42 protein-coding genes and 1 tRNA gene (1 of these 43 running past the window's edge) are annotated in these 57,671 nt (G+C 71.2%); 20 read left to right on the top strand and 23 right to left on the bottom strand.

From position 1 onward, the window contains the following. Window positions 1-1,169: the 3' portion of an acetyl-CoA C-acetyltransferase gene (locus ASG95_RS04530; protein ID WP_056923091.1), read on the top strand. The gene continues 55 nt to the left of window position 1, outside the view; the window shows 1,169 of its 1,224 coding nt (coding positions 56-1,224); the start codon falls outside the window, past its left edge; the stop codon is at window positions 1,167-1,169. 103 nt (window positions 1,170-1,272) lie between these two features. Next, window positions 1,273-2,328, top strand: a complete 1,056-nt coding sequence (locus ASG95_RS04525; RefSeq protein WP_057376720.1) for a DUF695 domain-containing protein — start codon at window positions 1,273-1,275, stop codon at window positions 2,326-2,328. 67 nt (window positions 2,329-2,395) lie between these two features. On the opposite strand, the gene ASG95_RS04520 is transcribed toward ASG95_RS04525, so the two are convergent. Together ASG95_RS04520 and ASG95_RS04515 are read right to left on the bottom strand one after the other, a co-directional pair. Beyond that, window positions 2,396-2,626 carry a hypothetical protein gene (locus ASG95_RS04520; protein ID WP_235543368.1) on the bottom strand — a complete coding sequence of 77 codons (231 nt, stop codon included), beginning with the start codon at window positions 2,624-2,626 and terminating at the stop codon, window positions 2,396-2,398. A gap of 52 nt (window positions 2,627-2,678) precedes the next feature. Further along, window positions 2,679-3,548 (bottom strand): Bax inhibitor-1/YccA family protein, encoded by an 870-nt coding sequence (locus tag ASG95_RS04515; protein ID WP_057376718.1) that lies wholly within the window; start codon window positions 3,546-3,548, stop codon window positions 2,679-2,681. 160 nt (window positions 3,549-3,708) lie between these two features. Between ASG95_RS04515 and ASG95_RS04510 the strand changes: the two genes are divergently transcribed. Further along, entirely contained in the window at window positions 3,709-4,827 is a 1,119-nt protein-coding gene (locus tag ASG95_RS04510) for an endonuclease/exonuclease/phosphatase family protein (RefSeq protein WP_057378719.1), read from the top strand. A 199-nt stretch (window positions 4,828-5,026) separates the two neighbouring features. Further along, window positions 5,027-5,803 carry a hypothetical protein gene (locus tag ASG95_RS04505; protein WP_057376717.1) on the top strand — a complete coding sequence of 259 codons (777 nt, stop codon included), beginning with the start codon at window positions 5,027-5,029 and terminating at the stop codon, window positions 5,801-5,803. Window positions 5,804-5,881: 78 nt separating this feature from the next. Here ASG95_RS04505 and ASG95_RS04500 read toward each other — a convergent pair. Next, a tRNA-Leu gene (locus ASG95_RS04500) sits at window positions 5,882-5,959 on the bottom strand. Between the two features lie 51 nt (window positions 5,960-6,010). Between ASG95_RS04500 and ASG95_RS04495 the strand changes: the two genes are divergently transcribed. Genes ASG95_RS04495 through ASG95_RS04480 form a run of 4 tightly spaced genes read left to right on the top strand, consistent with a single transcriptional unit; the run spans window position 6,011 to window position 9,072 of the window. Continuing rightward, window positions 6,011-6,844 carry a prolipoprotein diacylglyceryl transferase gene (locus ASG95_RS04495; RefSeq protein ID WP_235543360.1) on the top strand — a complete coding sequence of 278 codons (834 nt, stop codon included), beginning with the start codon at window positions 6,011-6,013 and terminating at the stop codon, window positions 6,842-6,844. Further along, window positions 6,841-8,430 (top strand): radical SAM protein, encoded by a 1,590-nt coding sequence (locus tag ASG95_RS04490; RefSeq protein WP_369820356.1) that lies wholly within the window; start codon window positions 6,841-6,843, stop codon window positions 8,428-8,430. The genes ASG95_RS04495 and ASG95_RS04490 overlap by 4 nt, the downstream gene beginning before the upstream one ends. Continuing rightward, complete coding sequence (locus ASG95_RS04485; protein WP_200961870.1) at window positions 8,427-8,729, top strand: hypothetical protein; 303 nt, start codon at window positions 8,427-8,429, stop codon at window positions 8,727-8,729. Before ASG95_RS04490 ends, ASG95_RS04485 begins: the two co-directional genes overlap by 4 nt. Window positions 8,730-8,742: 13 nt before the next feature. Beyond that, window positions 8,743-9,072 carry a hypothetical protein gene (locus ASG95_RS04480; RefSeq protein ID WP_157581728.1) on the top strand — a complete coding sequence of 110 codons (330 nt, stop codon included), beginning with the start codon at window positions 8,743-8,745 and terminating at the stop codon, window positions 9,070-9,072. 153 nt (window positions 9,073-9,225) lie between these two features. Here ASG95_RS04480 and ASG95_RS04475 read toward each other — a convergent pair whose 3' ends face one another. Further along, entirely contained in the window at window positions 9,226-10,083 is an 858-nt protein-coding gene (locus tag ASG95_RS04475; RefSeq protein ID WP_057376715.1) for an SDR family oxidoreductase, read from the bottom strand. Beyond that, entirely contained in the window at window positions 10,067-11,566 is a 1,500-nt protein-coding gene (locus ASG95_RS04470; protein ID WP_057376714.1) for an NAD(P)/FAD-dependent oxidoreductase, read from the bottom strand. Before ASG95_RS04470 ends, ASG95_RS04475 begins: the two co-directional genes overlap by 17 nt. 52 nt (window positions 11,567-11,618) lie before the next feature. Here ASG95_RS04470 and ASG95_RS04465 point away from each other — a divergent pair, with 52 nt between their 5' ends. After that, window positions 11,619-12,260 carry a TetR/AcrR family transcriptional regulator gene (locus ASG95_RS04465; RefSeq protein WP_235543358.1) on the top strand — a complete coding sequence of 214 codons (642 nt, stop codon included), beginning with the start codon at window positions 11,619-11,621 and terminating at the stop codon, window positions 12,258-12,260. Here ASG95_RS04465 and ASG95_RS04460 read toward each other — a convergent pair. From ASG95_RS04460 to ASG95_RS04430, 7 genes are all read right to left on the bottom strand, one after another. Beyond that, window positions 12,246-13,202 (bottom strand): Ppx/GppA phosphatase family protein, encoded by a 957-nt coding sequence (locus ASG95_RS04460; protein WP_057378716.1) that lies wholly within the window; start codon window positions 13,200-13,202, stop codon window positions 12,246-12,248. The genes ASG95_RS04465 and ASG95_RS04460 overlap by 15 nt on opposite strands. Window positions 13,203-13,218: 16 nt before the next feature. Then, on the bottom strand, window positions 13,219-13,734 hold the full coding sequence (locus tag ASG95_RS04455; RefSeq protein WP_057376712.1) for a DUF501 domain-containing protein: 516 nt from the start codon (window positions 13,732-13,734) through the stop codon (window positions 13,219-13,221). Beyond that, window positions 13,731-14,414: a septum formation initiator family protein gene (locus tag ASG95_RS04450; protein WP_057376711.1), complete on the bottom strand. Its 684-nt coding sequence runs from the start codon at window positions 14,412-14,414 to the stop codon at window positions 13,731-13,733. The genes ASG95_RS04455 and ASG95_RS04450 overlap by 4 nt, the downstream gene beginning before the upstream one ends. A 23-nt stretch (window positions 14,415-14,437) precedes the next feature. Next, window positions 14,438-15,727, bottom strand: coding sequence for a phosphopyruvate hydratase (gene eno / locus ASG95_RS04445; RefSeq protein WP_057376710.1), 1,290 nt, complete (start codon window positions 15,725-15,727; stop codon window positions 14,438-14,440). 249 nt (window positions 15,728-15,976) lie between these two features. After that, window positions 15,977-16,903 (bottom strand): pseudouridine-5'-phosphate glycosidase, encoded by a 927-nt coding sequence (locus tag ASG95_RS04440; RefSeq protein WP_057376709.1) that lies wholly within the window; start codon window positions 16,901-16,903, stop codon window positions 15,977-15,979. After that, a complete protein-coding gene (locus ASG95_RS04435; RefSeq protein WP_057376708.1) occupies window positions 16,900-18,081 on the bottom strand; it encodes a PfkB family carbohydrate kinase in 1,182 nt (393 codons plus the stop codon). Before ASG95_RS04435 ends, ASG95_RS04440 begins: the two co-directional genes overlap by 4 nt. Window positions 18,082-18,205: 124 nt before the next feature. Beyond that, the gene (locus ASG95_RS04430) at window positions 18,206-18,523 is read right to left on the bottom strand and encodes a hypothetical protein (RefSeq protein ID WP_057376707.1); all 318 of its coding nucleotides are present in this window, start codon (window positions 18,521-18,523) and stop codon (window positions 18,206-18,208) included. 151 nt (window positions 18,524-18,674) lie between these two features. Between ASG95_RS04430 and ASG95_RS04425 the strand changes: the two genes are divergently transcribed. The 3 genes from ASG95_RS04425 to ASG95_RS04415 all read left to right on the top strand — a co-directional run bounded on the left by ASG95_RS04425 (window position 18,675) and on the right by ASG95_RS04415 (window position 27,752). Further along, complete coding sequence (locus tag ASG95_RS04425) at window positions 18,675-22,874, top strand: BTAD domain-containing putative transcriptional regulator (RefSeq protein WP_057376706.1); 4,200 nt, start codon at window positions 18,675-18,677, stop codon at window positions 22,872-22,874. Window positions 22,875-22,935: 61 nt separating this feature from the next. After that, window positions 22,936-23,460, top strand: a complete 525-nt coding sequence (locus ASG95_RS04420; protein ID WP_057378715.1) for a 2'-5' RNA ligase family protein — start codon at window positions 22,936-22,938, stop codon at window positions 23,458-23,460. Between the two features lie 101 nt (window positions 23,461-23,561). After that, complete coding sequence (locus ASG95_RS04415) at window positions 23,562-27,752, top strand: BTAD domain-containing putative transcriptional regulator (protein WP_057376705.1); 4,191 nt, start codon at window positions 23,562-23,564, stop codon at window positions 27,750-27,752. Here the strand turns inward: ASG95_RS04415 and ASG95_RS04410 are convergent. From ASG95_RS04410 to mfd, 3 genes are all read right to left on the bottom strand, one after another. After that, on the bottom strand, window positions 27,710-28,723 hold the full coding sequence (locus tag ASG95_RS04410) for a MazG family protein (protein ID WP_157581727.1): 1,014 nt from the start codon (window positions 28,721-28,723) through the stop codon (window positions 27,710-27,712). The genes ASG95_RS04415 and ASG95_RS04410 overlap by 43 nt on opposite strands. A 7-nt stretch (window positions 28,724-28,730) precedes the next feature. Further along, entirely contained in the window at window positions 28,731-29,258 is a 528-nt protein-coding gene (locus tag ASG95_RS04405) for a hypothetical protein (RefSeq protein WP_057376703.1), read from the bottom strand. A 65-nt stretch (window positions 29,259-29,323) separates the two neighbouring features. Continuing rightward, window positions 29,324-32,917: a transcription-repair coupling factor gene (gene mfd / locus ASG95_RS04400; RefSeq protein WP_057376702.1), complete on the bottom strand. Its 3,594-nt coding sequence runs from the start codon at window positions 32,915-32,917 to the stop codon at window positions 29,324-29,326. A gap of 257 nt (window positions 32,918-33,174) precedes the next feature. Here mfd and ASG95_RS04395 point away from each other — a divergent pair, with 257 nt between their 5' ends. The 6 genes from ASG95_RS04395 (at window position 33,175) to ASG95_RS04370 (ending at window position 39,514) form a co-directional block, all read left to right on the top strand. Continuing rightward, on the top strand, window positions 33,175-33,591 hold the full coding sequence (locus ASG95_RS04395) for an adenylyltransferase/cytidyltransferase family protein (protein ID WP_056923113.1): 417 nt from the start codon (window positions 33,175-33,177) through the stop codon (window positions 33,589-33,591). Continuing rightward, on the top strand, window positions 33,591-34,391 hold the full coding sequence (locus tag ASG95_RS04390) for a CDP-alcohol phosphatidyltransferase family protein (RefSeq protein ID WP_235543356.1): 801 nt from the start codon (window positions 33,591-33,593) through the stop codon (window positions 34,389-34,391). The genes ASG95_RS04395 and ASG95_RS04390 overlap by 1 nt, the downstream gene beginning before the upstream one ends. A gap of 101 nt (window positions 34,392-34,492) precedes the next feature. Further along, window positions 34,493-35,614: a DUF1972 domain-containing protein gene (locus tag ASG95_RS04385; protein WP_057376701.1), complete on the top strand. Its 1,122-nt coding sequence runs from the start codon at window positions 34,493-34,495 to the stop codon at window positions 35,612-35,614. Window positions 35,615-35,695: 81 nt separating this feature from the next. After that, window positions 35,696-36,793 (top strand): Gfo/Idh/MocA family protein, encoded by a 1,098-nt coding sequence (locus ASG95_RS04380; protein WP_235544134.1) that lies wholly within the window; start codon window positions 35,696-35,698, stop codon window positions 36,791-36,793. Next, window positions 36,793-37,665, top strand: a complete 873-nt coding sequence (locus ASG95_RS04375; RefSeq protein WP_057376699.1) for a hypothetical protein — start codon at window positions 36,793-36,795, stop codon at window positions 37,663-37,665. The genes ASG95_RS04380 and ASG95_RS04375 overlap by 1 nt, the downstream gene beginning before the upstream one ends. A gap of 121 nt (window positions 37,666-37,786) precedes the next feature. Next, window positions 37,787-39,514: a polysaccharide biosynthesis tyrosine autokinase gene (locus ASG95_RS04370; protein WP_057376698.1), complete on the top strand. Its 1,728-nt coding sequence runs from the start codon at window positions 37,787-37,789 to the stop codon at window positions 39,512-39,514. A gap of 24 nt (window positions 39,515-39,538) precedes the next feature. On the opposite strand, the gene ASG95_RS04365 is transcribed toward ASG95_RS04370, so the two are convergent. After that, the gene (locus tag ASG95_RS04365; RefSeq protein ID WP_056923118.1) at window positions 39,539-40,222 is read right to left on the bottom strand and encodes a hypothetical protein; all 684 of its coding nucleotides are present in this window, start codon (window positions 40,220-40,222) and stop codon (window positions 39,539-39,541) included. 114 nt (window positions 40,223-40,336) lie between these two features. Here ASG95_RS04365 and ASG95_RS04360 point away from each other — a divergent pair, with 114 nt between their 5' ends. Next, window positions 40,337-41,659 carry an O-antigen ligase gene (locus ASG95_RS04360; protein ID WP_157581726.1) on the top strand — a complete coding sequence of 441 codons (1,323 nt, stop codon included), beginning with the start codon at window positions 40,337-40,339 and terminating at the stop codon, window positions 41,657-41,659. Here the strand turns inward: ASG95_RS04360 and ASG95_RS04355 are convergent. From ASG95_RS04355 to pth, 7 genes are all read right to left on the bottom strand, one after another. Continuing rightward, entirely contained in the window at window positions 41,611-42,726 is a 1,116-nt protein-coding gene (locus ASG95_RS04355; RefSeq protein ID WP_200961868.1) for a glycosyltransferase family 4 protein, read from the bottom strand. The genes ASG95_RS04360 and ASG95_RS04355 overlap by 49 nt on opposite strands. 38 nt (window positions 42,727-42,764) lie before the next feature. Further along, a complete protein-coding gene (locus tag ASG95_RS04350; protein ID WP_200961867.1) occupies window positions 42,765-47,432 on the bottom strand; it encodes a LamG domain-containing protein in 4,668 nt (1,555 codons plus the stop codon). Between the two features lie 111 nt (window positions 47,433-47,543). Further along, window positions 47,544-52,247: a LamG domain-containing protein gene (locus tag ASG95_RS04345; protein WP_057376695.1), complete on the bottom strand. Its 4,704-nt coding sequence runs from the start codon at window positions 52,245-52,247 to the stop codon at window positions 47,544-47,546. After that, window positions 52,237-53,616, bottom strand: a complete 1,380-nt coding sequence (locus tag ASG95_RS04340; RefSeq protein ID WP_057376694.1) for a hypothetical protein — start codon at window positions 53,614-53,616, stop codon at window positions 52,237-52,239. The genes ASG95_RS04345 and ASG95_RS04340 overlap by 11 nt, the downstream gene beginning before the upstream one ends. Next, window positions 53,613-54,272: a hypothetical protein gene (locus tag ASG95_RS04335; protein ID WP_056923123.1), complete on the bottom strand. Its 660-nt coding sequence runs from the start codon at window positions 54,270-54,272 to the stop codon at window positions 53,613-53,615. The genes ASG95_RS04340 and ASG95_RS04335 overlap by 4 nt, the downstream gene beginning before the upstream one ends. After that, window positions 54,272-55,660 (bottom strand): sugar transferase, encoded by a 1,389-nt coding sequence (locus ASG95_RS04330; RefSeq protein ID WP_056923124.1) that lies wholly within the window; start codon window positions 55,658-55,660, stop codon window positions 54,272-54,274. The genes ASG95_RS04335 and ASG95_RS04330 overlap by 1 nt, the downstream gene beginning before the upstream one ends. A 386-nt stretch (window positions 55,661-56,046) precedes the next feature. Then, entirely contained in the window at window positions 56,047-56,649 is a 603-nt protein-coding gene (pth, locus tag ASG95_RS04325) for an aminoacyl-tRNA hydrolase (RefSeq protein ID WP_057376693.1), read from the bottom strand. A 161-nt stretch (window positions 56,650-56,810) separates the two neighbouring features. Here pth and ASG95_RS04320 point away from each other — a divergent pair. Next, the coding region (locus ASG95_RS04320; protein ID WP_200961866.1) for a hypothetical protein at window positions 56,811-57,671 on the top strand (861 nt) is incomplete at its 3' end.

Genomic DNA, 57,671 nt, shown 5'->3' with positions numbered 1-57,671 from the left:
AGGGCTCGCTGAAGGAGATCCGTCCCGACGACCTGTCGGTGCAGGTGATCTCCGCCGCGCTGGCCAAGGTCCCCGAGCTCGACCCCACCCTTGTCGAGGACCTCTACTGGGGCTGCGCCGAGCCCTCGGGAAGGCACGGGTCCAACATGGCTCGCGTCGTGGCCGTGCTCGCCGGCTTCGACGGGTTGCCCGGCTCCACCATCAACCGGTTCTGCGCCTCGTCCGTGCAGACCACGCGGATGGCCTACCACGCGATCAAGGCCGGCGAGGGCGACATCTTCGTCTCCGGTGGCGTCGAGTGCGTCTCGCAGTACACCAACTGGGCCGGTGCCGGTGGGTCCTCCGGTGACGACCAGAACCCCAAGTTCGCCGGCTCGGCCGCCCGCAGCGAGCAGATCGCCCAGAGCAACGAGACCTGGGCCGACCCGCGCCAGCAGGGCCTGCTGCCCGACGTCTACCTGTCGATGGGCCAGACCGCCGAGAACGTCGCCACCCTGCGCGGTATCTCCCGTGAGCGCCAGGACGAATGGGGCGTCTCGTCGCAGAACCGCGCGGAGAAGGCGATCGCCGACGGCTTCTTCGAGCGCGAGATCGCCCCGGTCACGCTCGGCGACGGCACGGTGGTCAGCAAGGACGACGGCCCCCGAGCGGGCGTGACGCTGGAGGCCCTCCAGGGCCTCAACCCGGTCTTCCGCGAGCAGGGCACGATCACGGCCGGCAACTGCTGCCCGCTCAACGACGGTGCTGCGGCTGTCGTGGTCATGAGCGACACCAGGGCCAAGGAGCTCGGGCTGACCCCGCTGGCGCGCGTGGTGTCCACCGGGGTCTCCGGTCTCTCGCCGGAGATCATGGGCCTCGGGCCGGTCGAGGCGTCACGCCAGGCGCTGGCCCGCGCCGGGATGACCATCGGCGACATGGACCTCTACGAGATCAACGAGGCGTTCGCGGCCCAGGTGCTGCCGTCCGCGGACGACCTTGGCATGGACTTCGACAAGCTCAACGTGCACGGCGGCGCGATCGCCCTCGGCCACCCCTTCGGCTCGACCGGGGCGCGGATCACGACGACCCTGCTCAACGGCCTCGCGGCGCGGGACGGGCAGTTCGGCCTCGAGACGATGTGCGTGGGTGGTGGCCAGGGCATGGCCATCATCTACGAGCGCCTCAGCTAGTCGCTGCCCTTCCCGCGCCTCGAGAGGCCCGAAACCGATCCCGTCACCCTCGGGATCCATGGTTTCGGGCCTCTCGACTGCCCGCGCCCGCAAGACTGGGCCCATGGGGATCTTCAGCCGCAGGAAGGGCCGTGACGACCAGGGCGGGCAGGGCTCGCGAGAGTCGGTGACGGCCTTCTGGGACTGGTGGGTCGCCGAGGGTCGCGCGCTCGCAGACGCCAGCATCGCGGGCCGCCCGAACGACGACCTCGTCGCGGCGATGAGCCGTCGGGTCTCGGCCGTCCACCCCGGACTCGCGTGGGAGCTCAGCCCCGGGCGCGAGGCCGAGCACTGCCTGGTGGTCAGCCCCGAGGGAGACGCGGCGCTTCGAGGCGCCGCCCGGCGGTGGGTCAGGGGCGCGCCTGCTGCCGACGCCACGTGGGAGTTCGCGGACTCCCGGCAGGCCAACCGCGAACCCGAGTCCATGACCCTCGAGGTGGGCGGCCAGACCATCTCGTTCGCAGACCTCGTGGTGGGCGCCCGACGCGAGGGATCACGGATCGACGTGACCGTGCACCATCCTGCATTCGAGGCGCTCGACGAACGCGCGCGGGTCACCATCACGTTCCTCGGCCTCGACACCGCCCTGGGCGAGACCGGCGTCGAGCTCTGGGTCGGCGAGGTGACGCCCTCGGTGGTGCCGCCCCTGGACGGGTTCGGGCTCGCCGGGCTGCGGGCAGTCGTCCGAGACCTCGAGGCCGAGTCGACCGACGAGGACGGCCAACCACACTGGGCCATCCTCAACGGCACCGGTGACGGCGGCCCGATCCTGGCGATGGCCCAGATCCCGCTGCACCCCGCCACGGCGCCCGACCTCGACACCCACGCCGCGGTCGCGGTCCCCTACTCCGACCAGACCGACTCGGGGCTGCCCGGCCAGGACGCGTTGACCGAGCTGCGCGCCCTCGAGGACTCGATCAACGGGGCGCTCAGCGACAGCGGTCGGGTGGTGGCCCACCAGTCCCACGCGGGGGTGCGGCTGCTGCACGTCTACCTCGACTCCACCGCCGACGACGCGGTGCCGTCGCTCGCAGCGGTGTGCGACCCGTGGCCGCAGGACGTCCGGATCAGGGTCACTCCGGACCCCGGGTGGTCGAACGTGGCCCACCTGCGCACCTGAGCGACGGCGCCCACGATCTTGCCCACGACTCGCGGGGACCACCCGGCGAGCCGTCCGCGTATGCCGGTCAGGCGAGCTCGCGGCGCAGGTCGGCCAGCCGCGAGGTCAGGTCGGCCGTGGCTCCGCCGCCTGCCTCACACACGTCGTAGACCAGGACGGTCAGCTGGTCCATCAGGACCGCCGGGCCGAGGTCGGGGACCGGTCCTCGGGGACCTGCGAGGTCGTCGAGCAGGCTCCGGACGCTCGGCGCCCATGCCAGCGCGTGGTCCAGCGGTAGCTGTTGCCACCGCCGGACCACGCGTTGCAGTTCGGCCGAAACCTCCTGCGGAACAGGCGATCTCGGGGTCACGCTAGTTGCTGCGCAGACGCCCGAGCAGACGCAGGATCTCGAGGTAGAGCCAGACCAAGGTGACGATCAGGCCGTGGGCGAGCAGCCAGGAGTACTTCTCCGGCGCGCCGGCGGCGATGGCCCGGTCGATCGAGTCGAAGTCGACTGCGAGCATGGCAGCGGCCAGACCGATCGCGAAGAGCGAGATGCCGATGCCCAGGGCGCCGGTCCCGCCGATGCCGAAGGCGTGGTTGCCGATCACGGCGTAGAGGAAGTTCACCAGGGCGAAGATCGCGTAGCCGATCACGGCCATGGTGACGATGCGGCGGAACTTGGCGGTGACCTTGATGATGCCGGTCTTGTAGGCCAGCAGCGTGCCCGCGAAGACCGACAGCGTCGCGATGACGGCCTGCGCGACGATCCCGCGGAAGACGTCGGTCTGCTCCGGCGGGTCGAACGCGAGACTGTAGTAGTTGCTGATGGCGCCGACGAAAAGGCCCTCGGCGATGGCGTAGAGGACGATCAACGGCACGCTGATGGTCTTCTTGAACGCGATGACCAAGCCCACGACCAGGGTGAAGGCGATCCCGCCGAAGACGGCGATCGGACCCCAGCTGGTGGGGGCGAGCCGCCAGCCCACGACGGCCATGACCAGCACGACCGCGAACAGGCCGGTCGTCTTCATCACGACGTCGTCGATGGTGAGGCGCTTGGTCTGGACCGGCCCGGCGGAGGGCTGGTTGTAGAGGTCCTGGAGCTGCTGGCTGGTCATGCCGTCCGTGGACACCATGCCGGCCGTCGGCTGCTGGGTCGGCGCACCGCTGCGACCGAACCCGGCATAGCCCTGCCTGGACTCCTTCTCGATCCGGTCGAACACCGGGTTGCTGGCCATGCTGTCTCCTTGGAGGCGAAGGGCGGCCCTGCGGTCGGCCGCTCACCCCAGACTACGTGCGGAGCGGGGGTGAAAGTTCCCGGGCCACACCCCTGTGGACGGCGAAGCCGACCGGCGCGGACCACTGGTGCCCCGGCGTCGGGCGCGGGACTCTGGTGTGGTGAGGATCGCGAGCTTCAACGTGGAGAACCTGTTCGACCGCGCCCGGCTGCTCGCCGCCGACGACTGGGCGACCCACCGCACCCTCCTCGACACCTACGCCAAGCTGACCCGCACCCTCCAGCACGCGGCATACTCCGCGACCGACAAGGCCAACATCGTGAAGTGGCTGGTCGCGCTGGGACTGGAGAAGGCGGACTCCGGGACCTACGTCATCCTCCGCCAGAACCGCGGTCGCCTCATCACGCGACCGAAGACCGGCGGGATGATCGTCGTGGCGGACGGTCGTCCCGACTGGGTCGGGTGGCTCGAGCTCAAGACCCAGGCCGTGACCGAGCTCGCGGTCCGGCACACCGCGCAGGTGGTGCACGACGTCGCGGCCGACGTGCTCGGGGTGGTGGAGGCGGAGAGCCGGATCGCGTTGCAGCGCTTCAACGTCGACCTGCTGCGCCCGATCAGCGACCGCATCTACGGCCACATCATGCTCATCGACGGCAACGACGACCGCGGCATCGACGTCGGCGTCATGACGCGTGGCGACCACGAGATCCAACGGATCGTGAGCCACGTCGACGACGCGGACCTGGCCGGACCGATCTTCGGGCGGGACTGTCCCGAGTACACCGTCGCCCTGCCCAGCGGCGCGACCTTGCTGGTGATGGTCAACCACTTCAAGTCCAAGGGGTACGGCAGCGCGCGCGACTCCAACCGGCGCCGCCAGCGCCAGGCCGAGCGCGTGGCCGAGATCTACCGGGCGCGACGCGCGGAGGGGATCGCGAACATCGTCGTCCTCGGCGACCTCAACGACACCCCGGACTCCGCGCCGCTCGCGCCGCTGCTGGTGGGTTCGGCGGCAGCCCCCACCGACCTCAAGGACATCGCCACCCACCCGAGCTTCGACGACGGCGGCTGGCCGGGCACCTACACGACCGGACGGGCCGGCAACAAGATCGACTACATCCTCTGCTCGCCGGCCGTCTTCGCCGCCGTCACCGCGTCGGGCGTCTTCCGCAAGGGCGTGTGGACCTCCTCGGGGCGCTGGGAGATGTACCCGACGCTCACCCGCGAGCAGGACGCCGCCTCGGACCACGCCGCGATCTGGGCCGACGTCGACCTCTGAACCTCGGCGGTCAGCCACCCCCGAAGTCGCTCCACGGGTGGAGATCTCAGCGCGTGGAAAGTCCAGAAGGGGGGCACGCGTCACGGTTGGTGCCGTTTCCACCATTTGGATGACAACCACTAATCCGGTTGGTCGACGACCCCCGCGCTCCAGGAGGCACAAACTCGAAGGGATCCCTTCGGAGGCAGGTGAGCAGGCCATGAACCTCAATGGCGAACACCCAACCATCAGCGTCGCACGGGACCTCTTCCTGGTGCTGGCATGCATCTTCGCGCTGGTCCTGCCATTCGTCCTGACGCGCGACATCTTCCGGGGCGACTCCGCGAGCCCCCGTCCCCGCGATGCCCAACCCAGCGCCGCGCAGCCGGGTGAGACCAGTCGGGACTCGACCGCCGTCAGGACCGGTGCCGAGACCAGCGCAACCAGAGGGGGCCCCACCTCGCTGGCCGCCGTGGCGGAGCGGTGCCGGTTGGCCAACCTGCGACAGCAGGCGCCACTGAGTGCAGCTGACGTCTCGTTGGCACAGTTCGACAAGCACATCGACGCCATGAACCTGCTCGTGGCGGGCAAGATCTCGCTGGCTGTTGCCACCACCTTCTGGGACGAGACCCGGGTCAAGGCCGTCGAGAACGCAGCCGACTTCCGCCGCGCCGACAAGGAGCTGGCGGCCAGCGGCACGGGCTGTCCGGCTCCGGACCCTGCGCTGGCCAACGCGGCCCCGTATGGGCAGGTGGTGGCGCTCAAGAGCTGCGTCAGCGCGATCTCGGCGCGCAACACGGCCCTGGCCCGCGCCCGTCCCGCCGTCACGACCTGGGAGCACCACGTCCACGACATGGAGATGCTGCGGATGGGTCACCTCACGCCGGCCCAGGCGACCGCGGCCTGGCACAAGAACTGGAAGACGGGGCAGAAGCAGCTCGAGGCCTACGAGGCGGCGGCCGCGAAGGCCCGCAAGATCCACTGCGCCCTGGACTGAGCGATCCGGCTCTGCTCGGTCGAGGTGTTCAAGCACCGGATCCGGGTCGCGGAACACCTCGACCGGGGAGAGAGCGACTGGTGCCCCCGACGGGGGTCGAACCCGCACCTGTGGCGATTTTAAGTCGCCTGCCTCTGCCAGTTGGGCCACGGGGGCGGGCCAAGTATGCCGCGTGCGCGTCCCATCCGTGCCACCCTTCAGTCGGGTGTGGCAGCGCGCTCCATGACGCGTGCGGGCACACCCGACCTCGGGAAGGGAGGGGTGTCGGTGGTGCCCACGGTGTTCGGGATGGACACGCACGCGCTGTTCGTCGCGCTCGGCGTCCTGACGGCCGTGGCGGTGTTCGCGGCCGAGGCCCGTCGGCGCGGGGTGACGGACGAGCGCCTGCTCATCGTGGTCACCGGCGGACTCGTCGGCGGTGCGGTCTTCATGCGCCTCGGCACCTGGCTCCAGCACCTCGACCTGCGGCAGAACGCGTCGTTGGCCGAGCAGTGGGCCTACGGCAACCGCAGCATCCTCGGCGGCCTGGTCGGTGCATGGGCCGGGGTGCACGTCGCCAAGCGCCTCAGTGGCTACCGACCGCGCACCGGCGATCTGTTCGCCCCCGCGGTCGCCGCCGGCATGGCCGTGGGCCGGGTGGGCTGCCTGCTCACCGAGCGCCCCGGCAGCCCCACCGGGACGTCGTGGGGGATCACCCTCGACGAGGCGGCCGCGGCGCGCACGGGTGCGCCGGCCGGCATACCGCTGCACCCGTCGTTCGTCTACGAGATCGTCTTCCACGTCGCCGCGTTCGCGGTCATCTGGTGGTGGCTGCGCCACCGCCCGGTGCCGAGTGGTGAGCTGCTGGTCTGGTACCTCGGTGCCTACGGGACCGCCCGCTTCTTCCTCGAGTACGTCAGGGGCAACGAGATCGCCTGGCTGGGGCTGACCCGCCCGCAGCTCTTCCTCGCACTGACGGTGCCGTTGATCCTCCTGCGAGTGGCGGTGCAGGCGCGTCGCGGCGCCTACCGCGGGCTGCGGCACGAGACAGTGGTCGCGTGAGCACCCGCACCGGACCCGGTATGCCGTTGCGTGGCGACCGCATCCACCGTTACGTCAACGCCTTCTGCCCCCTGTGCCATGAGGAACGGCCCGACCGCCCGCTCACCGAGGTGCACCGCCTGTCCGGGTGGCTCGTGGAGCGCGAGGGTCGGATCTGGCTGGAGCGCGGGTGCACGACCCACGGCCTGGTGCGGACCCTCTACGACGAGTCGCCCGAGATCCTGAGCTACCTCGAGCAGTGGACCGCGCCCACCAAGGTGCACACCCCCGACCTGGCCGGGAACTTCGCCCCGGTGCCGGCTGCGTACGCCTACGGGCTGCCCGAGATGCAGACCCAGCACACCTGCATCCTGCTCGAGGACCTGCTCGACCACTGCAACCTCAAGTGCCCGACCTGCTTCGCCGCGTCGGCTCCGGCCCTCGCGTCGGTCGTGCCGCTCGACCAGGTGCTCGCCTCGGTCGATGCCCGGCTGTCCCGCGAGAACGGCCGGATCGACGTGTTGATGCTCAGCGGTGGCGAGCCCACCCTCTACCCGTGGCTGGCCGAGCTGCTCGACGCCGTGGCGACCAGGCCGATCGTGCGAGTCCTGGTGAACACCAACGGTATCGCCATCGCCAAGGACGACGCACTCCTCGACCTCCTGCGCCGGCACCGCGACCGGGTCGAGGTCTACCTGCAGTACGACGGCGAGTCGGCCCGGGCCTCCACCCACCACCGCGGCGCCGACATCAGGCGGTTCAAGGAGCGGGCGATCGACCGCCTGTCCGGAGAGGGCATCTTCACCACCCTGACGATGACCGCCGCGCTGGGCGTCAACGACGACGAGATCGGGTTCGTGGTCAAGCGCGCCCTCGACACCCCCTACGTCGGTGGCGTGACGATCCAGCCGGTCTTCGGCTCCGGTCGCAGCACCGGCATCGACCCGCACGACCGGCTCACCCACACCGGCGTCCTCGCCCGGCTCGAGGGCCAGACGGCCGGGCAGGTGTCCTGGCGCGACCTGACCGCGCTGCCCTGCTCCCACCCGCACTGCTGCTCGGTGGGCTACCTCCTGCGTGACGACTCGGGGACGTGGCGCTCGCTGGTCTCGCTCGTGGGGAACGAGCGGCTCAAGGAATGGCTCGACCTCGAGCCCGACGTGCTCGCGAACCGGATCGCCGACGACGCGCTCCCCGCATCGCTCCGCTCGGCTGTCAAGCAGTCGCTGCTCGACCTGCTGTCAGAGCAGTCGTCGCTGTCGCACCCCTCGATGGCCGGCATCTGGCGCGACGTCTGCAGCGGGTGCGATCTGGGCATCGGCACCCTCGCGACCCTGGCCGCGGGCAAGCTCCCGGGTCAGCGCGAGAAGCTCCGCGCCCTGCTGGGAGAGCGCGTCCTGCGGATCACCGTGAAGCCGTTCATGGACATGAACACGATGATCGAGGAGCGCCTGACACAGTGCTGCGTCCACGTGGCCACGGTGAGCGACGACGGCGGTCACCAGTGCGCGCCGTTCTGCGCGGTGCAGGCGTGGGCACCCCTGTCACGGCAACGGATCTCGACCGCCGTGGGCCTCCCGCTCGCCGCGACGAAGGCCACGCCATGACCGGCCCCGACCCCCGGCAGGTCGCGCCGCCGCACGCCGCACCGCCCGGTCACCAGCCGACCGCGCCCTTCGACCCGCTGCGGCTGTGCGTCTTCGCCACGGTCGCGCTGCTGGGGTGGGTGCTGGGTCCGGTGGCGCTGCTCGGCTTCTCCGTGCTGGCCATCGTCGGCTACGCCAGGGCCCGGCGGGCTGGCCTACTGCGCTCGCGCTGCAAGCTCGGCGACACCCGACTGGTCCTGCTCTACCTCACCGTGCTCGCCGCCGCGGCGGGTGTCGGCATCTACGTCTGGATCGACTGAAGGGGACACGCACATGACACAGCCAGCCCGGCGGCGGAGACTCTCCAACGTCGCGAGGTTCTGGATCGGGGTGGCTCTGTGCATCCCGGTGCTGTTCCTCGCGGGCCTCCTGGTGTCCCTCCCCTCGGTGGTCGGCAACGAGCTGAACGTGCCGGGCGAGCTGAGCGGCCTCGCCACCTTCGGCATGAGCATCGGCCTGCTGGCAACGGGGATCCTGGGACTCGTGCGGGAGAGCACGCGCTTCATCGTCGTCGGCATCCTGGCGGGCCTGGCGATCCTCTTCGTCCTGGCGGCCGGTGCGTGCATCGTCCTGCTGGCCGGGCTCGGCAACCCCAACTCCTGACCCCCGCCTTCGTGGAGTCGGGCAGTTGGCCGATCTTCCGGCCGATCCGCGCGCGTGAGCCCGTGGAGTCGGGCAGTTGGCCGATTTTCCGGCCGATCCGCGCGCGTGAGCCCGTGGAGTCGGGCAGTTGGCCGATTTTCCTGGCGGTCCGCCTCAGCGGCGGGACTTGGCGGCCTTGGCGGCGGCGCGTTCGTTCAGCCGGCGGTGGCCGGTCGCCTGGCCCTGGATGACCGCTCGGGCCACCGGCGGTGCGTAGCGCAGCAGGCGCCACATGGCGTGCGCGAGGAACCCCACCGGGATGACGGCCTTGTTGGCGGCGAGGCCGTCCACCGCCCGCTTCGCGGTCTGCTCCGCCGTGAGGAACTTCGGCTGCAGCAGCCGGACCCGTGCCCGGACGCTGCTGCCCCCGAAGCTGTCGGGCGCGGCATACACGTCGTCGAGCAGCGGGGTGTCGACGAAGCCGGGGCACAGCACGCTCACCTGCACGCCCTGGCTCGCGGCCTCGGCGCGCAGCGCCGTCGAGAGCCCCACCACGGCGTGCTTGGTGGTCGTGTAGGGCAGCATCGCCGGGGCCGGGATGAGTCCGGCGAGGGAGGCGGTGTTGAGGATGTGACCGCTGCCCTGCGGGCGCATCACCTCGTATGCCGCCGTGACCCCGTTGACCACGCCGCGCAGGTTGACGTCGAGGGCCTTGGCCCAGTGCCGCTCGTCGAGCTCCTCGAGCAGGCCGCCGATGGCGACGCCCGCGTTGTTGACCACGACGTCGAGCCGGCCGTGCTCGGCGGCGACGCTGCGGACGAGGGCGGTGACCGCGGCCGCGTCCGCGACGTCGAGCGTGGCAGCGCTGGCCGAGGGTCCCAGCTCGTCAGCCGCCCGGGCCGCCCCGGCTGCGTCGAGGTCGGCGACCACGACGTGGCTCCCGCGGGCGACCAGCTCGGCGGCGATGGCGCGTCCGATGCCGGAGGCGGCGCCCGTGACGATCGAGACCTTGGGCTCAAATGCCTTGCGCATCAACGGATTCCTTCGCTGGGGAGTGGCGTCCGGGGCTGACCGTCTCGAACTGGGAGTCGTCCAGCCTGCGGGTGCGGAGCCAGTAGCCGAGGGTCGATCCCGGCCACAGGGCGGTGTTGTTGCCGAACTCGTCGAGGTACCAGCTGCGGCACCCGGTGGCCCAGATCGTGTGGCGGGAGCGTCGCACCATCTCGCGGGTGAAGGCGTCCTGTGCCCGTCTGGTGGTCACGTGCGGGCCGGCCGCGCCCCGGTCGATCGCCTTCAGCACGTAGTCGGTCGCGAACTCGATCATCGTGACGACGCTGTTGTGGCCGAGCCCGGTGTTCGGGCCGAGCAGCAGGTAGAGCTCCGGGAAGCCGGCCACCGTGATGCCGAGGTTGGTGTGCATCCCGCCGCTCCAGGCGTCGGCGAGGGTGCGACCGCCGAGGCCCCGGATGTCGATGCGGTCGGTGCTGCCGTTCAGGTCGAAGCCGGTGCCGAGGACGAGCACGTCGACCTCGTGCCGGGTGCCGTCGGCCGTGACCACGGCGTCGGGCTCGACGCGCACGATCGGGTCGGTCACGAGGCTCACGTCGGGGCGGGCGAAGGCCGGCCAGTAGTCGTTGGACAGCAGGATCCGCTTGCAGCCGATCCGGTAGTCGGGGGTCAGAGCGGCCCGCGTCTCGGGGTCGGGGACCGCGGCGGCCAGCTCGCGCAGCGCGATCCGCTCGACGAACCGCGCCAACCCCGGGAGCCGCACGAACAGCGGCGCCCTGGCCTCCAGCGACCAGTAGGTCCGCCAGCGCACCAGCCGCTGCAGGGCCGGCCAGCGCGCGAAGAGCCGCTGACGCGTGGGGCTCCACTCCTGGTCGTGCTTGGTCATCGTCCACGCGGCAGTGCGCTGGAAGACCGTCGTGTGGGTGGCGACCGGGGCGACCTTGGGGACCACCTGCACCGCGCTCGCCCCGGTGCCGACGACGCCGACCCGCCGACCCGCCAGCTCGGTGCCCTCGGGCCACCGCGCCGTGTGGGCCAGCTCGCCGGCGAACGACTCGAGCCCCTCGATGTCAGGGAGCCTCGGCTCGTGCAGCGCTCCGGCGCCGAGGACGAGAGCGTCGCAGGTCCACTGGCGACCGTCGCCGGCGGTCAGCGTCCAGCGCCCGGTCGTCTCGTCGAACTCGGCCGCACGCAGGTCGGCACCGAACTCGATCCGGTCGCGCACGGCATACCGGTCGGCCACCAGGCGCAGGTAGGACCAGATCTCGTCGGCCGTCGCGAAGTCGCGGGACCACCGCGGGAACTGGGCGAACGAGAAGGAGTAGAGCCGCGACGGGACGTCGCAGGCGCAGCCCGGGTAGCGGTTGTCGCGCCACGTGCCGCCGACCTCGTCGGCCTTCTCCAGGACGACGTAGTCGTGGTCGCCGCGCTGGGCGAGGCGGATCGCCATGCCGAGCCCGGAGAACCCGGTGCCGACGATGACCACCCGGTGGTGAGGTGTCGCCATGCCGTCAACTTACCATCAGTAAGTTCGGTCGCAGCCGGGGTAGAGTGGCCACGTGCCGCCGAGTCCCCAGCCGCCGATCGCCCCTCCCGCACCGCGGGTGCGGATGCCGCGCGCCCAGCGCGAGGAGCAGATCCTGCGGATCGCCGAGGAGGTCTTCGCGGAGCGGGGGTTCCAGGCGACCACCATGGAGGACATCGCCGAGCGGGTGGGGGTCACCAAGCCGCTGATCTACGAGTACTTCGGCTCCAAAGAGGGCCTCCTCTCGGCCTGCATCACCCGCGCGCGCACCCAGCTGCGGGTGGCGACCGAGGCGGCCTGGCAGGAAGTCGGCGCAGAGGCACCGCTCGAGGTGGTGTTCCGGGCCGGGGTCCGCGCGTTCTTCGAGTTCATCGACGAGCACGCCAACGCCTTCGTCCTCATCCAGCAGGAGGGGGCGGTCGCGTCGCAGGCCAGCCCGCTCATCGAGAGCATCCGCGAGCAGCAGTCCGCGGCGACGATGGCCACCTTCCGCAAGGCTCCGGCCCTCGCGGGGGTGCCCGACCGGCTGCTCGAGGGCTACGTCGAGGTGATCATCGGCGCGTGCGAGCGGGTCGCCGTGTGGCGCACCCGCCGCCCCGGGGTCTCGACGCAGGAGGCGACCGACATCGTCGTGTCGACCGTGTGGGCCGGGCTCGATGCCCTACTCCCCGGCTGAGTCAGCGGTCGACAGCGCGATCCCGTCGAGGATGTCGTGCTCCGAGGTGATCACCCGGTGCACCCCCAGACCGGCCAGTCGGCGCACCACCTCGTGCCAGACCAGGGCCCCGGCCCCGATGACGTCGACCCGGCCGGGGTGCATGAAGCCCAGGGCCGCCCGCTCCGCCCTCGGCATGTGCAGCAACGACTCGCAGGCCCGCAGCACGTCGGCGGCCTCGAGCTCGGTGAGGTGGATCCGCACCGGGTCGTAGGCGGTCAGGCCGAGCGCGTGGGCGGTGATCGTGGTGACGCTGCCGGCCAGGCCGACGAGCGCCCCGACCCCGGCGAAGTCGACCACCTCGGCGGCACTGTCGATCGCGGCGTTGATGTCGCGGACCGCCGCCGCGATCTCGGCGTGCGTCGGCGGGTCGGACTGCAGGTGCCGCTCGGTCATCCGCACGCACCCGATGTCGACCGAGCGCGCCGCCTCGACCGTCTCCGTGCCGCGGACGAACTCCGTCGACCCACCACCGAGGTCCACCACCAGATAGGGACCGGGTATGCCGCGTGCGCGCAGCTGGCCCGTGGCGCCCCGGAACGAGAGCGCGGCCTCCTCGTCCCCCGAGATGACCTCGGGCGCGATTCCGTAGTGGGAGAAGGCTGCTCGCACGCCGACCACGAACTCATCGGCGTTCGACGCATCCCGCGACGCGGACGTGGCCACGAAGCGGACCCGCTCCGCGCCCACCTGGCGGCACTGCGCGGCATACTCACCGGCCATCGCCAGGGTGCGCTCCATGGCGACGGGGTCGATCCGGCCGGTGCGGTCGACGCCGTAGCCGAGCCGCACCACCTCCATGCGACGCACGACGTCGACGAGCGTGCCGCGCTCCGGGTCGACGTCGGCGACGAGCAGGCGAATCGAGTTCGTGCCGCAGTCGACCGCGCCGACGCGGGTCACCGCACCCATGACGCGCTCACGCCTCGCCATCGGGAGCCGGCGCAGGCACGCAGGAGCCTGCCGCCCACCAGTCGTCGAGCCGGGCCAGCGCCTCGTCACCGAGCGGGTTCACCCCCGGGCCGACGGCCAGCGAGTGGCCCACCAGCACGTGCAGGCACTTCACGCGGGTCGGCATGCCGCCTGCGGAGACGCCCTCGATCTCCTCGACGTGGCCGAGCTCGGCGCGCCGGGTCAGGTAGTCCTCGTGCGCCGCGGCGTAGGCGGCCGCGAGCTCGGGGTCGTCGGCGAGGCGGTCACTCATCTCCTTCATCAGCCCGGTGGACTCGAGGGTGGAGATCGCGCCGGTCAGCTTGGGGCAGGTCGCGTAGAAGGTCGTGGGGAACGGCGTGCCGTCCGGGAGGCGCGGCTCGGTCTTGAGCACGTCGGGGTGCCCGCAGGGGCAGCGGTGGGCCACGGCGGCAACGCCCCGCGGGACCCGACCCAGCTGGGCCTGCACCGCGTCGAGGTCGGCCTGGGTCGGCTGGTCGCTCACTTGGCGGGGGTGGTCGAGCCGGTCGACCCGGGCGAGCCGGTCGAGCCGGTCGCGGCAGGACCGGCGTCGGCGACCTGCACCGACTCCCACAGCTGGCCGTACCAGGGGTGGTCGCTCGACGCCGCGGGGGCCGTGGCCACCCCGGGCAGGGCCTTGGCCGAGGGCTTGCCGTCGATCACGGTGTAGGACTTCTCACCGACCTTCACGAACTTGAGCCGCTCGCGGGCCTGCTGCATGACGTAGGCGTCGTCGTTCCAGCGGGCCTGTTCCTTCTGCAGGTCGCTGACGCCCTGGCGCTGCTGGCTGACCTGGCCGCGCAGGGCGTCGATCTCGCCCTGCTGGCGCAGGTAGGAGCGCAGCGTCGGGACAAGCGTGACGGCCAGGAGCACGAAGATCGAGGCGAGCACGACCACCCGCATCACCCCGCGGGAGCTGCGCCGCTCGGGCGGGATCGGCGACCCGGCCACCTTGCGGGCCGCCCCCGAGGCGGTGGCGCGGGAGCGACCGGGGCCGGCTCCGGGGCGCGCCGACGCAGCGCGGGCCGTGCCCGGTCGCCCGGTGCCGCTGCGTGGCGTGGTCGTGCGAGGCGTCGTCGAGCGAGGGGCTGCCTTCCGGGCGGGCGTGCTGGGCTGCCGGACGGGCTTGTCCTGCCCGTCCGTGCGGTGTCCCGAGTCGGCCATGGTCAGCCCCTGCCAGCCAGCCGTCAGGCCTGTGCCGAGAACCGCGGGAAGGCGCCGGCGCCGGCGTAGACCGCGGCGTCGTCGAGCTCCTCCTCGATGCGCAGCAGCTGGTTGTACTTGGCGACCCGCTCGGACCGGGCGGGCGCACCGGTCTTGATCTGCCCGCAGTTGGTCGCGACGGCGAGGTCGGCGATGGTGACGTCCTCGGTCTCGCCCGAGCGGTGGCTCATCATGCAGCGGTAGCCGCTGCGGTGGGCCAGGTCGACGGCGTCGAGGGTCTCGGTCAGCGAGCCGATCTGGTTGACCTTGACCAGGAGGGCGTTCGCGGTGCCCGACTCGATGCCCCGCAGCAGACGCACCGGGTTGGTGACGAACAGGTCGTCGCCGACGAGCTGCACCCGGTCGCCGAGGCGGTTGGTCATGGCCTTCCAGCCGTCCCAGTCCTCCTCGTTGAGCGGGTCCTCGATGGACACCAGCGGGTAGGAGTCGACGAGGTCGGCGTAGTAGTCGACCATCTCGGCAGAGCTCTTGGCAGCACCCTCGAACTGGTAGGTGCCGTCCTCGTTGTGGAACTCGCTCGCCGCGACGTCGAGGGCCAGCGCGATCTGGGTGCCGGCCTGGTAGCCGGCCTTCTCGATCGCCTCGAGGATGAGGTCGAGCGCCGCGCGGTTGGACTCGAGGTTGGGCGCGAAGCCACCCTCGTCGCCGAGGCCGGTCGCCAGCCCGCGCTCCTTGAGCACACCCTTGAGCGCGTGGTAGACCTCCGCGCCCCAGCGCAGCGCCTCGCGGAAGGTCTCGGCGCCGATCGGCGCGATCATGAACTCCTGGACGTCGACGTTGGAGTCGGCGTGGCTGCCGCCGTTGAGGATGTTCATCATCGGCACGGGCAGGACGTGGGCGTTCGGTCCGCCGAGGTAGCGGAACAGCGGCAGGCCGGCCGACTCCGCAGCGGCCTTGGCCACCGCGAGCGAGACGCCGAGGATGGCGTTGGCGCCGAGCTTGCCCTTGTTGTCGGTGCCGTCGAGCCCGAGCATCACGCCGTCGATGAGGCGCTGCTCGCTGGCCTCGTAGCCCACGAGCTTGGGGTTGATCTCGTCGAGGACGGCGTCCACGGCCTGCTCGACACCCTTGCCGAGGTAGCGGTTCTTGTCGCCGTCACGACGCTCGACCGCCTCGAAGGCGCCCGTCGAGGCACCGGAGGGAACGGCGGCGCGGGCGATGGTGCCGTCGTCGAGGGCCACCTCGACCTCCACCGTCGGGTTGCCGCGCGAGTCGAGGATCTCGCGAGCGCCTACTGCGTCAATGGTGGCCACAGACTTCTCCATCGGATTGCTGAACAGACGGTGCCGGACAGATACGGTCCGAGGCTACCCGCCCGCACCCCGCCCAGCGACGACCGACCCGCACCGTGGACGTACCCCGTGGAGCCCGCCCCGCGGCATACCTCGCGGTTGTCACAGCTTTATCGGGTCTAGGGACTTTGGTCGGCTTCACCCCGGAAACGTTCCGGGGTGAAGCCGACGTTTGTCCCTAGACCCGATAAAGGTGAGGTTCGGGGGTTGTCAGGGCTGCTGGCGTTGGTATGCCGCCGCGAGCGCGGCTCCCAGCCGGGCGTTGTGGCGCACGAGGGCGATGTTGGTCTCGAGGCTCGCACCCCCGGACAGCTCGACGATCCGGCCCAGCAGGAAGGGCGTGATGTCCTTGCCGTGGATGCCACGCTCGGCGCACTCGGCGAGGGCCTGGTCGATCAGCACGCCGATCTCGGCAGCCGGGATCTCGTCCTCGAGGGGCACCGGGTTGGTGACCGCGATACCGCCGGACAGGCCCAGCGACCACTTCGCGTGCATCATCGCGGCGACGTCGTCGGCCCCGTCGACCCGCATCGGCGCCGGATGGCCGCTCTCGCGCGAGTAGAAGGACGGGAACTCGTCGGAGCCGACGACCACGACCGGTACCCCGAGGGTCTCCAGCGACTCGAGGGTCAGGCCGATGTCGAGGATCGACTTCACGCCGGCGCTGATCACGGCCACGTCGGTCTGGCCGAGCTCGGTCAGGTCGGCCGAGATGTCGAAGCTCGTCTCGGCGCCGCGGTGCACCCCACCCAGGCCTCCGGTCACGAACACCCTGATCCCGGCCAGGGCCGCGAGCCGCATCGTGCTGGCGACGGTGGTGGCGCCGTGCGCCCGCCGGGCGATCACGTAGGGCAGGTCGCGGATGCTGACCTTGGCGACGTCGGGGTGGGTCGCCAGGGTCTCGAGCTCGTCGCGGGTGAGGCCGATCCGTGGCACCCCGTCGAGGACCGCGATCGTGGCCGGGACCGCACCGCCGTCGCGGATGATCTGCTCGACCTCGAGCGCCATCGCGACGTTGCGGGGGTACGGCATGCCGTGGCTGATGATCGTGCTCTCGAGGGCCACGACCGGTCGGCCGGCGGCGAGCGCCTCGGCCACCTCGGTCGTGAGCTGGAGCGAGGGGTGCGGGGTGGTCATGCCTTCTCCTTGGTCGTGCTCTTCGGGCTCGTGCCGCGCTGGGTCGTCCCGGGCTGCGCCTTGCGCAACTCGGCGTCGATGAGCCGAGGGGTCAGGTCGGGGCGGACGGTCTCGGGGCTGGCGACCGTGAGCGCAGCCGCCATCTGCCCGAACCGGGCCGCGTCGACCGGTCCGTCGCCACGCATGAGCGCGTGGACGAAGGCGGCGGTCATGGCATCGCCGGCGCCGGTGACGTCGACCGGCGTGACGGGCGGGGCGGCGAGGGTGACGACCGTGACGCGCCCCCTTTCGCCCAGGCTGCTGAGCAGGCTCCCCTTGGTGCCGCGACGGACCCAGACGTTCTGCACGCCCACGTCGTGCAGCCGGCGGGCGGCCCGGGAGATCGCGACGCGCGTCTGGGGCACGGTCTCGCCGACGATGGCGGACAGCTCGTCGAGGTTGGGGGTGAGCGCCAGCACCGGGCGCTGCGGCGAGAGCAGGTGCGCCAGTGGTCGCGCCTTGGCGACGCTGACCGGTTCGAGCACCACCGGCACCTCGACAGCCGCGGCGAAGTCGAGCAGCCAGGCGGCCGGCGCCTCGGGGATGTTGCCGTCGAGGACCAGCAGCGTCGCGTGGCTGAGCAGGTCGCGCGAGGCCATCAGCTGGCGCACGGTGAGCCGGTCGGTCGCCCGCATGTTCGACACCGCCACCACCAGCTCGCCGGTCGAGTCGAGCACGGCGAGGTAGGTGCCAGTGGCATCGTCCGACGCGATCATGTGGTCCACCACGACCCCGGCCGCCCGGGTGGCGGCGACGATCTCGTCGCCGAAGGCGTCGCCACCCACGGGCGCCACGAGGTGGGTCGGGCTGCCCAGCCGGGCGAGGTTCTCGGCGATGTTGCGGCCCACTCCCCCAGGGGTGCTCATGGCCGCACCCGGGTTGGAGGTGCGCAGCTGGATCGCGTCCTTCGAGTGCGCCTTGATGTCCATGTTGGCGCCACCGACCACGACGACGGAGTGCGCCTCCGGCCGGACGATGTAGCCCCGACCGAGGATGGCGCCCTTGCGGGTGAGGTTCGACAGGTGCACCGATACGGCGGCCTTGGTCGACCCGACCCGCTCCGCGATCGCTGCGGCATCGAGGAGTGGCTGGGCACGGAGCAGGTCGACGATGTCCCGCTCACGATCGGTGAGGCTCATGCTTGGAACTCTAAGGTCACTTGGAATTCCAAGCAAGAGCCCGGGTTGCAGCCCGGAGCCCCGACAGCGCGGGGGTCCGGCACCTACTCGGTGCCGGACCCCCGGGTGTCGCTCGAGCCCCCGGTCACGCGGGGTGGGCCAGGTGACCGTGGTTCCGGCGCGAGAACGCCGCCGCACCGGCACCGGCGAGGGCGATACCGGCGAGCAGGCCGGCGCCGAGCTGCAGGACCTCGACCCCGTTGTCGTCGATCGGGTTGGGCAGGGTCCGCTGGCTGCCGCCCGTGGTCCCGCCCTCGTAGCAGTTGGTGGAGCAGTGCTGGTCGGCCCAGTCGCCGTTCCCGGGCACCTGGCGGGCGCTGGCCGGGCCGGCGATGGAGAGGGCGATGAGTCCGGTGGCTCCGAAGACGGCGGCCGACCGGCGAAGGCTGGTGGTGTGCGACATGGTCCTGGTCCTTTGCGTGAGCTGGTGGTTCGTGCCGGACGGGTTGTCCACGACCGTTGTCGCACCCACCGGTACCGGGACAGCGCCGGGCGGGTATCAGCCGGGTATCAGCGCCGTTGACGGGGTGCCGGTGGAGGGTCACATTCGAGGTGTGCGCATCGCCGTGCTCGGCCCCCTCGAAGTCGACGAGGGACGGATCCTCCTGGCGCCGCGGGACCAGGTGGTCCTCGAGGCACTGGCCGCCCGCCCCGGTGAGACCGTCCGGGCTGATGCCATTGCGGAGGCCCTCTGGGGCGAACGCCTCCCGCCCTCGTGGCCCAAGGTGGTGCAGGGGTGCGTCTCCCGGCTCCGGAAGGCGCTCGGCGCGGCCGCGATCGTGACGTCGGGGACGGGGTACCGGCTCGTCCTGCACCGCGACGACTTCGACCACCTCTGCTTCGAGGACCTGCTGCTGCGCGCGGGCGAGCTGCTGGCCACAGGTGAGCCCGAGCGGGCGCGGTACGCCAGCGGCCAGGCGCTGGGCCTGTGGCGCGGCGACCCGTTGGAGCGACTGACGGACTGGGACGTCGGACGGATCGAGACCGAGCGACTCGCCGAACGCAGGCGTGACGGCGAGGACCTGTATGCCGAGTCGGCCATCCGCGCGGGCCGGCACCGCGACGTCCTCGGCGAGCTCCACCGCATGGTCGCCCAACAGCCCACCCGCGAACGCCGGTGGGGGCTGCTGGCCCTCGCGCAGTACCAGGCGGGTCGTCAGGCGGAGGCCCTCGGGACGCTCCAACGCGCCCGGGCCACCCTCGTCACCGAGTTCGGGCTCGACCCCGGACCCCAGCTCGCCGACCTCGAGGAGGCGATCCTGCGGCAGGACCCCGCCCTGGTCACCCAGGGCACGCCACCCGAGCAGGACGGCGCCTGTCCCTACCTCGGACTGGTCGCGTACGACGTCGGTGACGCACCGGCATACTTCGGCCGCGAGGCGGACGTCGCCGCCTGCCTGCGGCGCCTCGACGAGGCTGGCGTCCTCGCGGTGGTGGGGCCGTCCGGGTGCGGCAAGTCCTCGCTGATCAGGGCTGGGGTGGCGGCGGCACTGGTCCGCGACGGTCACCCGATGCGGATCGTGACGCCCGGGACCCACCCGGAGGAGGTGCTGGCCCACGCGCCGGCCGGGGTCGGCGCGGTGTTCGTCATCGACCAGTGCGAGGAGGCACTGGGCCTCCCGGAGACGTCCCCGGAGCGGGAGGCGTTCTTCGCGGGGCTGGTCGAGTTCGCCGCGCGGGGTCGGCTCGTGCTCTCGCTGCGCGCGGACCGCCTCGGCGAGCTCGCCGTCCACCCCGAGTTCGCCCACCTGGCCGAGAAGGGGCTGTACCTCCTGGGCGGCATGGGTCCGGCCGAGCTGCGCAGTGCCGTGGAAGGCCCCGCGGCGCAGGCGGGACTGCGGCTCGAGCCGGGGCTGGTCGACCTGCTCGTGCGCGAGGTCGAGGGGTCGCCCGGGGCGTTGCCCCTCCTGTCCCACGTGTTGCGCCAGACGTGGCGGCGCCGCGAGGGCGACACGTTGACCGTCAAGGGGTATGCCGCGACCGGAGGAGTGCGCGAGGCCGTCGCCCAGTCCGCCGAGCGGCTCTACCGCGAGCTGAGCCCCAGCCAGCAGGGCATGCTCCGCGATCTCATGGTGCGCCTGGTCTCGTCGGACGACACCGGCGAGCCCGTGCGCACCCGCGTGTCCCGGCGCGTCGTCACGTCGGACGACGAGCACACCGCTGTCGTCGAGGCCCTGGTCGGCGCGCGCCTGGTGAGCAGCGACGGCGACACGGTGGAGATCGCGCACGAGTCGCTGGCGGTCGCGTGGCCGCGGCTGCGGTCGTGGCTGGACGATGACGTCGAGGGCTTGCGGATCATGCGTCATCTCACCGTGTCCGCCGAGAGCTGGGACGAGCTGGGACGGCCGGACAGCGAGCTCTACCGTGGGGTCCGGATGGCCCGGGCAGCGGAGTGGCGACGCAGCCACGACCCCGAGCTCACTCCCCCGGAGCGGGCCTTCCTCGACACCTCGGCCGAGCTGGCCGAGACCGAGCAGCGCGCCACCGAGGAGCAGGTCCGCCGGGAACGCCGCTCCAACCAACGCCTGCGCGCCGGACTGGCCGCTGTCGCAGTCCTGCTCGCGGTGTCGATCGTCGCCGGTGCCCTCGCCAAGACCGCCGCCGACCGGGCCGAACAGCAGTCGCTCCTGGCCGACGCTCGACGCCTCGGTGCCGAGGCCCTGCGATCGCAGGAGATCGACCGAGCCCTCCTGCTGGGGGTTGCAGGGGCGCGGCTCGACTCGTCCAACGACACGGCGAACAACGTGACGGGAGTGCTCGACCGCGTGCCGCAACTGGTCGGCGCCGCCCGCCGGACAGCCATGTCCTCCGTGTCAGTGAGTCCCGATGGGATGCACGTGGCGGTGGGCGAAGTGATACTCGGTGTGACCATCCTCGATGCCGGCACACTCACGGAGACCGCGCGGAACCACGACATCCCGGTGGCAGGCGTGCGGTACAACCCGGGCGGGTCCACCCTCGCCGTGGCGGTCAACCCGTGGACGCCCGCCAGCGTGGCCCGGGTCGACCCGGTGCCGTTGCGGATGCTCGACGCCGCCACCGCGCGACTTCTGCCGGACCAGCCGGGCGGGACCCCCAAGGGGCGCGTCCTGCACCACTCCTTCGGGTTCAGCCCTGACGGACGCTGGTTGGCTGCCGGCTTCATCTCGCCGATGGGCAGTCCGCCGGACTCGGTGGTGCAGGTCTGGGACACCAACGCCCTCGCCCGTCCCAAGAGCTCATTCACCGTCCCCTACATCATCTCGTCCCTCCAGGTCGGCAGAGGCGCCGACCGGATCTACGCCACGTCCGACAATGGTGTCCTGCACCTCCTGGACCCCCGGGCCGGTCGCGAGCTGCGGTCGATCGCCACGGCCAAGGCGTCGACGATCCCGTTCGGTCCAGTAGCTGTGGTGCCGACTCCCGACGGTGCGCACCTGGCGGTGCGGGACGCAGACCAGGTGCGACTGCTGGACGCGGAGTCGCTGGCCTCGACGTCGACGTTCCGGGAGGAAGGCACGATCGGGCTGCCCATTGCGATCTCTCCCGACGGCCGCCACCTGGCCTACATGGTCGACGGGACCCCGGTGGTGCGCTCGTTGGCCGACCCCGAGAGCCCGGGCGTCCGCTACCGCTCGGGTGACGCCTTCGAGCCCTGGGGCCTGGCGTTCGGACACGGCGGCAAAACCCTGTTCGCGGCTCGGAACGACGGTCTGCTCCTGGCCTGGGACGTCGCCGGCCGTAGGAGGTTCCTGCCCTCCATCCCTCCCCAGTCCGGACGACTTGACGGCGTCTACGCGTCGTCCCGGGTGTCACCCGATGGCAAGACCGTCGCCTACCTCGTCACCTCGCCCGTGGATGGAGCGGTCTCATTGCAGTTCCTCGACGTGGCAACGCACACGATCGGGCCAGCCATCGCCACGGGCGACAGGTTCGACTACTGGGTCAATCTCGCTTGGAGGCCTGACAGCAAGGCGGTCGCCACCATGCTGGGCACCGAATGGCTACGGATCTGGGACCCAGCCACAGGGGCAGTCCTCGAAGCGCACCGGGAAGCCGGTGACCGCATCACCAGCGGTGAGTTCAGTCATGACGGCTCAAGGCTGGTCATCGGCACGAGGAACGGCTGGATCAAGGCAGTCGCGGGTGCTGGTCGCCGCAACGGTCCTTCCGTGCAGGTCAGCACCTCCGGGCCGGTGACGACAGCAGCCGTCGACCCCCGAGGAGACCGAGCGATCGCGAGCACCGGAGACGGCATCAGTGTCCTCGACCTCCGGGCTGGCACAGTCAGCCGTCGCGCCACCTTGGGCTACACCGCGAACGCCGCTGCCTGGACCCTCGATGGGGCGACCATCGCCCTGAGCGGGGCCGACTTCAGGCAGGGCGGCGTCGGCGTCGTGACCACGGTCGATGCCGCGACGTTGGCACTACGGACCACGACGGCCGGACGCAACGCGGCGGGTGGCGGTGAGCTGAGGCTGGAGCCCGATGGCGAGCATTTCCTCACTGCCTCGGGAGACCGAGTGGCGCTGTGGGACGCGACCACCGGAGCGCTGCTCCGCGCCGTTGGCGTCGACGCCCGCACGGCTGGAGGGTTCACGGGGGACGGGTCCGCCCTGGTCCTGGCCTCACCCACCGGCACGGTCTCGACCTGGGACCCCGATCCAGGCGCCGCCATCAGGGCGGCCTGCGACATCGCGGGTCGTGACCTGACCGAGCAGGAGTGGCGCACCTACCTGCCGAACCGCCCCTTCCAGTCCGTCTGCGCCTCCTGAACGAGGACGCCGAAGGTGGCCAGCGCGAGCGGGCGTGACCACCCCCGAGCAGAATGCCGGTGTGGCGCTTGCCGTGTGCCTCCTCTTCGACCCGGAGACCGACCGGGCGATCCGCCGGCTGTGGGCGGCCCTCGAAGAAGCCGGTGTCGGCACGTTGCTGAGCCACACCCACCGGCGACACGTGCCCCACCTGTCGTATGCCGTGCTGCGCACCTTCGACGTCGAGGCAGTCGCCACCGTCGTCGGAGCATTGGCGGCAGGCCCCGCACTGCAGGTGCGGTTCAGCGCCGTCGGCCTGTTTCCCCGCGGCAGGGGCTCCCTGTTGACCCCAGCCACCCAGCCGCTGCTGGCCCGGCAGCTCGCAGTGGTCGAGGCGGTGACCAGCACTGGTGCAGACCTGCACTGGCACTACCAGCCGGGGCGGTGGATCCCGCACTGCAGCCTCACGACGGGTACCAGCCAAGAGCTCCTGCCGACGGCTGCGGTTCGCGCGTTCGACGTCCTGCCGCTCGAGGGCCGCGCCGTGGGCGCCGCCCTCATCGACAGCGGCACCGGCCAGCGGTGGCCCCTCGCCACCCTTCCCTGAGACCCGGACCGGTGTCGCCCCCCTGCGGCGCCGGTGTCAGCCCGGTGTCAGCCCGGGTCAGGCCTGTTGACGCTGCCTCGAGGGAGGATCACTGTCAACACATGCGCATCGCGCTGCTGGGAACACTGCAGGTCAACGACGGTCGGACCACGCTCGGTCCACGCGACCGCATCATCCTGCAGGCCCTGGCCACCCGCCCCGGCACGGAGCTCAGCGCCGAGGCGCTCGCGGAGACGCTGTGGGGCGAGGACCTTCCGGAGACCTGGCAGAAGGTCGTCCAGGGCTGCATCGTGCGGCTCCGCAAGGCCCTCGGCGCCGAGGCGATCCAGACCTCACCGCACGGCTACCGGTTGGACCTGCACCAGGACGAGGTGGACCACCTCCACTTCGAGCACCTCCTGACCCGGGCTCGCGAGCTGCTGGCGAACGATGAGCCCGAGCGCGCCCTCTACGTGACCGGACAGGCTCGGGACCTGTGGCGCGGTGAACCGCTCGTCGACCTCGCGGACTGGGGCCCTGGCCAGGTCGAGGCTGAGCGGCTCCTCGAGCTCTGGCGCGACGCAGACGACCTCCACGCCGAGGCGGGTCTGCGGTCCGGCCGCTACCACGAGGTCCTGGGCGACGCCTTGCGGATGGTGGCTGAGCAGCCGACCCGCGAGCGCCGGTGGGGTCTGTTGGCCCTCGCGCAGTACCAGGTCGGACGGCAGGGCGACGCCCTCCAGACGCTGCAGCGCGCCAAGCTGACCCTCGTCAACGAGCTGGGCCTCGACCCGGGTCCCGAGCTGGCCCAGCTGGAGGAGGCGATCCTCCGCCAGGACCCCTCGTTGGCCGCCCAGACCGTGCTGCCCCCGACCAGCGCGCAGTGCCCCTACCTCGGCCTGGTCGCCTACGACCTCGCCGACGCCGCGGCGTTCTTCGGCCGTGAGGCCGACATCGCCGCGTGCCTGCGGCGCCTGGACGAGAGCCGCGTCCTGGCGGTGGTCGGCCCCTCCGGATGCGGCAAGTCGTCGCTGGCCCGCGCCGGCGTGGCCGCCGCGCTGGAACGGGACGGGCGACGGGTCAGGGTGTGCTCCCCCGGCGCCCACCCGATGGACTCACTCGCCGCCGCGAACCCCCGCGCGACCGACGTCCTCGTGGTGGACCAGTGCGAGGAGGCCCTGGCCCTCGACCCCGACTCGAGCGAGCGCGCGGAGTTCTTCGACCAGCTCGTCGCGGTCGCCAGGAACGGGCGCGGCGTCCTCGTGGTCTCGCTGCGGGCCGACCGGCTCGGCGAGCTCTCCACCCACCCGGAGTTCGCCCGCCTCGTCGAGCGCGGGCTGTACCTGCTCGGCGCCATGACCGAGCCCGACCTGCGGCTGGCGATCGAAGGACCGGCAGCGCAGGCCGGGCTGCGGATCGAGCCCGGGCTCGTCGACCTGCTGGTCCGCGAAGTGCGGGGCGAGCCTGCCGCCCTCCCCCTGCTGTCCCACGTCCTGCGCCAGACCTGGAGGCGGCGCGAGGGCAACACGCTCACGGTCGCCGGCTACTCGGCCACCGGAGGGATCCGCGAGGCGATCGCCCAGTCGGCCGAGGGTGTGTTCCGGGACCTCACCCCCGGCCAGCAAGGGGTGCTCCGGGACCTCATGGTGCGCCTGGTCGCACCCGATGACCTCGGTGAGCCCGTCCGACAGCGGGTCCCCCGCCGTTCCGTGGCCACCGACGAGGACCACACCCTGCTGATCGAGCGACTCGTCGGCGCCCGACTGCTGAGCACCGACGGCGACACCGTCGAGATCGCCCACGAAGCCTTGGCGATGGCGTGGCCCCGGCTGCGGTCCTGGCTGGACGACGACGTGGACGGGCTGCGCATCATGCGGCACCTCGCCGTCGCGGCGGCCAGCTGGGACGATCTCGGCCGCCCGGACAGCGAGCTCTACCGGGGGGTTCGGCAGGCGCGGGCCGTCGACTGGCACGCACGTGCCACCGCGTCCCTCACCGCAGCGGAGCAGGACTTCCTGACCGCGGGAGCCGCTCTGGCCGAGACCGAACAGCGGGCCACCGAGGAGCAGGTTCGCCGGGAGCACCGGGCCAACCAGCGCCTGCGCGCCGGACTCGCTGCTGTGGCTGTGCTCCTCGCGGTCGCGATCGTCGCTGGCGCACTTGCCAAGACAGGCGCCGACCGCGCCGACCGGCAGGCGCTGGTAGCCGACGCCCGTCGTCTCGGGGCCGAAGCCCTGAGGGCAGATGACCTCGACCGATCCCTGCTGCTGGCCGCCGCCGGCGTGCGTCTCCACGACTCCGTCGACACCCGCACGAACCTGCTGGCAACCCTCGACCGGGCACCACAGCTGGTCCGCACCGTCCGCACCGAGACGGTGTTCGACCTGAGCGTGAACAACGCCACGGGCCAGGTCGCGCTCGCCCTACCGGGACATGGTCTGGCAATCCACGACGGCATCACGCTCAAGGAAATGCACCGCGACCCGACAGTCAGCGGGGGGAAAGTCGTCGCCAGCCCGGATGGCCGTACCTACGCGGCGGCCTTGAGGGCAGAGCTGACTGGCGGGCCTTCCGACCCGCCTGCGGTCCAGCTCCTCGACCAGAGCGGTGCGCTCGCGCCCACCCAGCTCGGCGGCATACCTGCCAAGCGCTTCGCCCAGCACGGCCCCTCGTTCAGTGGGGACGGACGCTGGCTCGCCGTCGGTCTGGAGCACGTCGAGGGCTCCGAGCCGGTGCTCATGTTCGGGGTCTGGGACATGCGGGCACCCCAGCATCCGGCGACGCTCGTCAAGGGGGTCGTCGAACAGCCGTCCTCCCCGGTCGTGTCGAACGACGGACGCACCTTGTACACCCTGGGTGGGAGCGGTCTGCGGGTCACCGAGCTCCCCAGCGGTGCGCAGCGGCACCTGCTGAGCGCCGAGGACCTGGGCGTCCGTGAGCTTGGCGACACCCTGGCCATCAGCCCGAACGGACGCACCCTGGCCGTCGAGGCAGGATCCGACGTCCTGCTCCTGGACACCGGGCGCCTCGCACCGCGGGCGGTTCTCCGGGGAGGAGACTTCCCCGAAGACCTCGTGTTCTCGCGCGACGGGAGGCGCCTGGCCGCAGCCGGGGCAAACCTGATGGCATGGGACATCTCCGGCGGCGAGCCAGTGGAGCTGCTGCGGCAGGTCGGTGGCGCAGGCAGCTGGGTCGCCTTCAGCCCCGACGGGCGCACGCTGTACTCCGCAGAGCTCACCGGACTGGTCTCCGCCTGGGATCTCGCTCGTGACCGCGGCCTCCTGCGGATGGGACCGGGCGGACTCCCGGCGCGAGACGGCGCTCCGGCAATCCGGTTCTCGCCCGACCGCCGCAAGCTCGCCTACGTGTGGGGCTTCCCTCCGGCCTTCCAGGTGCGCGACGTCCCCACGGGGAAGCTGGGACCGCTGGTGGAGCTCGACCTGCGGCAACGGAACTGGATCGACATCGCGTGGAGCCCGGACGGCACCAGGCTCAACGTCACGACCGGCGACAGCCGCGTCGGCATCTGGGACGCGGCGACCGGGGTCGAGCTGGCCCGGCACGACCTGGTACAGCCAGCAGGCAGCACCAGGACGGGCGAGACGGCCGAGGGCGCGAGCATCGCGTTCTGGTCCGTCGACGGCAGGTACCTCCTCGTGGGGACCACGGCCGGACGCCTGCACGTCCTCGATGGCCGCACCCTGCAGCCCACGAGAGACCCGGTGCAGGTGACCACGGCCAAGCAGGGCAAGGCACAGCCGATCGGCGGGCTGGAGCCCAGGCGCGACCTGCGGACCGTTCTCACCTATGCCGACAGGACCCAGGTCGTGGACTACCTGGAGGGCATCGTCAAGGCACCGCTCGACTTCGGTGGGGCGGCGCCACAGGTCTCCTACGCGCCCCGCGGCGATGCGGCCCTCGTCCACACGACCGACGGCCAGGTCGGACTGCGCAACGACCGGACGCAGCAGTGGATCGCGCCACCGGCCGCGATCCCGCCGTTCCCGGGATTCATCATCGGCTGGTCCGCGGACGGCACCAAGGTCGCCACTGCCAGCGAGGGCAGGGTGGGCTGGTGGGCGGACGGGGTCTTCCAAGGGTCGGTCAGCGTCCCGGACGCGATGTCCGTCGCGTTCAGCGATGACGGCACGCGACTCATCGTCGCCGGGCCCGAGAGCAGCGTGCGCACCTGGGACCTCGACCCGGAAGCATGGGTGGATGCCGCCTGCCGCACGGCGGGACGTGAGCTCACCAAGGCCGAGTGGCGGAGCTACCTGCCCGACCGCCCGTTCGAACCGGTCTGCGGGTCCTGACCCAGGTCGCGCAGCGCCTGCCTCAGGACCTCCTCCGCCGACACCCCCGCCGACCGCGCCTCGGCGACCAGGGCGAGCAGCCGCGCCGCGAGGTCGCCGTGCGCGTCGCCCACGGCGGTCAGGTCACCGCCGGTCCGCTCCCAGCGGGCCAGCACCTTGTCCGCTGCGAGCAGGCTCGGCAGCGACCTCGGTATGCCGTGCAGCAGCCCCTGGTGCCCGGCCTCGCCTCCGCCGTGCGGCGCCTTCACGGCACGCTCGGCGGCCTTGATCTGCTCCCAGGCGCGCTCCACCTCGGCGGGGGTGGAGGCGTCGCCGTCGGCGAACACGTGCGGGTGCCTGCGGACCAGCTTCTCGATGATGGCGCCGGCCACGTCGTCCACGTCGAAAGGCTCGGTCGCGTGCTCCTGGGCGACGCGGGCCTGGAACACCACCTGGAGCAGCACGTCGCCGAGCTCCTCACGGATGTGGTCGCGGTCGCCGGACTCGATCGCCTCGGCCGCCTCGTGGCTCTCCTCGATGAGGTACTTCACCAGCGACTCGTGGGTCTGCTCGGCGTCCCAGGGACACCCGCCCGGCGAGCGCAGCCGGTCCATCACCGCCACCAGGTCGAGCAGCCGCGACCCGGGGACGTCCCAGGAGGCCACGAGCACCTCGACCTCCGGCGGTGTGCCCAGCCGCGACACCTCGGACGCAATCGCATCGGTGAGCCCGGGGTCACCGTCGGCCGAGGAGACCCACACGACGTCGCCCTCGGCGGCCCGGTCCATCAGCGTGCGGGACAGCGCAGGTGGGCTGAGCTCGCCCAGGTGAGCGACCGGCACACCCGCCTCGGACACGGCGTCGGCGAGCGGCTCGGACGCGTCGCGGGCCAGCACCGCGTCGGCGGCGTCGAGGGTCTGCCAGGCGGTGCGGGTGAACAGCCCTGGCGCGATGCGGGGGCTGCCGACCAGCAGGGTCAGCCGTCCCGTCACGGGTTGCTCAGCCCGCAGGGGTGGTGGGAGCGGGCTCAGCGGGCGCTGGCTCGGCCTTGATCCAGTTGGGCTGGCTCACGTCGAACCGGACGGCCTTGGCGTCGAAGGTGCCGTAGCGCGGGTTCATCGTGACCTGGGCCTTGCGGGCCAGCTCCACGACGTGCCCCTGCTCGACGGTGGTGAGCTGCTGGGAGGCCAGGCTCGACTTGACCAGCTCGAGGGTGGCCGGGCTCGGGTCCTCGATCTCGGTGATGGCGGCCTTGGCGGCGCTGTCGGACAGGCCCTTGCCGGACTCGTCGGCGATCTGGTTGATGAACCCGGCCATCACGAGGCTCGACAGCGCGTTGGCCGTGTTGAGCGACGAGTCGGGGTAGGCCTTCGTGATCTGGGCAGTGGCCTCCTGGACCTCCTGCTCGGTGATCCGGTGGCCGTTGACGACGGCGGCGGTGTCGGCGGTCGCGCAGCCGGACACGGCCAGCACACCTGCCACGGCGACCGTCACGACGGCCCCACGCAGGACCCTGAATGCCTTCACGGGATGGCCCTTCGTCATGTACAGCCCTCTCACCTTGCTCAGTCTCACCACGGTCGGCTCCACGCTCATCGAGCCGAGTCCGCACCCTGTCGGGTGCCCACCCGGGCGGCGTCGGCGACGCTGCCCAGCAGGACGGACCGGATGAGGTCGCTGGCCCACTGCAAGACTGCCGTGTCACGCAGCGGTTGGCCACCCACCCGAGCCGTCATCGGCTTCGGCACCAGAATGGTATGCAGCGCGTCCTTGACGAGCGACTTCGGGTAGAGCCGCTGCAGCCTGAGCTGCGCCGACTCGGGGAGGTCCACCGGCCCGAACCGCACGAAGTTGCCCTGCACCGAGATGTCGGCCACCGACGCCTGCCGGGCGACGGTGCGCAACCGGGCCACCTCCATGAGGTTGCGGACCGGCTCGGGGAGCGGGCCGTAACGGTCGACCAGCTCGGCCTCGATCTCGGCGAGCGCCGGCTCGTCGACCACGCTGGCGAGTTTCTTGTAGGCCTCCAGGCGGAGCCGCTCCCCCGGCACGTACTCGTGCGGCAGGTGGGCGTCGACGGGCAGCTCGATCTTGATCTCACCCGGAGGGGCCTCGTCGCCGCGGAAGTCCGCGACGGCCTCTCCCACGAGTCGCACATAGAGGTCGAACCCGACTCCCGCGATGTGGCCCGACTGCTCGCCACCCAGCAGGTTGCCCGCGCCCCGGATCTCGAGGTCCTTCATCGCGATCTGGATGCCGCTGCCGAGGTCGGTGTGGCTGGCCATCGTCTGGAGCCGGTCGTGCGCCGTCTCGGTCATCGGCTTCTCGGGCGGGTAGAGGAAGTAGCAGTAGGCCCGCTCACGGCCACGCCCCACGCGACCGCGCAGCTGGTGCAGCTGGGAGAGGCCGAGCACGTCGGAGCGCTCGACGATCAGCGTGTTGGCGTTGGAGATGTCCAGGCCGGTCTCGACGATCGTCGTGCAGACGAGGACGTCGAACTTCTTGTCCCAGAAGTCGACGACGACCTGCTCGAGCTTGTGCTCGCCCATCTTGCCGTGGGCGGTCGCCACCCGCGCCTCGGGCACGAGCTCACGGATCCGGCTGGCGGCGCGCTCGATGCTCGACACCTTGTTGTGGACCAGGAAGACCTGCCCCTCGCGGAGCAGCTCGCGCCGGATGGCGGCCACGATCTGCTTCTCGTCGTACGCGCCGACGTAGGTCAGCACCGGATGCCGCTCCTCGGGAGGCGTTGCGAGAGTGGACATCTCACGGATGCCGGTCACGGCCATCTCGAGGGTGCGCGGGATCGGCGTGGCCGACATGGCGAGCACGTCGACGGCGGTGCGCAGGGTCTTGAGCTGTTCCTTGTGCTCCACCCCGAAACGCTGCTCCTCGTCGATCACGACCAGGCCGAGGTCCTTGTAGCGGATCGAGCCGCCGAGGAGCCGGTGCGTGCCGATGACGAGGTCGACGCTGCCGTTGGCCAGCCCCTCGATGGTCTCGCGAGCCTCCTTGTCGCTCTGGAACCGCGACAGCGCACGGACGGTCACCGGGAACTGCTGGTAGCGCTCGGTGAAGGTCTGCAGGTGCTGCTGCACGAGCAGCGTCGTCGGCACCAGCACCGCGACCTGCTTGCCGTCCTGGATCGCCTTGAAGGCGGCGCGGACCGCGATCTCGGTCTTGCCGTAGCCGACGTCGCCACAGATGAGGCGGTCCATCGGCACGGTGCGCTCCATGTCGGCCTTGACCTCGTCGATCGAGCTCAGCTGGTCGGGCGTCTCGACGTAGGAGAAGGCGTCCTCGAGCTCGCGCTGCCACGGGGTGTCCGGCGCGAAGGCGTGCCCGGCCGTCGCCATCCGGGCCGAGTAGAGCTGGATCAGCTCGGCCGCGATCTGCTTGACGTACTTTCGCGCCCGTCCCTTGGTCTTGGCCCAGTCGCTGCCACCCATCTTGTTGAGGGCCGGCATCTCGCCACCGACGTAGCGGGTGACCTGGTCGAGCTGGTCGGTCGGCACGAACAACCGGTCGCCCGGTTGGCCACGCTTGCCCGGGGCGTACTCGATCACGAGGTACTCGCGGGTCGCGCCGCCGACGGTGCGCTGCACCATCTCGACGAACTTGCCCACGCCGTGCTGCTCGTGGACGACGAAGTCGCCCGGCTTGAGCTGGAGCGGGTCGACCTGGTTGCGCCGCCGCGAGGGCATCTTGCGCATGTCCTTGGTCGAGCCACCCTGACCCGGGGTGCCGGTCAGGTCGGTCTCGGTGATGAGCGCGAACTTGCTTGCCGGCGCGAGGAACCCGCTGCCGACCGTGCCGGTCGTCAGGTGCACGACACCGTCGGTGAGGTCGGTGAGGTCGGCGTCCAGCCGCGCCGCCACGGACTCCCCCGCGAGCACCTCGGCCACCCGCCGGGCCAGACCCGGGCCCTCGGTCACGACGACGACCCGCCACCCGTCGGCCACCCAGCCCTGCAGGTCGCCCACCGCGTCCGGGGTGCTGCCGCGGTAGCGCGGCGCCTCCTCCAGACCGGTGTTGACGACGACCGAGTCACCGTCGGCGAGCTCCTCGTCGGCGACGAACGGGCCGAGGTCCCACCACGGCATACCCGCCTGCGCGGCGTGGGCGCGCAGGTCGGCGAGGCTCCAGAACGAGGCGGTGCCGAGGATGCCCTGGAGGTCGATCGGCACGCTGTTGCCGACCGCGGCGTTGGCCCAGCCGGCCTCGAGGAACTCCTGGCTCGTGGCGACCAGGTCGTGGGCTCGCGTGCGGACCCGCTCGGGGTCGCACAGCACGACCGCGGTGCCGTCCCGCAGCGTGTCGAGGACGCTCTCCATGCCGTCGACGAGGGCCGGCGCCAGGGACTCCATCCCCTCGACGGCGATTCCCTCGGCCAGCTTGGACAGCAGGTCGACCGCCCCCGGGAGCTGGTCGATGAGGGCACTCGCGCGAGCACGCACCGACTCGGTCAGCAGCACCTCGCGGCACGGTGGAGCCCACAGCCCGTGCTCGGCGACCTCGAGGCTGCGCTGGTCGGCGACCTTGAACCAGCGGATCTCCTCCACCGTGTCGCCCCAGAACTCCACGCGCACCGGGTGGTCCTCGGTGGGCGGGAAGACGTCGAGGATGCCGCCGCGCACGGCGAACTCACCACGCCGCTCGACCAGGTCGGTGCGGGAGTATGCCGCGGCCGCGAGGTCCTCGACGACCTGCTCCAGGGGCGCTTCGTCCCCGGCCTTCAGGGCGACCGGCGCGAGGTCGCCGAGGCCCTGCGACACCGGCTGCAGCACGGCGCGCACCGGGGCCACCACGACGTCGAGCGGGCCGTACGTGGCGTCGGTGGGGTCGGGGTGCTTGAGGCGCCGCAGCACCGCGAGGCGCTTGCCGACGGTGTCGCTGCGGGGGCTGAGCCGCTCGTGCGGGAGCGTCTCCCAGGCCGGGAAGTCGGCCACCCGGTCGGGGTCGAGGTAGCAGCCGAGGGCGGCGACGAGGTCCTCGGCCTCTCGCGTCGTCGCGGTGACCGCGAGGATCGGCCGACCGCTGTCGCGGGCCAGGGCGGCGACCAGGGCCGGTCGGGCGCCCGCCGGCACGGCGAGGTCGGCGACCGGCTCCCCGGCCCGCGCCACCGCCAGGGCTCGGGCGACGGCGGGGTCGGTGCCCAGCAGGTCGAGCAGCGGGGCAAGGGTCATGAGAAGGCTCCTGGGACAGACCGGGTGTAGACAGCACAAACGCCCCACAGCAAAGGGCTGGTGGGGTGGGTGTCCACCCTAACCCTGCATCGGGGGTGACCCGTGGTCCGTCGTTTGCATGAGTCGCCCGAAGCCCCGGTCCAACAAACTTGGGTGAACTGCATACGACACCGTAAGAAACAGCTGTAGGGGGAACGGGAATGAGCGAGCTTGTGAGGCCGGGCGCAGGGGCGCCGGGTCCCGGAGGAGGCGAGGGAATGGTTCGGGGCTACGTTCCCGGGGTCTTCGACCTCTTCCACATCGGGCACCTCAACATCCTCCGCAGCGCCCGCGAGCAGTGCGACTGGCTGATCGCGGGGGTGGTCACCGACGAGAACGCCTACCGCGCCAAGTCGAAGATGCCGGTGATCCCCCTCGCCGAGCGGGTGTCCATCCTCGAGCACATCACCCTCGTCGACGAGGTCATCATCGAGCACCAGCCGAGCAAGCTCGACGTGTGGCACGACCACCCCTTCGACGTCATCTTCAAGGGCGACGACTGGCGGGGCACGCCCAAGGGCGAGCGGCTCGAGCGTGACCTCGCCACCGTGGGGGTGGAGGTCGCGTACTTCCCCTACACGATGCACACGTCCAGCACGCTGCTGCGTGCTGCCCTGGAGCAGTTCGCCTCCTGATGTCCGACGAGACCCTCAGCCCGCCGGTCCGCCGCATGGCCCAGGCCCGGGCCCTGTCCGCCGGTGCCGGGAAGTCCAACCGGGGAGCCCCCGGCTACTCGCGCTGGATCAACCGGCCCGCCGGCCGCCAGCTGGCCATCCTCGCCTTCCGCATCGGGCTGTCGCCCAACCAGGTCACCCTGCTGTCGGGGCTCACCAGCCTGGTCGGCATCGTGGTGCTGGCGCTCGCACCGGCCACCGTCCCGGTCGGCGTCCTGGTCGCCTTCCTGCTGGCCCTCGCCTACGCGCTCGACTCGGCCGACGGCCAGGTCGCGCGCATGCAGGGTGGTGGCAGCCGCACCGGGGAGTGGCTCGACCACGTCATCGACTGCGTCAAGATCGCCGCGCTGCACTCCGCGGTCCTGGTCGCCTGGTACCGCTCCTACGACCTGCCCGACGCGATGCTGCTGGTCCCGATCGTCTTCGGGATCCAGGCGTCCACCTACTTCTTCACCAAGATCCTCACCGACCAGCTCCGCGACTCCGCGGCTGTCTCGGCTGCTGCGGCCGCCACGGCGGCGGCCGGCGCACCGGTCGAGCCCACGACGCCGCCCGCCGTCAGCGTCGACGACGGGCGGCCCCCGGTGCTCGCCTCGCTGCTCGTGCTGCCGCTCGACTACGGCCTGCTGTGCGTGACGTTCGTCCTGCTCGGCTTCCACCAGCTCTTCGTCTGGGCCTACTGCGCGCTCGCCCTGATGGGCGTCGTCCTGCTCGTCGCGGCCTTCGGGAAGTGGTACCGCGACCTGTCCCGCGTGGCCTGAGCAGGCCTGATCGCAGTGGCACGACTGGTATGCCGGGTGGCCGGCGCGCCCTCTAGGGTTGCCACGACGCGCAGCGACGTCCACGACGGGGGGCACGAGACATGACGAGGACGGTACGGATCCTGGGCACCCATGGTGTGCCCGCGGCATACGGGGGCTTCGAGACGGCCGCCGAGCAGATCGGGCTGTACCTCGTGGAGCAGGGCTGGCGCGTGGTCGTCTACTGCCAGGCCGACGGCAAGGGACCCATCACCTACGACACGTGGCGCGGCATCGAGCGGGTCACCATCCCCCAGCACCGCGAGGGCTGGCTGGGCACGTCGGCCTTCGACTGGACCTCGATCCGGCACGCCATCCAGCACGACGACGTCTGCCTCACCTTCGGCTACAACACCGGCGTCTTCAACATCCTGCAGCGGCTCAAGCGGATCCCCAACGTCATCAACATGGACGGCATGGAGTGGACCCGGCGGCGCTGGGGCATCCCGCGCCAGGCCATCCTGCTGGCCAACGAGCGGTTCGCCAGCCTGTTCGGGCACCACCTGATCGCCGACCACCCCGACATCGAGCGCTACCTCGCGCGGTGGGCCCGGCGGAGCCGGATCAGCATGATCACCTACGGCGCGCACGCGGTCACCGAGGCACCCACGGGGCCGGTCGAGGCGATGGGGCTCACGCCGGGGGGCTACCTCACGGTGATCTGCCGCCCCATCCCCGAGAACTCGCTGCTCGAGATCGTCGAGGCGTTCTCGGCCAAGCCCCGCGAGCGCACCCTCGTGGTCCTGGGCAACCTCGACGGCGCGACGGACGACTACCACCGGCAGGTGCTCGCGGCGGCCAGCGACGAGGTGGTCTTCCCGGGCGCCATCTACGACCCCGAGGTGGTGCAGGCGTTGCGGTTCCACTCGCTGGCCTACGTGCACGGCCACACGGTGGGCGGCACGAACCCCTCGCTGGTCGAGGCCATGGCGGCCGGCAACCCGGTCATCGCCCACGACAACGTCTACAACCGGTGGGTCGCCGGACCCACCCAGCGCTACTTCACGACAGCGCAGGAGCTCGGGGCCCAGCTCGACGAGCTGCTCGCTTCTCCCGACGTCCTCCACCAAATGCACGACGCGGCCCGGGGTCGCCATGCGGAAGAGTTCACGTGGGAGCACGTGGCCGGCCAGTACGAAGCCGTCCTCGCGCGCTTCCACGCAGGACTCATGCACCGCGCCTGAGGGGGCGCTGCCGGTCGCATCCGCCGACCGGCAACGAGGTGGATGGGGGCCACAGATACGGAGTTAGTCGTCGTGATCACCATGGGGGTCGTCGGGCTCGGCAAGATGGGCCTCTCCCACCTGTCCATCTTCCGCGCGCACCCGGAGGTCGACCTGGTCGCCGTGTGCGACTCGACCGGTTACGTCCTCGACGTGCTGAGCAAGTACACCGGGCTGCGAACCTACAAGGACCTCAGCGCGATGCTGGCGGCCGAGCAGCTCGACGCGGTGGTCATCGCCACCCCCTCCCACCTGCACGCGCCGATGGTCCGGACCGCGCTCGAGGCCGGTGTCCACGTGTTCTGCGAGAAGCCGTTCACCCTCGACGACGCCGACGGCCAGGCCCTCACCGCCCTGGCCCGCGAGCGCGGCCTGGTCACCCAGGTCGGCTACCACAACCGGTTCGTCGCGGCCTTCGCCGAGCTCAAGCGCCTCATCGACGGCGGCGCCCTCGGTGCGGTCACCCACGTCGTCGCCGAGGCCTACGGCCCGGTCGTCCTGGCCCCCAAGGGGGGCACCTGGCGCAGCCGCCGGTCGTCCGGCGGTGGCTGCCTCTACGACTACGCCGCCCACCCGATCGACCTGGTGCAGTGGTACCTCGGCATGCCGACCGGCGTGGAGGGCAGCCGGCTCAACCGGATCTTCTCCGCCGAGACCGACGACGAGGTGGTGTCGACGCTGATGTACCCCGGTGACGTCACCGCCCAGGTCTCGGTGAACTGGTCCGACGAGTCGCAGCGCAAGATGTCCACCAAGATCAGCGTCTGGGGCACCACCGGTCGCGCGGTCGCCGACCGGCAGGAAGTGCAGGTCTACCTGCGCGACACCGCCGCCGTCCCCGAGGGCTACCGCACCGGCTGGAACGTGCACTACACGACCGACCTCACCGAGCAGCCGTGGTTCTACCTGCGAGGCGAGGAGTACAGCGCCCAGGCCGACACCTTCGTCGGCCGGGTCGCCAACCGGATGACCGAGGGCCCCAACGTGTTCAGCTCGGCCGCGGCCACCGACCGGATCCTGTCGATGATCTCGGCTGATGCGCAGGGCACCGGCGGCCCCCGCGAGCGCGCCACCTCGACCGCCACGGTGGCCCCGCGCCGCCGCCGACGACTTGCCTTCGGGCGAGGGAGGACTGCCTGATGGACCGCCTCCTGTTCGGTGACAACCAGTTCTTCGGCGTCAACCACATGTCCGAGGAGAAGGCGCGCAGCCAGCAGATGCGCTTCCAGGACCTCGGCGCGATCATGGAGGTCCTCGACGCCGCCTACGACGAGGGCGTCACGACCTTCATGTGCACGACCCACGACCGGGTCGCCGAGATCTGCGACCTCGTGCGCGCCGACCAGGAGCGCTACGCGCGCATGGAGTTCTTCCCGTGCATGCCCTACGCCCACAAGTACGCCAACGCGATGACCGAGGACGGACCCCTCGGCGCCCTGCGGCGGTTCCTGCCCGACCAGAGCGTGTTCAGCGCCGCCCTGACCGGCACGAAGTCGTTGGCCAGCAAGGACATCGACGGCATCACGCGGCTCCTCATCGACGCCGAGATGTCGATGTTCCGCGGGTTGCAGACCCCGGTGGTCTTCCTCCAGAACGTCGTCGTCGACCTGCTGCTGGGCCTGGGCTTCGACGAGGCGTTCGTCATCTTCGCCGACCACGTGCGCACGCGGTACGGCGCCGAGCCCGGCTTCATCACGATGAACCTCCCACGTTTGCTCGACACCCTCGAGCGGCTCGGGATCGACAACCCGATCGTGTGCTCCAACATCAACAAGATCGGCTTCCGGATGCCCGGCGGCCTCGAGGCCTACGAGACCGCCCTGCGCGACCGTCGCTTCCGCGCGATCGCCATGTCGGTCTTCGCCTCGGGCGCCATCCCCCCGGAGGAGGCCATCGACTGGGTGTGCGCCCAGCCCAACATCGAGTCGATCGTCTTCGGCGCCTCCAGCCGCCGCAACATCGCCTCGACGAGGGCCCTGGTCGAGAAGAGCTGGGCACCGGTCCCGCGGTGATGCTCTCCACCTTTCGGACGAGTGGCGGGGACCGCTCCGGAACGCAGAATGGAACCACGACGACCCACCGACGGCGGATCCACGGCGAAGGCCGTGGCAGGAAGGGAAGGAGGGGCAGCCGATGACCCTGCGCGCCTATCTCCAGATCCTGCTGAAGCGCTGGCGGATCGTCGTGGCCTGCACCGTGCTCGTGCTCGGCGCCGCGGCCACCCTCACCTACCTGACCCCTCCCACGTATGCCGCGAACGCGACGGCCTTCGTGTCGATCAGCTCCGCCGGTACGGCCGACGCCTCGATCTACCAGAGCTCGCAGTTCGCCATGCAGCGGGTGGCGTCCTACACCGAGGTGGTCAAGAGCCCCGACACGCTGCAGCCGGTCATCGACAAGCTCGGCCTGAAGATGAGCGTGCGCGACCTTCGCGCCGTGGTCTCCGCCGAGAACCCGGTCGACACCGTGCTCATCAAGGTCACCGCCACCGACAGCGACCCCCAGCGGGCCCAGGCGATCGTCAACGCCGTGAGCGACCAGATGGGGATCAACATCGAGAAGCTGGAGACGCCTCGCGAGCCCGGGGGCAAGTCGCCCGTCAAGGTGACGACCACGGTCCCGTCCCTGGCCCCGCAGCAGCCGATCTCGCCCAAGATCCCGCTCAACATGGCGCTGGGCCTGCTGGCCGGCCTGGCCCTCGGGGTGATCGTCGCGGTGATCCGCGAGCAGCAGGACACCACGGTCAAGGGCGACGAGCTCGAGGACCTCACGGGACGCCCGGCGCTGGCGCTGATCGGCCTCAACCAGCAGGTCAAGACCCACCCCCTGATCACCATGCAGGGCCACGGCCGGGGGGTGGAGGAGTTCCGCTCCCTGCGCACCACCCTGCAGTTCGTCGACGTGGACCAGCCGCCGCGCGTCATCGTCATCACCTCGGCGCTCGCTTCCGAGGGCAAGACGACAACCGCCTGCAACCTGGCGATCGCCCTGGCCCAGTCCTCCCTGCGCGTCTGCCTCGTCGAGGCCGACATGCGGCGACCCAATGCCTCGACGCTGATGGGCATCGACGGCTCGATCGGCCTGTCCAACGTCGTGGCCGGCCAGATCGACCTCGCGGACGCGCTGATGCCCTGGCACCGCGGGTTGCTCACGATCCTGCCGGCCGGGACGACCCCGCCCGACCCGACCCGGTTGCTCGGGTCCAAGAACATGGCCGCCGTGATCGCGACCCTGCGAGCGGACTTCGACTTCGTCATCATCGACGCCCCGCCGATCCTGCCGGTCAGCGATGCCGCGGTGCTCGCCAGGGGCGCCGACGGCGCCGTGCTGGTGGCTCGCTACGGCAAGACCCGGCGCGAGCAGCTCACCAGCGCCATCGCCGACCTCGAAGCCGTCAAGGCCCGGCTGATCGGCACCGCCCTGACCATGGTGCCGGCCCGCGGACAGCGTGACCTGCGTGGGCACGACGAGGACTACGCGGCCCTCGCCGCCGTCTCCGAGAGCGACTGGGCCGCCGCGCTGCCCAGCTCCTCGGGGGATGGCACCGGCCCCGAGTCCGACGGCGCGGCCAAGGTCGTCCCGGGGGTGGACACCACGCCCGACGAAAGCGCTGACGCCTCGTCGTCGGACCATCCAGGCCCGCCGGCGGACAGCACGGGTGACCCCAGTGGTGACCGCAGCCGCGACGGTGCCGACCCCCGCGAGGGTGACCGCGACGGGGTCCTCACCCGCGAGGGTGACCGCGACCGTGCCGGCAACCGCGACGGCCGCCACGAACGGCCGATCTCGCTCGATCCCAGGGTGCTCGGGACCAGCTTCTCGAAGCCGATGAAGCCCTCGGGGCGGGGCCGAGTTCACTGACGTGGCACGCATGGCCACGGTCGGTCAGGCTGGAACGGTCCTCGGTGAGGCGTCGGCCAGGCTCGACGCGAACGAGTCCAGCGCCTCGCGCAGGGCCGGTGCAGCCTTGCGGTGCGAGCCGCGCTCGCCGTGGGGGTCGAGGATGTCGTGCCCGACCACCTCGGCGGCCCTCCCGAACCGTCGGCGCCAGCCGTGCGGCTCCTCGGGGGGCAGTGCCACCAGGCCCCGGACCGCGTTCATCTCCTCCAGCAGCCAGATGAGCCGTTCGCGGGTGCCCAGCCGCCCGGTGCCGGAGTGCACGGCACCCTCGACCGACACCGCGGCACCTTCGGCCACCGTGCGGGCCAGCGCCTCCTTGGCCAGGATCGCCGCCTCCACGATCGTGAAGGTGTGGTCCGCGCTGGCGGCGTCGAGCAGGCGCGCGGAGCCGCGGTACTTGCGCTCGGAGACGAGGACGAGGTCGGCGGCCCGCACGAGCTCACTGGTCACCTGCTGCGCGCGGTGTGGTCGCATGATGAGGTCGTGGTCCTTGGTGAGCTGGTCGCTCATCTGCGGACACCACCCGGCGCCGATCTCGGCGCGGATCCCGGCCGAGACCACCTGGACCTGCCACTCGGCATGGGCCTGGAGGGCCGAGCGCAGGATCGTCGCCGCGGCGGGGGCCAGGCAGCGGTCGTTCGCGCACAGCACGAGCACCGTCGTCTCCATAACCACCTCGTCCCCACGAGTCGTCGCGTGCTTCCAGTATGGGTCGCGGCAACCGGGACCAGATACCAGCAATCGGGCGAGCCGGCCTGCGTCATCCGGCGGAACCGAACAAGCATGAACACGACAAAGCAGACACCACGGACGCCCACGGAGATCGCGCCCTGGCAGCTGTACGTCTGTTGTCTCCTTCTCGTCGCGTGCACCATCCCTTGGCGGCGCGGTACGTACTTCGCCGGCGCCCTCGACCCCGTGGTGGCCGCCAAGGGCCTCCTGGGCGGGGCCGGGCTAGCCCTGTCCTTCCTGCTCTCCAGGCGTTCCGCACGACCCACCGCCGTGGGCGCCCGCACCCTGACCCTGGCCGCCCTCTACCTCCTCGTGTCCTGCCTCGGGGGCTGGGCCGCCGGCCAGGCGCTCGCGTCGGTCGTCGTCGCGGTGCGGGTCGCGATGTTGCTGACCAGCCTGGCCCTGCTGCTGCACGCGGTCGGGGTGACCCGCCTGATCACGGCGATGATCCACTCGCTGGGCCTGGTCGCCCTCTTCGCGGTCGCGACCGGGGCCGGCACCTTGGGCAGCGGGCGCCTCCAGGGCGGCGTGCCGCCCCTGACCCCCAACGAGATCGCGCTCCTGACCGGCACCGTGCTCCTGCTCACCGTCCAACGAATGATCGAGAGCCGGGCCGCGCGCTGGGAGGCCGTCCTGGCAATCGGCCTGTTCGGCGTGGTGTGGCTGACCGGCTCACGGACCACGGCGGCGACCCTCTTCCTCGGCGTGGCCGTGATGGTGCTCCAGGCCCGCAAGTTCTCCGTGGCTGGGTTCGTCGCCATCGTCGCGGCCATCCCGGCGATGGCCTTCGCGGCCCTTGCCACCAGTGCGGTCACCAACCTTCTCCTGCGCGGTGGCGACCAGAACGTCACGACCCTCGCCTCCCGCACGATCGCCTGGCAGGCCGCACTCACCATGGAGGGTTCGACCTGGCAGCGCTGGTTCGGTGGGGGGCTGCCGATGAAGCACATCCCGGTGACCGGGCAGTACTGGCAGAGCCAGCTCCTCGACAGCAGCTGGATCTCGGCGCTGGTCCAGACCGGTCTGATCGGCCTCGCGCTCACGGCCGTCTGGGTCCTGGCGACCGTGGGGTCGACGTTCCGCACGCCGCGGCCCTGGCGCCCGCTGTGGGTCGGCCTGATCGCCTTCGTCGGGCTGCGCAGCCTGCTGGAGAGCGGCCTGTTCGACGCCAGCACCTCGTTCATCCTCTTCGCGATGGTGAGCCTGATGAGCGAACCCGCCACCCGCACCGCGCCGGACCCCGGGGCTCCCGTGGACCCGGAGCCGGCCGAACCGGATCCCATCGTGGTGTCGGACGCGACCCTGCGCGAGCTGCAGCTCCAGGGTCAGCCGGACCCGAGGTCCTCGAGGACCGCACTGACCGCCCGGCGGTAGCGCGCCGGGTGGTAGCGCTCGGCCGACTCGTCGGCATCACGCAACGCCCTGGCACGGGTCTGCGGCCACTGCGCGAGCAGTCCCCGCACCGCGTCCGCGACGGCCTCAGGCCGGTCGGCGGGCACGGCGACGGCCGCCTCGAGGTGGGCGGCGGCCTCCTTCAGCCCGGTGTGGTCGCTGACGACGACCGGGCGCGCGCTGAGCGCTGCCTCGATCACGCCGTTGCCGAAGGACTCCTCGGCCCTGGACGGCACCAGCACGACATCGGCCTGTCGCAGGTGCGGCCAGACATCGGGGGTGAACCCGTGGAACCGCACGACATCGGTCAGCCCCTCGGCACGGACCAGGTCACGCAGCTCGGACTCGTACCACTCGTAACCCGGGAACACCGCTCCCACGATGTCCAAGGAGGCCGCGGTGCCGTCCCTTCGCAGCGCGCTGAGCGCCCGGACCGCCACGTCGACGCCCTTGCGCGGGGACAGCCGGCCGACGAAGAGCAGCCGAGGGTCGACCACGGAGTCTCGTGGGGGCTCGACGCGGTCGGGGCCGGCCACTCCGTTGGGGATCACCTGCATGCGGCTGCGGCGACCCCCGGACCGGGCCGCGACCTCGAGGCTGGTGGTGCTGTTGCAGATCACCCGGGTGGCCAACCGCGTGGGCACCGTCAGGCCGTACCGTGCGACCGCGGACGACGCACCCTCGGCCTCGTGGATGTGGATCGCCGTGGGGATGCGCAGCAGCCTGGTGACGACCAGCCAGAAGGGGATCGTCACGGTGTTGACGTAGACCACGTCGGGCCTGACCCGTCTCACCAGGCGCACCATGGCGGGCACCCCTCGCAGCACGTCGACGGCGAGCCGGACCATCCCCCGAGGGCTGAGGTTGGCGCGCCGCACGACGGGCGCGGGACAGACCTCGACGCTCGCACCGGCAGCCAGCAGCTCGCGGTCGAGGGGACCGCTCTGCGAGGCGGCGACCACGACCGTCCAGCCGAGCTCACCCAGCCCGCGGACGGTCTCGAGCAGCATCCGGTCGGAACCATAGAGATCGGCAGACGGGTTGGCCACGAGGGCAACCCGCCTGCCGAGCTCTGGGTGCGATGACGTCACGGCTGCGGCGGCCCAACCCACCACTCGTCGATGGAGTACACCACCGGGCCGTTGGTCGTGCTGCCGCTCAGGTAGGGGTACAGCCCGGCCGAACCGGCCGCCTGGAACCCTCCCGTGTTGTCGGTCGACGTGAGGGCCCACGCCGCCGGCTCGCTGGCTCCGACCTTCCACACCTTGACCCGCAGGGTCGTCGGTGCGGTGCCGGTCGCCTGCAGGCGCACCCGCAGCGAGTCCCCGGCGTTGTAGCTCACACCAGCCAGTGTGGCACTGCTGAGGACCGTCTCGGCGCCGCTCTGGTTGCGTGTCAGCCAGACCGCGACCGCACCGCCCGCAGCCATCCGCACCTTCGCGCGGTAGTCCACGGTGGAGCTGACCCGGCGACCGATGACGCTGACGTACTGTCCGCCACCGGTGGGCACCTTGTCGGTCGTGACCAAGGTCTTGACCTCGGTGCCCGTGCTGCTCACGCTCGGCAGGTATGCCGTGTAGCCGTCACCGGCGTTGAGGCTCACCTTGCCGGTGCCGCCGCCGACCGACCACCGGGTGGTCGGACCACCGATGGTCCAGGCACCGCCGACGTCCGCCGTACCCCAGCCTCCGGTGACCGTGCGACCGAAGTCGTCACGAGCGAAGACCGTCGGTGCCGTCACCGTGACGGAGGCGGACTCGGTGTCCGTCCCGCCCAGGTTGTCGGTCACCGTGAGGATCACCGTGTAGGTGCCGGCCGCGGCATACGTGTGGCTGGTCGTGGCGCCCGAGCCGTTGGCGGTCAGGTCACCCCAGTTCCACGAGTACGACGCGATGGTGCCGTCCGGGTCGCTCGACGTGGACCCGTTGACCGAGGTGACCAAGTCGTTCTCGGTGTGGGTGAAGGCCGCGGTGGGCAGCTGGTTCGGCGGCGCGGTGACGGTCACCGAAGCTGTCTCGGTGTCGGTCTTGCCGCCGTTGTCGGTCACCGTGAGGGTCACCGTGTAGGTGCCGGCCGCGGCATACGTGTGGTTGGCCGTGGCGCCCGAGCCGTTGGCCGTTGCGTCACCCCAGTTCCACGAGTACGACGCGATGGTGCCGTCCGGGTCGCTCGAGGTCGACCCGTTGACCGAGGTCTGCAGGAACGTCTCGCTGTGCGTGAAGGCTGCCGTCGGAGCCTGGTTCTCGACCACCGTGACGGAGGCCGTCTCGGTGTCCGTCGCCCCGTCGTTGTCGGTCACGGTGAGGGTCACCGTGTAGGTACCGGCTGCGGCGTAGGTGTGGTTGGCCGTGGCGCCTGAGCCGTTGGCGGTCAGGTCACCCCAGTTCCACGAGTAGGACGCGATGGAGCCGTCCGGGTCGCTCGAGGTGGACCCGTTGACCGAGGTCTGCAGGAACGTCTCGGTGTGGGTGAATGCCGCGGTGGGCACCTGGTTGGGCGGTGGCGCGTTCACCGTGACCGTGGCGGTCTCGGTGTCGGTCTCGCCGTCGTTGTCGGTCACCGTGAGCGTGATCGTGTAGGTGCCGGCCACTGCGTAGGTGTGGTTGGCCGTGGCCCCGGAACCCGCAGCTGTGGCGTCACCCCAGTTCCACGAGTAGGACGCGATGGAGCCGTCCGGGTCGTTCGAGGTGGACCCGTTGACCGAGGTCTGCAGGAACGTCTCGTTGTGCGTGAAGGCTGCCACCGGCGGCTGGTTGGCGACGTTGCCGCCACCGAGCTCGAAGTGCTGCGTTGCCGCACTGCCCGGGAGCACCGAGGAGTAGACCGCGACCTCGTCGATCGTGCCGGCGAGGAACGGGCTGCAGCAGCCCCAGTGGTTGTCGCCACCGACCCGCCAGTAGCCGTTGTAGTTCTCGGCGTCCGTCTGCCCGTTCGTGCCGACCAGCGCGCCGTCGAGGTAGAGCTTCATCCCGTCGGTGTTGCTCTGGGTCGCCATCACGTGGTGCCACTGACCGTCGTTGTAGGCCAACGGCGAGTCGATGGTGTTGGTGAAGCCGGTCCAGACCCCGAAGGTGATCCGGCCGTCGTTGTTGACGTAGACGTGCCGGTCGTAGCAGCCCGACGTGCCGACGTTGGAGCAGCCGAACCCGAGGATCTTCCCGCCGCTGGTCGACGTGGTCTTGAACCAGGCCTCGAGCGTGTAGTTGTGCGGGTTGTTGTAGACCTGCTTCGACGCCACGAACCCGTCGCTGCCGTTGAAGGCCACGGCCTTGTTGGTCGCTCCGTCGAACGCGCCGGTCTGGCCCTGGCTGTAGCCGCCCCGGTAGTCGCCGTCGGACTCGTTCGGACCGGAGTCCTTGGCCGTCGGGGTGGTGTCACCCAGGCGCCAGTACAGGTCGGGGTTCGCGTCCCACACTGCCTGGCCGTAGGCGTCGGCCGGTCGCGTCGGGACGTTGAGCGTGCGACCGCTCGCGGTGTAGTGCGACTGGACCATCGTCAGCGGGATGGCCGTCGGGTAGATGGCCACGTCGTCGATGTCGCCGGCGAAGTACGGGTTGCCGCTCCACGGGCTGTCACCACCGATGCGCCAGTAGCCCGAGTAGGCCTGGCCCACCGAGGTGCCCGCGTTGCGGCCGATCCGCTTGCCGTCCACGTAGAGGGTCACGCCAGAGGGCTCGAGGGTGCCGACCGCCTGGTGCCACTGTCCGTCGTTGTAGGAGTTGGGCGTGGTGACCGTGAAGAAGCCGTCGTGGTAGATGCCGAAGGTGATCCGGCCGTCGGGCTCCATGTAGATGTGGCGGTCGTAGTTGCTCGACGTGCCGGTGTTGTTGTTGCCGAAGCCGACGATCTTGCCACCGCTGGTGGTGGTGGTCCTGAACCACGACTCGACGCTGAACACGTCGGGACCGGGGATGGGAGAGGCGGTGGCCCCGAAGCCGTCGCTGCCACCGAAGGTGGTCGACTTGTCCGAGTCCCCGATGATCGCGCCGTTGGCGCCGCGGGTGAAGCCGCCGTTCATCGTCAGGTCGTCGAAGCCGGCCCAGTCGATGGAGTTTCCGGACGGCTCACCGAGCCGCCACAGGTGGCTCGCCCCGTCGTCGATGACCTTCTGCGCGTAGGGGCTCGGCGAACCGCTGCCGACCGTGACCGTGTTGGAGACCGGGCTCCACAGCAAGTTGCCGTCAGGGTCGGTGATCCGCACCTGGTAGCGCACCTGGGTGCCCGGGGTGAGGTTCTTGTCGATGAAGCCCATGGTGGGCAGGTCCCAGTACGCCGAGTCGCCCGTGGTCGTGTAGACCCAGGTGTTGTTGTTGCGCAGCACCTCGTACTTGAGGTTCTTGTCGTCCTGGTCCCAGGCCGAGCCCCACGAGACGCGCACCGTGCCGGCGGTCAGCGAGACCGCGTTGGTGCTGGGTGTCGGGGTGGCCGGGATCGTCGAGTAGCGCGGGCCGCGCAGCTTCGGCGCCCCGGACGCCCGCGACTTGAACCGGGTCAGTCCCTGCTGGTTGGCGCCGTTGACGCGCGGGAACTCGCCACCCATGAGGACGTAGTCGCCGGCGGTGTCGACGGCCCACGCGGCCTGGCTGGCCGAGGTGTAGGAGCCGAAGGCCAGGTCGGGCCACCAGGTGAGCATCTTGGCGTACTGGTACCCGCGGTAGTCCCAGCCGTAGACGTCGTTCTTGGTCGTCAGGTTCGTGCCCGAGTTGTAGGTGACGACGGCCTTCTGCCAGCGTACGCGCGGGTTGGTGTCGCCGAACTCGTCGACCGCCGTGCAGTCGTGGTAGTGAGCCACCGCGTAGAGGAGGTTCTGGGTCGGGGCGACGTCGTAGGTGTCACCGAGGCAGTCGTTGACGAAGTTGATCGCACCGGTGCTGGGGTCCAGGCCGAAGGTGCCCTCGAAGTTGGCGTTGGAGTTGCCGAGCACGAAGGCGTAGCCGCTGCCGTAGACCTTCTGGCCGTCGGTCTTCAGCGCGGTGATGGCCGCGGCGCTGCCGCCCGCCTTGATCTTCTGGTTGGCGGCCCACGGCAGGGTCGCACCCGTCGCGGCGTCGACGGCGCCCATGCCGACGGCGGCCACGCCGTTGAGGGTGGTGAACGAGCCGCCGGGGATCACCTTGCTGTTGTCGGGCGTCATCGTCATGGTCCAGACGTAGCCGCCCTCTGCTGCCGGGGCCCAGGGGAGCATGGCGCCGTTGGAGTTGGCGAAGGCCGCGAGACGCACGCGGGAAAGGCCGTTGGCCGACAGGAAGTTGCCGCCGACGAAGACGGTGCTGGCCGTGACGCCAAGACCGCGCACCTGGGAGCCGATGTTCGGCGGGGTGTAGCCGGGGGGCGCCACCAGGGCTCCGGTGGCGGTGCTGAACGCCGCGAGGTGCCCCCGCGCGATGCCGTCGACCTGCGTGAAGTCACCACCGACGTAGATGCGCGAGCCGTCCGGAGAGGCCTTGATGACCAGGCCCTGGGCGTTGAGCGAGTGGCTGAAGGACGCCACGCGGTTACCAGTGGTGAGGTCGTAGGCGAAGATGTTGTTCGCCACGACCTCGCCGGCACCACCAGCTGCGACGCCCGGTGGCCTCGCGCGGGTGAACGAGCCCGTGACGTAGACGGTCTGGCCCACGACGACCTGGCTGTAGACGACGCCGTTGATCTGCCAGGTCGGCAGAGCGTCGGCGGTCGCCACGTTGGCCGGGGCTGGGTCGGCGGCCTGGGCGGCCGTCGAGGGGATGACCACCCCTGCGACGGCCAACGCCGTCACCACCGCTCCCACACCGACGGTGCGACACCACCGAGCTACTGGTCCACGTCCCATGACACCCTGCCGTTCTCCCGCGCCTTCGCGGGCTCCCTGCGTTGGTTGTGCGGATTGCTAGTTGCGAGGACCGACCCAGAGGTCGTCCACGCCGTACCCGACAGGACCGTTGGTGGTGCTGCCGCTCAGGTAGGCGTACAGGCCGATGGATCCGGGCGCCTGCAGTGCCGCCGCGCTGTCCGTGGTGGTGAGGGTCCAGGCGGCGGGCTCTGTGGTCCCGGCCTTCCAGATCTTCACCCGCATGGTGGTGGGGTTGGTGCCCCAGGTCTGGAGCTTGACCTTCATCGTGTCGCCGGCGTTGTACACGAGACCCGGCACCGTGATGCTGGTGAGGACCGTCTCGGTCGCACCCTCGTTGCGGGTCAGCCAGACCGCCGTGGCGCCACCGGCTGCGAAGCGGATCTTCGCCCGGTAGTCGGCGGTGGAGGTCACCCGGCGTCCGAGGACGCTGATGTACTGACCGCCGCCCGTCGGTGCCTTGTCGGTCGTGACCGCGACCTCGTACTGGTTGTCCGTGTTCGAGATGCTCGGCAGCGACGCCGTGTAGCCGTCACCGGCGTTGAGGCTGACCCGACCGAGCCCACCGGAGACCGACCACCGGGTGGCCACGCCACCGAGCGTCCAGGCGCCCCCGAGGTCGGCGGTGCCCCACCCGGAGGCGAGCGTCCGGCCGAAGGCGTCCTGCGCGAAGGCGGTGAGCGCGACGACCGTGATGTCACGGGACAGGGTGCCGGTGGCGCCCTGGTCGTCCGTCACGGTGAGGCGCACCGAGTAGGTGCCCGCCGCGGCATACATGTGGCTCGCGGTGGCGCCGGAACCGTCGGCGGTCCCGTCACCCCACTGCCAGGCGTAGGACGCGATGGTGCCGTCGCCGTCCGCGGATGCCGAGCCGTTGACCGACAGGGCGAGGAAGCTCTCCGAGTCCGTGAACGACGCCGTCGGCGCCTGGTTGCCCGCCACGGTGACGGTGGCCGTCTTCGTGTCGGTGCCGCCCCTGTTGTCCGTCACGGTGAGGCCCACCGTGTAGGTGCCGGACGCGGCATAGGTGTGGGAGGCCGTCGCGCCAGAACCGTCGGCGGTGCCGTCACCCCAGCTCCACGCGTAGGACGCGATCGTGCCGTCGGGGTCGCTCGACGTGGACCCGTTGACCGAGGTCTGCAGGAACGTCTCGCTGTGGGTGAGGGCGGCCGTCGGCAGCTGGTTGGGCGCCTGCGACACGGTGATCGACCGGCTCGAGGTGCCCGTCAGGCCCTGGGCGTCGGTGACGGTGAGGCCGACCGTGTAGGTGCCCGCCGCGGCATACGTGTGGGTGGCCGTGGCGCCGGAACCGTTGGCGGTGCCGTCACCCCAGCTCCACGCGTAGGAGGCGATCGTGCCATCCGGGTCGGACGACCCGGACCCGTTGACGGACAGGGCGAGGAAGTTCTCCGAGTCCGTGAACGAGGCCGTCGGTGCCTGGTTGGCCGCCACCGTCACCGAGGCGGTCTTCGTGGCCGTGGCGCCGTCGTCGTCCGTCACCGTGAGCGTCACGGTGTAGGTGCCGCCCGCCGCGTAGCTGTGGTTGGCGGTGACCCCAGAGCCGGCGGCGGTGCCGTCGCCCCAGTTCCACGAGTAGGTGGAGATGGTGCCGTCGGCGTCGGTCGAGCCGCTGCCGTCGACCGCAAGGTCGAGGAAGGTCTTCGTCGACGTGAAGGCCGCAGTCGGCGGCTGGTTGACCGCCACCTGGCCGGTGGCCTCGTAGTGGGCCCGGACCTGCGCACCCGTGAGGGCGGTCGGGTAGACGGCCACCTCGTCGATCTCGCCGGCGAAGTAGCTGCTCGTGGTGTTGCCGTAGTTGCGGTCACCGCCGAGACGCCAGTAACCGGTGTAGCTCTGCGCGTCGGTCGCCGCGGCGGAGGCGGACAGGACACCGTCGACGTAGAGCTTCATGCCGTCGGCACCCTGGGTCGCCACCACGTGGTGCCACTGCCCGTTGTTGAACGAGGTGGTCGTCGCGGCGAGGGTGCGCACGGCACCGTTGGTGCCGAACTGGAGCCGGCCGTTGTTGAGCATGACGACCTCACGGTCGTACGACGTGCTCAACCCGGTGGTGGCGCTGCCGAACCCGATGATCTTGCCGCCACGCGTGGTCGTGGTCTTGAACCAGGCCTCGGTGGAGTAGGTCTTCGGGTTGTTCCAGGCCTCCTTGGCGACCACGAGACCGCTCGACCCGTTGAAGGTCGCGTCGCGCACGGGGGTGCTGGCAGGGGACCCGCCCGAGGTCAGGGAGACCCCGGTGACGATCGACCCGTCCTGACCGGCCGACGAGGAGTCGGCCACGGTCGAGCCGGACGTCTCGTTGAGGCGCCAGTAGAAGTCCGGGGACGATCCCGTCACTGCCTGCGCGTAGCCGTCCGTCGGGGTGGGCGAGGTCCACGCGGCCGAGCGACCGGAGGCGAGGTACTGCGCCTGGATGTCGGCCTGGCTCAGCACGCTCGGGAAGACCGAGACCTCGTCGATGGTGCCGGCCAGCGCGGCGTTGGTGGGCTTGTTCGCGAGGCTGGAGGTCGAGTCACCGAAGAGCCGCCAGAAGCCCTGGAAGGTCGCCAAGGTCACCGGAGTCTGGTCGCGGCCGACCCGGCGGCCGTCCACGTAGAGCGAGATGCCGTCAGCACCGGCCGTCGCCGTCACGAGGTGCCACGCACCGTCGTTGACGCTGCGCGTGCTGGTGACCGTACGGGCGGTCCCGTTGGAGGTCATGAACGCGATCCTGTTGCCGCTGTTGACGTACAGCACCAGGTCGTTCGAGGTGCTGTTGTTGGTCTGGCTGGTGCCGAACCCGATGATGCGTCCACCGGAGGTGCTGGTGGTCTGCATCCAGGCCTGGACGGTCGCCTCGACCGGGTGGCTCTCGGCATACGTCGTGTAGAGCTTGGGGCTGGTCCCACCGCTCGAGCGGACCGCGGCGTCACCGGTGGTGGCACCGGACTGGCCGAAGGTGACGCTCGTGGAGGTGCCGTCGCCGGCGCCCACGGAGTCGAGGAAACCGGGCCCGGTGTCATTCAGCCGCCAGTGGTGCAGCGGGTTGTCCGCCCGGACCGCGGAGAGGTAGGCAGGGGTCGGGTCGGACGACACGGTGACCGGAGCCGTCGCAAGGCTCCACTGGACGTTGCCGTCCTTGTCCTTGGCCCGCACCTTGTAGGTGTGGGTGGTACCGGGTGCGACGCCGGTGTCGGTGAAGCCCAGGCCCGGGAGGGTCCAGAAGTTCGACGCCGACGTGAAGTTGCCGATGGAGGGGCCACCGTCGCGGTAGACGTCGTAGGTGAGCGTGGCGTCGTCGCGGTCCCAGACGCTCTTGAAGAAGAGCTTGACGCGGCCGGCCTCGGTCGAGGTGGCGACCGGGTTGAAGGCCGCGGTGTAGATCGGCTTGGACAGCTTGGGGGCGGCGTTCGGTGCGGCGAACCGGACCAGGCCCTGCTGGGCCACGCCGTTGACCATCGGGAACTCGCCGCCGAAGCTCAGGTAGGTGCCGTTGCCGGTGACCGACCAGGCCGCCTGGCGGTCGGGGGTGAAGTTGCCGAACTCGAAGTCGGGGAACCAGTGCAGGATCCCTGCGTACGGGAAGCCCCGGAAGTCCCAGCCGTAGGCGTCCTTGACCGTGATCATCCCGGTCGGGAAGGTCGGGGCGGCAGTGGCCTTCTGCCAGCGCGAGCGCGGGCTGGTGTCAGGGAACGAGCCGACGACGGTGCAGTCGTGCTGGTGGGCGACGCTGTAGAGGACCTGGTTCATCGGCCAGGTGCTGTAGTTGTCGCCGAGGCAGTCGTTGATCCAGTTGATCGCGCCGGTGTCGGGGTTGGCCGAGAAGGTGCCCTCGAAGGAGGCGCCGGAGCCGAACGCGTAGCCCGAGCCGAACACCTGCGTGCCGTCGGTGGACAGGCTGGTGATGCCACCGTTCAGCCCGGCGGTGCGGATCGAGGCGTTGGCCGCCCACGGCAGCACCGCGGCGGTCGTCGCGTCGACGGCACCCATGCCGTAGGCAGAGACACCGCCGAGGGTCTCGAAGGAGCCGGCCAGGATGACCCGGCTCTGGTCGGGGGACATGACCATCGCCAGCACGGTGGCGTTGGAGCCCCCGGCGGTCGGCGACCAGGGCAGCAGCGTCGTGGAGGCTGCGGCGAAGGCAGCCCCTCCCGCGCGGGTCTGGCCACCGGCCGACGGGAAGCTGCCGCCGGCGTAGACGGTGGAGGACGTCGCGACGATGGCGCGAACCTGTCCACCGATGTTGGGGGTCCAGTTCGTCAGCGTGCCGCCCGCCGTGTTGAACGAGGCGATGTGGCCGCGGGAGGCGCCGTCGACGGTGGTGAAGTCGCCGCCGACGTAGATCTTGGAGCCGTCGGGCGAGGCCGCGATGGCCAGGCCCTGCGCGTTGAGCGAGTGGCTGAACGACGCGACCGGGTTACCGGTGGTGATGTCGTAGGCGAAGATGTTGAGGGCGTCGATCTCCCCGGCGCCGCCCACTGCCACACCCGGGGGGCGAGCCTTGGTGAAGCTGCCCGTCACGTAGACGGTGTTGCCGACGATGACCTGGGCCCACACGACACCGTTGATCTGCCAGGTGGGCAGCGCGTCGGCAGTCACGGTCGTGGGGGTCGGCGGAGTCGGAGCAGGGTCGGCCGCATGGGCGACCCCACCGGTCAGCGTGATTCCCCCCACCAGGAGGGCGGTGGTCGCGACCACTGCGCCGGCACGGCGGATCAGACCGCCGAAGGCCTCAACGTGCATGGTGGACTGCCTTTCCAAGACGATTCCCGCCGAGATCGGCGTTGCCGGGACGAGCACCGACGAGCGGTGCGTCGACCAGCGGGTCACTGGTGGAGGTGGAGCTGGTGACCTGGGGCTGCCGCTGTTCACGCAGCATGGGTGCCAGGACGATCGAACGGGTGAGGAGACCGCCGACGAAGGGACCGACGGCGAGGACGAAAGGTGTTGCCTGGTAGGGCAACCCGATGGCCAGCAGGCCCGCGAGCGAGGCGAGCGACACGAAGGCGTCGGCGAGCCGGACGACGAGAGCGGCGCGCTGGCGGCCGCGGGCTGCCGCGAGGCTGACGAACGGCTGCAGCGTGGCTGTCGCGGCGGCATACACCGCCCAGCCGAGCACGGTGACGGCCGGGAGCGTGAACGAGTCGCCGGTCACCCACGGACCCACGACCGGCGCCACAGCCCACAGGAGGACCCCGAGGGCCAGCGCCCCCCCGGCCAGCCCCAGGGAGCTCCTGGACGCCCGCGCGACCAGGGCCCGCAGCGGCAGCGAGCGGTCGCGGGCGTAGGAGGCGAGCAGGTAGGAGCCGATGCCCTGGATGGCAAGGATGGCGGGGGCGACGTAGATGCGGGCCGCCTCGACCTGGCCGAGTGCGGCGCCGCCCGCCACGGCGATCACCAGGACCCGCATGGCGGTGAAGACACCAGGGTTGACCGACACCTGCGCGCCGCGCCACCCGCCGAAGGAGGCGACCTGGCGGATCCGCGCACCACGCAGGGAGACCAGGCGGCGCTCGTCGGCCGGCGCCAGGGCGATCGCGACGACGAGGCCGGCGAGCTGGCCCGCGGCGATGGCGACGAAGAAGGTGCCGAGGGCGACGGTGCCGACAGCGGACACCACCACGAGGGCGACCATCGCGACCACCAGGGCCACCGAGTCGACCACCACGAGCCGCCAGAAGCGCAGCGTCGCCATGAGCAGGCGGCGGGCCACCTCCTCGACCTGGAAGAGGGCTGCCGCGACGCAGAACCACGCCGCCTCGGCCGGCTCGAGCACCCCGAACGACCACAGGGTCACGGTGGCGGCGACCGGACCGAGCAGGGCGAGCACACCGGCCCACCACTGCAGTCCCGCGCGGAGCCCGCGGTCGTGACGGTCGAGCACCGTGAGGGCATCACCGACGAATCCACTGGTGACCGCGGTCGTCAGGATGATGACGCCGAGGCACAGCGCCAGCTCGCCGAGGCCCCGGGCACCGAGCAGGTGGGCCGCTGCGACCTGCAGGCCGAAGCTCGCCGCCGCCTGCCACACCTGGGCCACGAGGGCCCCGGCGGCATGCGACGAGGCGAGCGACCGCAGCCGCCCGAGTCGGGGAAGGGAGCCTTGGGTCACTTGGCCACGACCGCGCCCGTGTACGTGGCGGAGGTGTGGAGACCGTCGAAGTCGACGACCATCGCGACCTGGTTCAGCTGCTTGGTCGGCACGGCGAACGCGTAGAGGGCCGTGGCGGAGGCGCCGGGCTTCACCGTGCCGGAGAAGTCGTAGGTGCCGGCGCTCTCGGTGTACACCGGGGCGGCCAGCTGCTTCGTCGCGCCGTAGCTGGTCGTCAGGACCACCTGGTTGAGGTTGACGGCCTTGGTCGAGCCGTTGGTGAGCTTGAGCGTGAAGCGGACGTACTCGCGCCCGGCCATGACGCCGGGACCGTGGCCGGTCTCGACACCCTTCTCGGCCTTGGTGATCACGAGGGTGACGCCATCGGGGTACTTCACTGCCGCGTCGAACTTCGCACCCGGCGCGCTCACCGAGGGCGTGTTCGGCTGCCCGACCCGCTTGACCTTGGGGACGGACTTGACCGGCTGCGGGAGCGGGGGTGCCAGTGTGGTCGGCGTCGTCTCGGTCTCGGGGGTCTCGGTCGGCGCCGCGGAGGACGACGAGGACGTGCCAGGGGTGGAGGCGAGGGCCTGGCCGCTGCCACCGCAGCCGGAGAGGCTGGCGGCGACGAGGGCGAGACCCGCCAGGCTGGCGGCGAGACGGAGACGCGGCGACATCAGTAGGCGCCCTTTCCACGAAGGACCGCACGAGCGGTGCGGACGATGATCTGGAGGTCGAGGACCAGCGACCAGTTGTCGACGTACCAGAGGTCGAGCCGCAGGGACTCGTCCCAGGACAGGTCGCTGCGACCGCTCACCTGCCAGAGGCCGGTCAGGCCCGGGCGGACCCGGAGGCGCCGCACGGCGTCGGACTCGTAGCCGGCGACCTCGTCCGGCAGCGGCGGTCGGGGCCCGACCAACGACATCTCGCCCCGCAGGACGTTGACCAGCTGGGGCAGCTCGTCGAGCGAGTAGCGGCGCAGGAACCCGCCGACCCGGGTGATCCGCGGGTCGTGGCGCATCTTGAACAGCACCGTGTTGCCTGCGTCTGCGGCGCCGGTCAGCTGGGCCAGCCGCTGCTCGGCGTCGACGCCCATGCTGCGGAACTTGAGCATGTTGAAGGTCTCGCCCCGGGCCCCGACCCGCGTCTGACGGAACAGCACGGGACCCGAGGAGTCGAGGCGGATCGCGATGCCGATGGCCACCAGGACCGGAAGGGCAGCGATCGTCAGGCCGAGCGCGAGGCACCAGTCGACGGCCCGCTTCACCACGCGGCGGGCGCCGGACATGGCCGGCCGCTCGACGTGGAGCAGCGGCATCCCCGCTGCGGGGCGGATGGAGAGCCGCGGTCCGGCGACGTCGAGCAGGCCGGTCGCGACCACGAGGTCGACGGAACGCTCCTCGAGTGACCAGGCGAGGCGGCGCAGGGCCCGACCGCTCAGGTCGGGGTCCCCCGACACCGCCACGACCTCGGCGTTGAGGAGGTCGATGGCGTGCAGCGCCTCCTCCGGGTAGCCGAAGACCGGGATGCCCTCGACCTCGGAGGAGAAGTCGCCGCCGTTGGTGATGCCGGAGACGCAGGCGCCGACGACGTGCATGCCCTCGCCCGGAGCCTGCTGGAGCTGGCGGATCATGGGACCGACCGTGCGGACGTTGCCGATGACCACGGTGCGCTGGGTGTCGCGCCCGTTGGTGCGGCGCCGGAGGAGAGAACGGCGCAGCAGGTTGCGGGAGACGAGCCCGAGGAGCATCAGCATCGGGACGACGATGAGGACGAGCCCGCGGGCGAGCTCGAAGTGCAGGAGCCACGAGCTCAGCACCGCCGCGACGCCGAGGCTGATCGCGGCCCTGGCGACGGAGCGGTACTCGTCGGTGGTGATGCCGAGGAACCGCTGCTCGTAGCCGTGGAACAGCTGGAGCATGAGGATCCACACGCCGGGCAGGAGCAGCGCAACGCCCCACCGGACGGACGCGGGGGCGCCGCCGACGGGGAGGACGATCACGGCCGCTGCGGTGACGAGGGCAGTGACGGCGTCGGACAGGAGCGCACGACGCCGGTAGCCCACGTGCCAGGGGCGCGCGGGCTTCGTGCTCTGGGGTGCATGACCAGGCGGGGCCGAGCGCGGCGAAGCCGTCGTCGTGCGCTTCCGCACCCATTCCGCCCCGACTGGCGAAACGGACTTTGCCCCCGCAAGATCCGTCATGGCAACTCCCCTAAACCGCTCAGCGCCTGAAGGTAACTCCCAAGTGGGACTTACCGATGTGCCCTCATGAGAAGACGTCCTCAGGCTCTGGAAATGCTGTCACCGCAGGGGATTCGGCACATACGATCACGGGGCTAGGCCAGACAACCTCACCTTGACTACGGGGTATGCCGTACCCCTCTCCACCGTTTGAGGGAGAAGGTGGTGACGTTCGGGGCGGGATGGCTCCGGTTGGGTGCGGACGGCCCTCAGGCCGGGGAGTGGTACTTCTGCTGGGCCGCGACGAGTCCCTCCACCACGACCATCTCGGCAGCGTCAGCGGCGTCTCCGAGGAGGAACGGGAGCTCCTTGCGCTCGGTCGTCCCGAAGTCCCGCAGCACGAAGTCGGCGGGGTCCATCCGACCCGGCGGGCGGCCGATGCCGACCCGAACCCGCAGGTAGTCCTTGGTCCCGACGGCGGAGGTGATCGAGCGCAGACCGTTGTGGCCGCCCTCTCCCCCGCCCTTCTTCAGCCGGACGTCGCCGGCCGGGATGTCGAGCTCGTCGTGGATGACGAGCAACCGGTCGACCTCGACCGAGAAGAACTTCATCAGCGCCTTGACCGGGCCGCCCGACTCGTTCATGTAGGACGACGGGACCGCGACGACCGCGGCCGGTCCGGGCGCCCCGCCCGGTCGCAGGCCGATCCGCACCGTCGCGGCGGAGGCCCGCGCCTTGTGGGAGGTGAGCTTCGCGCCGGCGCGCGAGGCGAGCTCGTCGACGACCATGGCGCCGACGTTGTGACGGTTCCCTGCGTACTTGGGGCCGGGGTTGCCCAGTCCCACCACGAGCCAGGTGCCGTCGTCACTCACGGGGCGCAAGTATGCCGGAAGGCCAGCTCCCCCACTCGCCCGGGCGCAGTCGTCGGGGCAGGGCGCGGCTCTCCCTACGCCAGCAGACAACAGCTGCGCCGGTGGCGGCAGCCTGTGGACGACGAGGCCACCACCTGCCGCGCGCCCGGCAGGCTGTGTCGATGCCGATCGATCCGACCCTCCATGCCTGGGCCGTCACCCGCGGCCATGTGTTCACCTACAGCGAGGCGCGGGAGCGGGGCGTCGGCGACCCCGAGCTGAGGCGATGTCTCCGCGCCGGAGACGTTGTCGCGGCGCGCCGGGGCGCTTATGTCCTCGGAGCAGCCTGGGCTTCCTCCCACGACGAAGGTCGGCTGGCCCTGCGGACCAAGGCCGTCCTGGCCACCCGGCCGGGCAGCGTCGCGAGCCACCAGAGCGCACTCGCGCTGCACGGACTGCCGGTGTACGGGGTGTCGCTCAGCACCGTCGACGTCATCGGGGCCGTGCGCCGGGTCCGTACCCGCCCCGGGTTGCGGGTCCACGGCTGGATCGCGGCAGGCTCGCGCTCGGCCGTCGACCTCGAGACCGTGCCCCAGGTGGTCGCTGACGGTTACCGCTGCGTCCCGGTCGCGACCGCCATCGCCCAGGTTGCCGTGCGATCAGGGTCGCTGGCCGGGCTCGTCCCGCTCGACCGCGCATTGCATGACCGGCGCTGCACCCTCGAGGACGTGCGCACAGCGCTGACCGAGGTGGCGCGGCTGCCAGTCCACCGACGCGTTGGCGAGGTTCTGCTCCGGTCTGCCGATGCGTCCTGTGAGTCGGTCGGCGAGACCCGGACCCGCGTCCTCCTCGAGGCGCTCGGCCTCGAGCCGCAGTCCCAGGTGACCCTCGTCGACGATCGCGGCTCGTTTCTCGGTCGGGTCGACTTCCTCGTCGCGGGACGGGTGGTGGTCGAGTTCGACGGTGTGGTCAAGTACGGGGGCCCAGGGGGGACGGCGGCTCTGGTCGCCGAGAAGGCACGCGAGGATGCGTTGCGAGGCGCC

It is taken from the genome of Phycicoccus sp. Soil803 (genome assembly GCF_001429685.1).
Lineage (GTDB): Bacteria > Actinomycetota > Actinomycetes > Actinomycetales > Dermatophilaceae > Pedococcus.
This window is presented reverse-complemented; position numbering and strand designations above follow the sequence as displayed.

Excerpts from the sequence above, each read along its gene's own strand:
- ASG95_RS04525 (WP_057376720.1), top strand. The coding sequence starts at position 1,273 with ATGGGGATCTTCAGCCGCAGGAAGGGCCGTGACGACCAGGGCGGGCAG.
- ASG95_RS04515 (WP_057376718.1), bottom strand. The coding sequence starts at position 3,548 with ATGGCCAGCAACCCGGTGTTCGACCGGATCGAGAAGGAGTCCAGGCAG.
- ASG95_RS04505 (WP_057376717.1), top strand. The coding sequence starts at position 5,027 with ATGAACCTCAATGGCGAACACCCAACCATCAGCGTCGCACGGGACCTC.
- ASG95_RS04485 (WP_200961870.1), top strand. The coding sequence starts at position 8,427 with ATGACCGGCCCCGACCCCCGGCAGGTCGCGCCGCCGCACGCCGCACCG.
- ASG95_RS04480 (WP_157581728.1), top strand. The coding sequence starts at position 8,743 with ATGACACAGCCAGCCCGGCGGCGGAGACTCTCCAACGTCGCGAGGTTC.
- ASG95_RS04475 (WP_057376715.1), bottom strand. The coding sequence starts at position 10,083 with ATGCGCAAGGCATTTGAGCCCAAGGTCTCGATCGTCACGGGCGCCGCC.
- ASG95_RS04470 (WP_057376714.1), bottom strand. The coding sequence starts at position 11,566 with ATGGCGACACCTCACCACCGGGTGGTCATCGTCGGCACCGGGTTCTCC.
- ASG95_RS04450 (WP_057376711.1), bottom strand. The coding sequence starts at position 14,414 with ATGGCCGACTCGGGACACCGCACGGACGGGCAGGACAAGCCCGTCCGG.
- ASG95_RS04440 (WP_057376709.1), bottom strand. The coding sequence starts at position 16,903 with ATGACCACCCCGCACCCCTCGCTCCAGCTCACGACCGAGGTGGCCGAG.
- ASG95_RS04435 (WP_057376708.1), bottom strand. The coding sequence starts at position 18,081 with ATGAGCCTCACCGATCGTGAGCGGGACATCGTCGACCTGCTCCGTGCC.
- ASG95_RS04430 (WP_057376707.1), bottom strand. The coding sequence starts at position 18,523 with ATGTCGCACACCACCAGCCTTCGCCGGTCGGCCGCCGTCTTCGGAGCC.
- ASG95_RS04415 (WP_057376705.1), top strand. The coding sequence starts at position 23,562 with ATGCGCATCGCGCTGCTGGGAACACTGCAGGTCAACGACGGTCGGACC.
- mfd (WP_057376702.1), bottom strand. The coding sequence starts at position 32,917 with ATGACCCTTGCCCCGCTGCTCGACCTGCTGGGCACCGACCCCGCCGTC.
- ASG95_RS04395 (WP_056923113.1), top strand. The coding sequence starts at position 33,175 with ATGGTTCGGGGCTACGTTCCCGGGGTCTTCGACCTCTTCCACATCGGG.
- ASG95_RS04390 (WP_235543356.1), top strand. The coding sequence starts at position 33,591 with ATGTCCGACGAGACCCTCAGCCCGCCGGTCCGCCGCATGGCCCAGGCC.
- ASG95_RS04385 (WP_057376701.1), top strand. The coding sequence starts at position 34,493 with ATGACGAGGACGGTACGGATCCTGGGCACCCATGGTGTGCCCGCGGCA.
- ASG95_RS04380 (WP_235544134.1), top strand. The coding sequence starts at position 35,696 with ATGGGGGTCGTCGGGCTCGGCAAGATGGGCCTCTCCCACCTGTCCATC.
- ASG95_RS04375 (WP_057376699.1), top strand. The coding sequence starts at position 36,793 with ATGGACCGCCTCCTGTTCGGTGACAACCAGTTCTTCGGCGTCAACCAC.
- ASG95_RS04370 (WP_057376698.1), top strand. The coding sequence starts at position 37,787 with ATGACCCTGCGCGCCTATCTCCAGATCCTGCTGAAGCGCTGGCGGATC.
- ASG95_RS04365 (WP_056923118.1), bottom strand. The coding sequence starts at position 40,222 with ATGGAGACGACGGTGCTCGTGCTGTGCGCGAACGACCGCTGCCTGGCC.
- ASG95_RS04360 (WP_157581726.1), top strand. The coding sequence starts at position 40,337 with ATGAACACGACAAAGCAGACACCACGGACGCCCACGGAGATCGCGCCC.
- ASG95_RS04345 (WP_057376695.1), bottom strand. The coding sequence starts at position 52,247 with ATGCACGTTGAGGCCTTCGGCGGTCTGATCCGCCGTGCCGGCGCAGTG.
- ASG95_RS04335 (WP_056923123.1), bottom strand. The coding sequence starts at position 54,272 with ATGTCGCCGCGTCTCCGTCTCGCCGCCAGCCTGGCGGGTCTCGCCCTC.